Below are 56,514 nucleotides of genomic sequence, written 5' to 3' on the forward strand. Positions count from 1 at the left end.
CGACGCTGGACAACGAGGAGAACTACCTCATCAAGAAGTTGTTCACCGCGATGGGGGCGTTGCAGATCGAGAACCAGGCCCGTATTTGACACTCCGCCACCGTCCCCGGTCTGGGGGCCAGCTTCGGTCGTGGCGGTGCGACGGATTTCCAGCAGGACATCGCCAACGCTGACGTGATCGTCATCCAGGGTTCGAACATGGCTGAGGCGCACCCGGTGGGTTTCCAGTGGGTGATGGAGGCCAAGCGCCAGGGTGCGAAGGTCTTCCACATCGACCCGCGGTTCACTCGGACGAGCGCTGTCGCGGATGAGTACCTGCCGATCCGGGCGGGCACTGACATCGCGTTGCTTGGTGGGGTGGTGCGCTACATCCTGGACAACGAGTTGGATTTCCGGGAGTACGTGCTCGCGTACACCAACGCGGCGACGATCGTGAGCGAGGAGTTCAGCGACACCGAGGACGGCGACGGCTTCTTCTCCGGCTTCGACCCGGAGACCGGCACCTACGTGCAGGACAGTTGGCAGTACGAGGGGCACGAGGGTTCGTCGGGCAGTGGGCACACCGCCCAGGAGCGGGACAGCGCCGCGGGTTTGGCGCACGAGTCGCACGGCGCGCCGGTGGGCGGGCAGACCCGGCGCGATGAGACGTTGCAGCACCCGCGCTGCGTCTACCAGATCCTCAAGCGACACTTCTCCCGTTACACCCCGGAAATGGTGGAGCGGGTCTGCGGCATTTCGCAGGCGCAGTTCCTGGAGTTGGCGCGAGCGTGGACGGCGAACTCCGGCCGGGAGCGCACCGGAATGCTGATCTACTCGGTGGGTTGGACGCAGCACAGTGTGGGTGTGCAGTACATCCGCACCGGCGCGATCATCCAGCTGTTGCTGGGCAACATGGGCCGGCCGGGTGGCGGGGTGATGGCGCTTCGTGGCCACGCCAGCATCCAGGGCTCGACCGACATTCCGACGTTGTTCAACCTGTTGCCTGGTTACCTGCCGATGCCGCACCACGCCGAGCACCCGAGCTTCGACGAGTGGGTGGACAGCATTCGCCACCCGGGGCAGAAGGGGTTCTGGGGTAACGCGCGGTCGTTCGCCGCCAGCCTGCTCAAGGCGTACTGGGGTGACGCGGCGACGCCGGAGAACGACTTCTGCTACGGCTACCTGCCCCGGCTGACCGGTGATCACGGCACCTACCAGCAGGTGCTCAACATGATCGACGGGAAGATCAAGGGGTACTTCCTGCTCGGGCAGAACCCGGCTGTCGGTTCGGCGCACGGCCGGGCGCAGCGGCTCGGCATGGCCAACCTCGACTGGTTGGTCGTCCGCGACCTGTTCATGATCGAAAGCGCGACGTTCTGGCAGAACGGCCCCGAGGTCGCCACCGGGGAGATCGTGCCGCAGGAGTGCCGCACCGAGGTGTTCTTCCTGCCCGCCGCGTCGCATGTGGAGAAGGAGGGCACGTTCACCCAGACGCAGCGGTTGTTGCAGTGGCGGGAGAAGGCGGTCGAGCCGCCGGGCGACGCCCGCTCTGAGCTGTGGTTCTTCTATCACCTGGGCCGCAAACTGCGGGAGAGGCTGGCCGACTCGCCGCTGCCGCGTGACCGGGCGCTGCTCGACCTCACCTGGGACTACCCCACGCACGGCCCGCACGCGGAGCCGAGCGCCGAGGCGGTGCTGCGCGAGATCAACGGGTACGACGTGGCGACCGGTCGCCCGCTGTCCGGTTTCGCCGAGGCCCGCGCGGACGGCTCCACCGCGATCGGCTGTTGGATCTACAGCGGGGTGTACGCGGACGGGGTCAACCAGGCGGCCCGCCGCAAGTCCCGGCACGAACAGGACTGGGTTGCCGCCGAGTGGGGTTGGGCGTGGCCGGCGAACCGGCGCATCCTCTACAACCGTGCCTCCGCCGACCCGGACGGCAACCCGTGGTCTGAGCGAAAGCGTTACGTGTGGTGGGACGCGGCGAAGTCCGAGTGGACAGGCTACGACGTGCCGGATTTCGAGAAGACCAAACCACCGTCGTACCGGCCGCCAGCCGGCGCGTCCGGGCCGGAGGGCATTGCTGGCGACGACCCGTTCGTCATGCAGGGCGACGGCAAGGGCTGGCTGTACGCGCCCAGCGGTGTCCTGGACGGGCCGCTGCCGACGCACTACGAGCCGGTGGAGTCGCCGGTGCGTAACCCGCTCTACGGTCAGCAGGCCAACCCGACCCGCAAGATGTACGCGCACCCGGTGAACTCGGTGAACCCGAGTCCGCCGCAGAAGCACGGTCAGGTGTTCCCGTACGTGTTCACCGTCAGCCGGCTCACCGAGCACCACACCGCCGGTGCGATGAGCCGGACGGTGTCACCGCTCGCGGAGCTGCAACCGGAGATGTTCGTCGAGGTGTCCCCGGCGCTGGCCGGCGAGGTCGGGCTGACGCATCTGGGTTGGGCGCACCTGGTCAGCGGCCGTGCGGTGATCGAGGCGAAGGTGCTGGTGACCGACCGGCTCACCCCGTTGCGGGTGGACGGTCGGATCATTCACCAGGTGTGGTTGCCGTACCACTTCGGTTTCGAGGGTCTGGTCACCGGTGACTCGGCGAACGACCTGTTCGGCATCAGCCTGGACCCGAACGTGCTGATCCAGGAGAGCAAGGTCGGCACCTGCGACGTGCGGCCGGGCCGTCGGCCCACCGGCCCGGCGTTGCTCGAGCTGGTGGCCGACTACCAGCGGCGCGCCGGGATCATCCCGGGCCAGCACGCTCCGGCCGTGACCACCGACGATGAGGGGACGGTGCACGGTGCTTCCTGACCCGAACAGCCTGTACGGCCCGTTGGATCCGGCACCCGAGGCGGGCTATGAGAACGCGCCGCCGCGGATGGGTTTCTTCACCGACACCAGCGTCTGCATCGGTTGCAAGGCCTGTGAGGTCGCCTGCAAGGAGTGGAACGGCGTTCCGGAGAGTGGCCTGGATCTGCTCGGCATGTCGTACGACAACACCGGAGCGTTGACAGCGAACTCGTGGCGACACGTCGCGTTCATCGAGCAGCCCCGCCCGGCCGGTCATGGCGCCGCGCCGGTGGACGTCCTCGGTGCGCCGGTCGACGCCGACGCGGCCCGGCCGGTCGACGCGGGCCCCCAGTTCTTGGGGATGCCGGGGGCCCAGCCACCGGGCCGGGGCACTGGCGTCGAGGAGCGCACCGATTTCCGGTGGTTGATGATGTCGGACGTCTGCAAGCACTGCACCCATGCGGCCTGCCTGGACGTGTGTCCAACGGGCTCGTTGTTCCGCACCGAGTTCGGCACTGTGGTGGTGCAGGAGGACATCTGCAATGGCTGTGGGTACTGCATCTCGGCGTGCCCGTACGGGGTGATCGACCAGCGTAAGGACGACGGTCGGGCGTGGAAGTGCACGCTGTGCTACGACCGGTTGGGCGCGGGGATGACTCCGGCGTGTGCGCAGGCGTGCCCGACCGAGTCGATCCAGTACGGGCCTCTGGACGAGCTGCGCGAACGCGCCGCCGCCCGGGTGGCGACGCTGCACGAGCGGGGGGTCCCCGAGGCCCGCCTGTACGGGCACGACCCGAACGACGGCGTGGGTGGTGACGGGGCGTTCTTCCTGCTCCTGGACGAACCCGAGGTGTACGGGCTGCCGCCCGACCCGGTCGTGACCACCCGTGACCTGCCGAAGATGTGGAAGCGTGCCGGCTTCGCGGCTCTCGCCATGGCGGCGGCGACAGTCGCCGCGTTCGTCGGAGGTTCCTCATGACCCCACCGGGCCCCGTGGGCGACCGGTTCCGTCGCTTCCGGGAGCGGCTCGCCGCCGAGAGCGGCGGCCGCGTCGACCGAGCGCCGACGAGCGCCGACCGACCCAACGCGGCGAGCGGCGCAGCGGCCACGAGGGGCCCGCAGGTCGAGAGCGGCGCAGCGGCGGCGAGCGCTGGCGACCACCCGAACGGCAGGGGCACCGCCGCCAGCAGCGGCCGGGGTGACCTGACGGCACGGCGGAGCACCGAAGCCGGGGGCCGGCGGGGCAGGCGGCGCGGCGGCGGTGAGGAACTGCGGGTGCCGGAGGCCGAGTTCACGTCCTACTACGGGCGGCCCGTTCTGAAGGGGCCGGTCTGGAAGTGGGACATCGCCGCGTACCTGTTCACCGGCGGGCTGGCCGCCGGCTCGTCGCTGCTGGCCGCGGGCGGGCAGCTCACCGGGCGGCCCGCGCTGCGGCGCGCCGGTCGGGTCACCGCGTTGGCCGCCGTCAGCGCCAGCGCCGTCTTCCTGGTGAAGGATCTGGGCCGGCCGGCGTGGTTCCACCACATGCTGCGGGTGGCCAAGCCGACCTCGCCGATGTCGATGGGCACCTGGATCCTCACCGCGTACGGGCCGGCGGCGGGCGTCGCCGCGATCGCCGAGGCGGCGGGTGTGCTGCCCCGGCACGGTCTGCTCGGGCTGGCCGGCCGGGCGTTGCCGCCGATCGGGCACGCCGCTGGGCTGCTCGCCGCCGGCACCGCGCCGGCGCTGGCGACGTACACCGGGGTGTTGCTGGCCGACACGGCGGTGCCGTCGTGGCATGAGGCGTACCCCGAGCTGCCGGTGATCTTCGCGGGCAGCGCGTTGGCCAGCGGCGCCGGCGTCGGTCTGCTCGCCGCGCCGCCGGCCCAGGCCGGGCCGGCCCGCCGGATGGCGGTGGCCGGCGCGGCCCTGGAGTTGTACGGCGCGCATCGGGTGGAGACCCGACTCGGTCTGCTCAGCGAGCCCTACCGGTTGGGTCGGCCGGGTCGGTTGCTGCGCGCCGGGCGGTTGCTGACCGCCGGCGGGGTGGCGGGTGCTCTGCTGGGCCGGCGCAGCCGGGTGGTCGGGGCGCTCTCGGGGACCGCGCTGCTGGCCGCGTCGGTGCTGACCCGGTTCGGCATCTTCTACGGCGGCGTCGCCTCGGCCCGCGATCCCCGGTACACGGTGGTGCCGCAGCGCGAACGGGTCGAGGCGCGGCGAACCGGCATGGATCTTCCAGCTGATCGGGCGGTGCCGCCCGCGGTGTGATCGAATGTCCGGTGGAGGCGTTCAGGCGGCTGGTGCCCCTCCCGGTCTTCAAAACCGGAGTGGTCCGGGACCCGGGCCAGGCGGGTTCGATTCCCGTCCGTCTCCGCCACACCGTTTGCAGGAGATGACGTGATGGGCGACGGCCCGGTGGACCCGCGACGTCGGGTGCCCCGTACGGACACGCTGCTCGCCGACCCGGTGCTGGCCGCCGCCACTGTGACTCTCGGCCGGGAGCAGGTCAAGGCGATCGTCTCCCATGCGCAGGGCCGCGCCCGCCGGGGCGAGCTCAACCCCGACGAGGTACGCGACGCGGCGGTCGCGGCGTTGCCCACGCCCGGCCCCCGGGTGGTGCTCAACGCCACCGGTGTCGTGCTGCACACCAACTTGGGTCGGGCGCCGTTGTCGTCCGCCGCCGTGGCCGCTGTGCTGGCCGCCGCCGGGCACACCGACGTCGAGTTGGACCTGGTCACCGGCCGGCGGGCCCGTCGTGGCCGGGGCGCGCTCGACGCGCTGGCCGCCGCGGTGCCCGACGCGGGCGCCGTGCACATCGTGAACAACGGCGCCGCCGCGCTGGTGCTGGCCGCCACCGCGTTGGGTGCCGGCCGGGAGATCGTGGTCAGTCGGGGCGAGCTGGTCGAGATCGGTGACGGTTTCCGCCTGCCCGACCTGCTGGAGAGCACCGGCGCGCGGCTGCGTGAGGTGGGCACCACCAACCGCACCACAGTCGCGGACTACGCCGCCGTGCTCGGCCCGCAGACCGGTTTCGTGCTCAAGGTGCACCCGTCGAACTTCCGGGTCACCGGCTTCACCTCCGCCGTCGGGGTACGGCAGCTGGCCACGCTCGGGGTGCCGGTGGTCGCTGACATCGGCTCCGGGTTGCTCGGCGCGGACCCGCTGCTGCCCGACGAACCGGACGCTGCCAGCACCCTGCGCGCGGGCGCGGCACTGGTCACCGCCAGCGGCGACAAGCTGCTCGGTGGGCCGCAGGCGGGGCTGCTGCTGGGTGACGTCGAGGTGATCGAACGGTTGCGTCGCCACCCACTGGCGCGGGCGCTGCGGGTGGACAAGCTCACCCTGGCGGCGCTGGCCGCCACAGTGCACCAACCGGACACCCCGACCCGGGCGGCGCTGCACGCCGACCCGGGTGCCCTGCGTGAACGGGTGGAGCGGCTGCGCGACCGGCTCGGCGCGGACGGCCGCAAGGCGGAGGTGGTGCCGGCCGTCGCTGTGGTCGGTGGGGGCGGCGCCCCCGGGGTGGAGTTGGACTCGTGGGCGTTGAGCCTGCCCGAGCGGTACGCGTCGCCGCTGCGTACCGGAGACCCGCCGGTCCTCGGCCGGGTGGTGCGCGGCCGGCTCCTGCTCGACCTGCGCTGTGTGCCCGCCGACGCGGATGAGGCAGTCCGCGCGGCCGTGCTGCGCGTACCCGGGGAGGACTGAGCGTGTTCGTCGTCGCGACGGCCGGGCACGTCGACCACGGCAAGTCGACGCTGGTGCGGGCGTTGACCGGGATGGAGCCCGACCGGTGGGCCGAGGAACGCCGCCGGGGGATGACCATCGACCTGGGTTTCGCCTGGACGACGCTGCCGTCCGGCGGCACCGTCGCCTTCGTCGACGTACCCGGGCACGAGCGGTTCGTGCCGAACATGCTCGCCGGGGTCGGCCCGGTCCCGGCGGCGCTGATCGTGGTGGCCGCCGACGAGGGGTGGATGCCGCAGTCCGCCGAGCACCTGGCCGCGCTCGACGCGCTCGGCGTCGCGTACGGCCTGCTGGCGGTGACCCGCGCGGACCTGGCCGATCCGGGGCCGGCGACGGCCCGTGCCCGCGCCGAGATCGCCGAGACCAGCCTCGGCGCGGTGCCGGCGGTGGCGGTCAGTGGTCTGACCGGCGCCGGCCTGCCGCAGCTGCGGGCGGCCCTGGACCGGCTCGCCGCCCAACTGCCCGCGCCGGTGCTGGACGACCCGGTCCGGCTGTGGGTGGACCGCAGCTTCACGGTGCGGGGCAGTGGCACCGTCGTCACCGGCACCCTCGGCGCCGGCCGGTTGCGGGTGGGCGACGAACTGGAGCTGGCCGGCGCCGACGAACCGGTCCGCGTCCGTGGCCTGCACTCCCTCGGCGAGGCCCGACCGCAGGCGGCGGCGGTCGCCCGGGTGGCGGTCAACCTGCGCGGTACGCCCCGCGACCGGCTCGGCCGGGGCGACGCGTTGCTCACCCCGGGCCGGTTTCACCACACCGACCTGGTCGACGTCCGGCTCGCCGGTGATGCGGCGGCCGACCTGCCGGCCACCCTCACCCTGCACGTCGGGTCGGCGGCGGTGCCGGTACGGGTGCGTCCGCTCGGCCCGGACACGGTCCGGCTGCGGCTGGCCCGCCCGTTGCCGTTGCTGGTGGGTGACAGGGCGCTGCTGCGGGACCCGGGCCGTCACCACGTCAACGGCGGCGTGCGGGTGCTGGACGTGGCACCCCCACCGCTGGGCCGACGAGGTGCGGCCGCCGCCCGCGCCCAGGTCCTCGCCGAGTTGGACGGTCGACCCGACCTGGCGGGGGAGCTGCGTCGTCGCCGGCTGATCCGGGCCGGCACGTTGATCCGGATGGGGGTCGCGGTGCCCGCCGAGGCGGGGCGGGACCGGCCGGCGTTCGCCGAGCCGGTGGCCGGCGACTGGCTGGCCGACCCCGCGCACTGGCGGTGGCTCGGCGAGCGGCTGACCGAGGAGGTCGCCCGGCACGCGCGGGAACACCCGTTGGAACCCGGGATGCCGGTGGACGCGCTGCGGCAGCGTCTTGCCCTGCCCGACCGGGTGCTGGTCGAGGCGCTGGTCCGGCCGCCGCTGCGGATCCACTCCGGCCGGGTCGGGGCGGCGAGCGCCGACGCGCTGCCCGCACCGGTGGCCCTGGCCGTGCAACGGGTCCGCGCCGAGTACGGCGACCGGCCGTTTCGCGCCCCCGAGGCGGACCGCCTCGTCGACCTCGGCCTGGGCCCCCGGGAGATCGGCGCCGCGGTGCGGGCCGGCGCCCTGCTGCGGCTGGCCGACAACGTGGTGCTGCTGCCCGACGCGCTCGACGACGCGGTGCGGGTGTTGGCCGGGTTGCCGCAGCCGTTCACCCTCTCCGCGGCCCGGCAGGCGTTGGACACCACCCGCCGGGTGGCGGTGCCCCTGCTGGAGCTGCTGGACCGGCGGGGCAATACCCGCCGGCTGCCCGACGACGCACGGATCGTCGTCAGCTGAGCGCCGCGCCGCGACCTGGCCGGCCGCTTTCAGTCCAGGTCGGGCAGGTCCAGCACGAAGCGGTAGCGGACGTCGTTTCGCCGGAGGCGGTCGCCCACGGACCAGGATCACCCTGACCGCTGACGGCCGCGGCCGATCCGGTGCTGACACGTTCGCGCCGAGATGCGACGGTGAGCTGATGGTCCAGGTGTCAGCGTCCCGGTGGCGACCGTTCGGTGGTCGGTGGCGCGTCGTCGTCTCGGTGGCGCTGCGGTGGGGGCTGCCGGTGCTGTGGGTGCTGTGGGCCGCTCTGGCGTGGTGGGTCGAGCCCCGCGAGTCGACCGGAGCCCAGCTCGATCAGGATCTCACGGCGGGCCGAGTGGTGACCTACCAACGGGCGAATGGCTGGGCTGACGACGACGCCTACTGGGGCAGCCGCCCTGATCTGCGGCCCGCAGAGCAGGGCTGGACGATCGCGTGGACGCTGCCCAACGGTCAGACCCGGTACGCCGTTGTCCAACCGCCCAACCCGCAGTCGTATCCCGATGGGCCGGACCGGTCGGCGCAGGCCGGGCCGGATGCGCGGCTGGCCGCCGTCGCCGGTCCGTGGCACGGCGGCGGCGACGCGGCGCACCGGATCACGACCACCGCGGGGCTGCTCGCCGGTGTGTTGACTCTGCTCTGGCTGGGCCGGTTGATCGGCGGAGCGCCACCGTTGGCCGCAACCCGATGGTTCTGGTTCTGGATCGGGTTGCTGCCTTTCGGTACGGGAGTGCTCGCCTGGACGTACCGGGAGCTCTGGCGGCCACCGGCGGCACCGGTCCGCGTGCGGGGCTCGGGCTGGCGTGGCGTCGGCTGGTTGATCCTCGCCGGGGTCGGGATTGGTCTGCTGGTGTCCGTAGCGCGAATCATGTTCGGAACGACGGTGGTGCCGGGCTGAGCCGACGATGCCCGGCCAACCGGCCCCGAGGTCGGCGACGGTCACCTACGGTGACGCCATGGACCCTTCGGCGGTCTGGCGGGACCGGCAGCACAAGTGGCGGATCGAGGCGTACCGGGCGCCGGACCTGCGGTTCGCCATCTACGCCACAAACGGCCCCACCGAGTCGGTGCCGCTGTGGCTGTTCGGGATGTCGGCGCTGGCCCGGTGGCTGATGACCCACGCCATCTCGCTGGACGACCTGGAGGTCGACTGAGCGGGGCACGCCCGCAAACCGGGCCCGCGCGGTGCCCCGCTGCGGTTGAGTGACCTCAGGCGGCGGACGGGGGTACGCGATGGGCGGTCAGCTCGGGCAGTTGGCGTTGGTGGCCGTGCTGGTGCTGGTCAACGCCGCGCTCTCCGGCAGCGAGATGGCGCTGGTGACGCTGCGGGAGGGGCAGTTGCGGCAGCTGGGCCGGCGCAGCAGTGCCGGCGACCGGTTGGTGCAACTGTCCCGCGATCCGAACCGCTACCTGGCCACGATTCAGCTCGGCATCACCCTGGCGGGGTTCCTGGCCTCGGCGGCGGCCGCGGTGTCGTTGGCCTCTCCGCTGGTCGGTCCGTTGGGTTTCCTCGGCGGGGCGGCGCGTCCCGCCGCGGTGCTGCTGGTGACAGTGCTGCTGACGTTCGTCACGTTGGTGCTCGGGGAGTTGGCCCCGAAGCGGCTGGCCATGCAGCGCGCCGAGCGTTGGGCGCTGCTGAGCGCCGGCCCGTTGGATCTGCTGGCTCGGGTGTCCCGGCCGGCGGTGTGGCTGCTCAGCCGGGCCACCGACGCGGTCGTGCGGCTCGCCGGCGGCGACCCCCGGGCCAACCGGGAGGAGATGACCGAGGAGGAGCTGCGGGAGATGCTGGCCAGCCAGCGCGGCCTGTCGGCCCAGCAGCGGGAGATCCTGACCGGCGCGTTCGACATCGCCGGCCGGACACTGCGCGAGATCCTGGTGGCCCGGCGGGAGGTCACCACGCTGCCTGCCGGCCTGGCCGCCGACGAGGGGGTCCGGCAGCTCGCCGCCGCCGGGCGGTCCCGCGCTCCCGTCACCGGCCCCGGCGGCCTGGACGAGGTGCTCGGGGTGGTGCACATCCGCGACCTGGTGCGGGCCGGCACTGCCCCGGTGGGTGAGCGGGTCCGGGCGCCGCTGCTGCTGCCGGTGACCCTGCCGGTCGCCGACGCCATGCGTCAGCTGCGGCAGGAGCATCAGCAACTGGCCCTGGTGGTCGACGAGCACGGGGGTGTCGACGGCATGGTGACCATGGAGGACCTGCTGGCCGAGGTGGTCGGCGAGTTGTACGACGAGACCGACCGGGACGTGCGCGGGGTCGTCCGGGAACCGGACGGGTCGCTGCTGGTGCCCGGCGACTTTCCGCTGCACGACCTGCCCGACCTGGGGGTGCGGCTGAGCTTTCCGTTGTCCCGGGACTACACGACGGTGGCTGGTCTGGTGCTGGCCCGACTGCGGCACCTGCCGGAGTCCCCTGGTGAGACGGTGCGGCTGCCCGGGCTGACCCTGCAGGTGGTGGAGGTCGCCGACCGGGCGGTACGCCGGGTGCGGCTCTGCGGGTTCGTCACCGAGCATTGAGTATTCACCCAGAAGGCTGACGAAGGCCCAAATCGGCAAGGTGGGGAACGCGGTCCGCCTACGGTGCCAGACGTGAAGGACCGAGGGTTACGTACGTTCGTCACGGTGCTGGCCGGCCTCGCGGTGATCTACTTCGGCAGCGCCGGCCGCAGTCCCGAGGAGGGCAGCGGCATCTCCGGCGGGGTGGTGGTCCTGGCGTTGCTCGCCGCGCTGCTGGTGTGGCACCTGACCCGCCCGGGGGACAAGACGGTCAAGTGAGCGCCTCAGCGGGCCGCGACGCGGGCGACCTCACCGGCGGACTCCTCACCCAGCGCCACCCGTACCAGCGCTGACGCGAGTCGGCCGAAGTCCGGTTCGTCGACGAGGCCGGCGAGGCGGTCCGGGGACCCCGGCAGTCCCAGCCGCTTCGCCCCGGCCAGAGCCCGACGGTCGGCGTACGGGCGCACGTCCGACCAGACCGTCTGCGCCTCGCGCAGGTAGATGTCAGCGCCGGTGGGGCCGATGCCGGGGAACTCGGTGAGCCGGCGCCGCAGCCCGGCCGGGTCGCCCTGGGCCTGCCGGTGCAGGCGTCGCAGGTCGCCGTGCCAACGGTCCAGGCACAGCCGGGCGCCGGTGCCGAGCATGGTGGCGGTCCGCTCGTCGTACCGGCGGTAGTGGCCCCGGCCCAGCGCGTCGACACGCTCCTGCCAACTGGCCGCCTCCATGGCCTGTGCGGTGCGGTAGCCGGCGGCGAACAGCTCCCGCGCGGCGTCCACCGCCACGCACGCGCGGATCCGGGTGCTCAGCAGCGTGGCCAGCACCAGCAGCTGATACAGCGGCCCCGGCCGGTCGGAGAGCCGGATGCCGGCCTCCTCCGCATACGTGCGGCCACGCCGGTCGAGCAGCACCCGCACCACACTTCGATCATTGCCCACGCCGTCGGGTTACCCACTTGACGCCCCGCTAGCCGTCGCACCGCCGACCGCTGCCGGAATGCCACCGGGGCAGGCGGGTATGCCGACCGTGGAGGCGGTCGATGCCGCCTGCCGTACCGGAGGGAGACACCCCGTGACGAACCCGCAGCAGCCGGAGTTGCGCCGCAACGCGCTGGGCGCGACCAGCCAGGACAACAAGGGCCCCGCCTCGGGCGGGCATCCGGGCAACCGTGGCACGTCGCGCGGCGACGAGGGTCGACCGGTGCCCAAGGGGCAGGTGTCGCCGTACGGCCCGGCCGGTGAGCCGGTGGCCGAGGACGACAGCGACACCCGCTGACCGAGGGGCTAGCGACCGCGGGCTGGCGGCCGCCGCAACCTGTTCCAGGTGGCGGCGGCCGCCAGTCCGTACGCGAGGTGCGGGATGATGTCGGAGATCCAGTCGGAGCGCCGCCACGTACGCGGGTCGCTGATCCCGAGCACCGTGATCGACCCGTCGGTCATCGTCATCACGCCCGCGCCGAGCAGACCGGTGGCCACCGGCAACGGCTGCCGTCGACCACCGGCGTAGAGCGCGAACCCGACGCCCGCGGCGACGCCCAGCCCGTAACCGATCAGCGGCCCGAGGCCCGAGCGGCGGTTGGCCGCCCGGGCCCCGTTCCCCAGGTCCACGTGCGCGATCCCGGCCAGCCGGTCGACTGTCTCCTCGGGGACGTCGCTCTCCGGACGTCCCCGTAGCGCCATGTCGAGGTAGCTGACCACGTTCAGCGCGGTGCTGCCGACGGCGCCCGCGATCGCGCCGTCGGCCACGTCGACCCTCCTCACTTCGGGTCGCCCGGTTCGCGCTCGCTCTTCGGGCCGTACGTCCGCTCACCGCGCACCACGCCCCGTTGACCGCGATCCTCCTGGAGGATCCGGTTCGCGACCTGGTTGGCCTTGCCGTCGGGTACCCGACGCCCGGAGTCGTCGATCGCGTTGCGCAACCGCGCGCGCTGCTTGTCGTACGCGTTACTGCCCGGCCGTGGTCCTGGCATCTCTGCCTCCTTCGTCGGTCTGGGCACCTGGTGCTGCCCACCGTCCGCTGGGCGTACCGCGGCCGTCTACCCGCCTGGTGGCGGACCAACCCCGGGGCGCTACCGGGGCGCGCGGACCACGACCACCGGGCACTGCGCGTGGTGCAGCATCGACTGACTCACCGACCCCAGCAGCAACCCCGTCACCTCGCCGCGTCCACGCCCACCGACGACCGCCAGTTGGGCGGAGCGGGACGCCTCGGCGAGCACGGTGCCGGGTCGGCCGTGCACCACCCGGCAGGTCAACCGCAGACCCCTGTGGTCCTCGGTGAGCCCGGTCAGCCACCCGGCGAGCATCCGCTCCTGCTCGCCGCGCAGCGTCGCCTCGTCGTAGACCAGGGGTTGCATGTCGCCCGGACCGCTGCTGCCGGGGTGTCGGTAGGCGTGCACCGCCACCAGCGGCACGCCGAGCGACACGGCGGTCTCCGCGGCGAAGTCCGCCGCCCGGCGGGAGGCGTCCGAGCCGTCCACAGCGACCAGGACCGGCTCGTCGGGTCGTTGCGTGCCGCGCGCGACCAGCACCGGGCAGTCGGCGTACGCGGCGACCTGCACCGCGACCGAGCCGACGAGCAGCGCGGAGAACCCACCCAACCCGCGATCGCCGAGCACGATGAGCGCGGCGGTCGGGGACTCGCCCACCAGCACCGCGGCGGCCTCACCGTCGATGATCTCGCCGGAGATCGACAACCCGGGCACTGTCGCCTCGGCCTCGCGCACCGCGGCCTCGACGAGTTCCTCGACCCGGTGGCGCAGCCCACCGCCGGGCGGCGCGTCCGGGGCGGGGGAGACCGGTACGTGCAGCAGCGGCCAGATGAAGCCGTGCACGACCCGCAGCGGTCGGTGCCGGCGTGCCGCCTCGGTCGCGGCCAGACGCACGGCGCGCAGCGCCGACTCCGAGCCGTCGACGCCGACCACCACCGCCGCGTTGTTCGCCGAGTTCACCGCCCACCTCCGCTCGCGGCCAGTATCGCGGGCCCGGGCGCCCTCGCGCCGCGATACCGCTGAGCGCGTCCCGGTCGGTACGCTGGCGACGACCGGGGAGGGAGCGCCGCCGATGGGTGAACCAGACCAGCCGAGCACCGCTCGCATGATCGACTTTTGGCTCGGCGGGCAGCATCACTTCCCCGTGGACGTGGCCGCCGCGAACGCCTTCGAGCAGGCGTACGGGCCGTGCGCGCCGGTGTTCCGCGAGCTGCGGGCGTTTCTGGGCCGGGCGGTACGGGAGATGGCCGCCCAGGGCGTGGACGGCTTCCTGGTGTTCGGCGCCGGGGTGCCGACGATGGGCAACGTGCACGAGGTGGCCACCGACGCGACAGTGCTCTACACCGACGTCGACCCGGTCACCATCCGCCTGGGACAGAGCATCCTCGCCGGCAGCGACCGGGCCGGTTACGGCTTCGGCGACGCGACGGACATCGGCACCGTCGACCCGGCGCAGCTGCACCGTTTCGTGCCGGGCTGGGGCCGGCGACCGGTCGGGGTGGTCTTCCTCGGCCTGGCCGCGTTCCTCGACGACGCCACGCTGACCCGCACCCTCGACGAGCTGTACGCTGCCGCGGCCCCGGGTAGCCTGCTCGCGGTGGACTTCGACACCGAGGAGCTGGCCAACCACCCGCAGGCGCTGGCCATGATGGGGCCGCAGTTCCGGATGCGTGCACCGGCGGCGTTCGCGCCCCTGTTGGGTCGGTGGGCGCCGACGACGGACGGGATCGTCCCGGTCGCCGAGTGGCGCCCGGAAGGTCCGCCGGCACTGGTGCCCGACGCGTTCCACGGTGTGCTCGCGACCCGCGCGGGTGACTGACCGCGCCGATCCTCCGTCCGGTGGCGTCCGTATGATGCTTGCCCTGTAGCAAGCTTCTGGGGAGGACGACGATGGTAGACGCGCCGGACGTGGTGTCGCGCGCGTTGCGCGAGGCTCCCCCCGACCAGTTGGCGGAGGCGGCGGACCGGGCGATCCGGTCCTCGATGGGCGCGCTGCGCACCGACGTCTTCGTCGCCGACTACCGGATCAGCGGCCTCTGGCCGGTGCTGGACCCGGACCTGCCGGCGGGCGGCTTCCTGGCCTGTCACACCATGGCGCAGCGCTGCTTCAGCAGCCAGCAGCCGGTACGCGACGGTGAAGGCCCCTGTCGGCTCTACCTGCCGTTGACTGTGTGGGGGGAGCGGTTGGGTGTGCTGCTGATCGAGCTGCCGACGGTTCCGAACGCGACGGTCACCGGTCGGGCCACGGACATCGCGGGCGCCCTGGCCGTGGCGATGCGCGCGGCGGACCGGGAGACCGACCGTTACCGGCGGGCCCGCCGGCGGGAGCGACTGACGATGGCCGCCGAGATGCAGTGGGACCTGCTGCCCGGTCGTGGCGTGTCCCACCACGCGTTCGAGCTGGCCGGCCAGCTCGAACCGGCGTACACCGTCGGCGGCGACCACTTCGACTGGTCGTTGGACGGCGACCGTCTCACCGTGACGGTGCTCAACGGCGAGGGCAGTGGGCTTGCGGCGTCCCTGTTGACCGCCGTCACCGTCAACGCGATGCGCAACGCGCGTCGCTCCGGTGGGGGCCTGGTGGAACAGGCCGAGCTGGCCTCGGACACGGTCTTCTACCAACACCGGGGCGCCCGGTACGTGGCCACCCTGCTGCTGGAGGTGGACACCCGCCTCGGCCGGGTGCGGGCTGTCGACGCGGGCTCCCCCCATCTGTTGCGGATGCGCGGGTCCACTGTCGAGCCGGTGAAGCTGGATCAGCAGCTGCCGCTGGGCATGTTCGCCGAGACCCGCTACGAGCTCCAGGAGGTGCAACTCGAACCGGGTGACCGGCTCTTCGTGGTCAGTGACGGGGTGTGGGCCGCCGAGCCGCCGGGTCAGGAGCCGTACGGGCAGCGGGTGATGGCTCGCTCCCTGCGCGCCACGCGGCTGCAGCCGCCAGCCGAGGCGGTTGGTACGGTGATGCGCGAACTGCACGCCTATCACGCGGATTCCGATCTGCGCGACGACGCCGTCGTGGTCTGTCTGGACTGGCGCGGTCCGCGCGAACGGGGCACGGGGTGAGATTCGCCGCCGCGTTGCCGGGCGGGCACCAGCGCGACGACGGCAGGGGACATCAGGTGGAGCGACCTGCGGATCTCGCCGCGGCGATCGACGCGGCCGCCGGGACGTTGATCGCCGTGCTGGAGTCGGCCGCGTCCCGGCATCAGGTGCCGCCCACCCAGCTGAGAGTGCTCACGCTGATCAGTGGTCGTCCGGAGACCAACGTCAACGGGTTGGCGGAGTTGCTGGACGTGGTGCCCTCGTCGGCGAGCCGCCTGTGCGACCGGCTGGAGGCGACCGGGCTGTTGCGTCGGGTGGCTGACCCGCGTGACCGGCGTGAGGTGCGGTTGGTGCCGACCGCTGCGGCGCTGACCCTGTTGGGGGAGTTGGCCGAGCGGCGGCAGCGCGCGGTGCAGGCGGTGTTGGACCGGATGCCGGCGCGGATGCAGCACGAGCTGTTGCTGGCGCTGGCCGGATTCGCTCGGGCGGCGACGTCGACGCCCGAGCAGCAGACCGATCCCGCCGTCCAGACGGCCTGAGCGCCGGCCCCTCTTCGACTAGTATCCTAGGATGCTCTACGCGTGGTGATCCACGCCACAGTGCGGCACAGCCGCACCGACTGCACGCGGCGGCACCCGGCCAGGGAGAGGGAGCCCGATATAGTGGCAGCGCACCTACCCGGCCCGCGATCTCGATGATCGCGGGCCGCATCAGGGGAAGGGGCCCCGACCGGGGCCGCAGGGGATAGCCGGCGCTGGTCGGCCCGACAGCGCGTACGACCCTCAGCCGCGCCCGGCGCCGGCGGGGGGCCCGCGTGCCGTGGAGGAGGATCGGTGTCGCGTCGGCCGGCTCGGGCAGAGCAACCGCGGGACACCGGTGACGAGACTCCCGGCAACCAGGTCCTCACGGTGCCCAACCTGATCAGTTTCGGGCGGCTGCTGGGCGTGCCGCTCTTCCTCTACCTGTTCCTGGTGGCGCGGGCCGACGTCGCCGCGGTGGTGGTGCTGGCCATCGGCGGCACCACCGACTGGGTCGACGGCTGGATCGCCCGCCGCCTGCACCAGGTCAGCCGCCTGGGCGAGCTGCTCGACCCGCTCGCCGACCGGCTCTACATCCTCGCCACCCTGGTCGCCTTCACCGCGCGGGAGGTGGTGCCGTGGCAGTTCACCGCGGCGCTGCTGGCCCGTGAGGTGCTCCTGCTGGCCTCGCTGGCCGTGCTGCGCCGCTACGGGTACGGGCCGCCGCCGGTGCACTACGTGGGCAAGACCGCCACGTTCCTGCTGCTCGCGGCGTTCCCGGTGCTGCTGTTGGCCAGCGCGGCGACCGACGTGGCGACGGCGGCGAGCGCCATCGGTTGGGCGTTGGCCTGGTGGGGGCTGGTCCTCTACTGGGTGGCCGGCGGGATGTACGTCGTGCAGGCGGCCCGGTTGGTGCGCGCGGCGCGCGGTCCGGGAGCGGCGGCGTGAGCGCGCCGCGGCTGGGAAAACCCGGCCAGGACCGGGTGTACGCGCCGGATTTCCTCACCGAGTTGTTCCGCAACCCGCTGGATCCGGGGTACGCGGACGCCGCTGCCGCGCGTCGGCGCTCGGCGGAGTCCGCTCCGGCCCCGGGTTGGCGGGCCTTGCCGGCGCGGTCGGTGAGCCTGGTCGTGGTGGTCATGCTCGGTTTCCTGTTCGCTGTCGCGTATCGGCAGACGATGGCGGACGAGCCGGGGCGGAGCCAGGCCCGTTCGGGTCTGGTGGCGCAGATCAAGGAGCGGGAGAGCCAGACTGACCGGTTGTCCACGCGGGCGGACCAGCTGCGCGAGGAGGTCAGTCGGCAGCGGGACGCGGCGTTGAGCGGGTCGGCCGCCGCCCGGTTGCGCAACCTGGAGGCGAGCACCGGGCTGGGTCGGGTGCGCGGTGATGGTGTCGTGGTGCGGTTGGCTGATGCGCCGGACAAGGCGGACGCGGTCACCGGTGCCGGCGCTGGGCCGCCGCGGGTGCTCTACAGCGACCTGCAGGGTGTGGCGAACGCGTTGTGGAGTGCTGGGGCGGAGGCGATCGCCATCAACGGGCAGCGGTTGACGGCGACGTCGACGATCCGGTCGGCGGGTGAGGCGATGCTGGTGGATTTCCGGCCGGTGACCGGACCGTACGAGGTGTCGGCGATCGGGCCGGGTTCGATGCGGCGCAAGTTCGAGGAGAGCCGGAACGCGGCGCTGATGCGGAAGGTCGCGCAGGGGACGGGGTTGTCGTTCGGTGTGCGGGAGGCGGATGACCTCACCCTGCCGGCGGCGCCGGAGCCGCAGCTACGCTACGCCAAGCCGTCGGTCAGTCCGAGCCCTTCCGCGTCGGGTGTCCGGTCCGGCAGTCCCGGGTCGTCTGGTCCGGCGACGACTGTTAGCCCCTCCGGAGGTGGCCGATGATCGCGGTGCTGGCGTTGCTCGCCGGTGTGGTGCTGGGCGTGTGGCTTGATCCCACGGTGCCGGCGGCGTTGCAGCCGTATCTGCCGATCGCGGTGGTGGCCGCGTTGGACGCGGTGTTCGGTGGGGTGCGGGCCCGGCTGGACCGCATCTTCGACGACAAGCAGTTCGTGGTGTCGTTCATTTCGAACGTGCTGGTGGCTGGTCTGATCGTCTATCTGGGTGACCAGTTGGGGGTGGGTGGGCAGTTGTCCACCGGTGTGGTCGTTGTGTTGGGTGTGCGTATCTTCGGCAACGTGGCGGCGATCCGTCGGCACCTGTTCCGGGCGTAGGTTGGGTTGCGATGAGTGACGAGCAGACCGACACGGGGACCGGGTGGCCGCAGCCGGCGGGTCCGGTGCGGCCGGGTGGGCCGGCGGGTGAGCCGGATCCGCGGCCTGATGCGCCGGATCCGGATGAGTTGAGCCCGTTGGCGCCGCAGGGGCCGGCGGATGGCGAGCCCGCGGGCGAGCCGGGTGTGGAGCCGGTCGACGATGGTGCGACGGTGGATCTGAGCGCGGTGTCGCGACCGGCGGAGCAGCCGGTCGTGGGTGGTGAGCAGGCGGTCGCGGGTTCCGACGGGTTGGCGGAGCCGGTGGGCGAGTCGGCGGAGCCGGTGGTGGCTGGTCGGTCCCGGTGGAGTGCGGCCGGGGTGATGATCGCCGCGTTGTTGGCGCTGCTGGGGTTCACGTTGGTCGTGCAGTTGAAGACGACGTCGACGGACCCGACGCTGGGTGCCACCCGGCAGGAGGACCTGGTTCGGATCCTGTCGGATCTGGATGCGCGGGAGAACCGCCTGCAGCAGGACATCAGGGCTCTGGAGGACAGTCAGCGGCAGTTGCGCTCGGGTGAGCAGGGTCGTCAGGCGGCGTTGGATGAGGCGACGCGGCGGGCGGACGAGTTGGGCATCCTGGCGGGGACGTTGCCGGCGGTGGGTCCGGGGTTGACTGTGCAGTTCGATTCGGGGCTGAAGCCGATCTCGGCGAACCGGGTGTTGGACGCGGTTCAGGAGTTGCGTGGTGCGGGCGCCGAGGCGATGCAGATTTCCGGTGGGGATCGGGCGACGGTGCGGATCATCGCGTCGACGTACTTCCTCGATGGGGACAACGGGTCGTTGATGGTGGAGGGGCGCCGGTTGTCGGGGCCGTACACGATCACGGTGATCGGTGATCCGGCGACGATGCGTACGGCGTTGAACATTCCTGGTGGGGTGGTGGCGTCGGTCCGGGGTGACGGCGGTAACGTGACGTTTGGGGAGCGTGAGGTTGCCGAGGTTTCGGCGCTGCACGTGCCGATCAAGTTGGAACACGCCCGTCCGGTCTCCTGACCGGCGCGGCCGCGCCGGACCCGGGTGGTCCGGGGCACCGATGGATGAAGGACGCGTCTGGTGATTCCCGAGGATCTGCGATACACCGCCGAACATGAGTGGGTGGCGGGTGACGGCACGGCTTCGGTCCGGGTCGGCATCACCCACTTCGCGCAGGACGCGCTCGGTGACATCGTGTACGTGCAGTTGCCCGAGGCGGGTGCGGTGGTCGCGGCCGGTGACTCGTTGGGTGAGATCGAGTCGACCAAGAGTGTGTCGGAGATCTACGCGCCGGTGGCCGGTACGGTGGCGGCGCGCAACGACGCGTTGGCTGACACGCCGGAGCTGATCAACACTGATCCGTACGGTGAGGGTTGGTTGGTGGAGATCACGCCGAATGATCCGACTGCGACGGATGGGTTGCTGACGGCGGCCGCGTATCAGAAGATCACCGAAGGCTGAGTGTGCTTGATCCGGTGCGTGGGATGTCTGCGCGCGTCCGGTTGCCCTGCATTTCGGCGCTGGCTAGGCTCGCCCAGTCGACCGAGAACCCAATAGTTGAGCGTTGCGGAATTGCCTTCCCGGGCACGGGGAGCCAGCCGCCGGGTGTTCAAGTGCCCGGCGGCCAGACCCGCCATTACCCGACGCCGACCGAACAGATCCGTGAGGTGGTCCCATGACGCGGCCAGACGACGAGTTCCCCCCACTCGACGTCACTTCGACGCTCAATCTCGGTTCGCTCGACGAAGTGCTGGAGGGGCCGGATACCGATGTGGTGCCGAGCCGGATGTCCGGTTCGTTGCCGCCGGGTATGGCGCTGCTGGTGGTTCGTCGAGGTCCGAATGCGGGTGCCCGGTTCTTGTTGGACCACGATGTGACGACCAGTGGCCGGCACCCGGACAGTGACATCTTCCTGGATGACGTGACGGTTTCGCGTCGGCACGCGGAGTTCCACCGTGATGGTGGGACGTTCACGGTGCGGGACGTGGGCAGCCTGAATGGCACGTACGTCAATCGTGAGCGGGTTGAGGCGGCCACGTTGAGTAATGGTGACGAGGTCCAGATCGGTAAGTTCCGGGTGGTGTTCATCGCCGGTCCGCGCCCGGAGGAGGAGGCCGGCCGGGGGTGAACGAGCCTGCGGCCTCCATGTCACCCGGGGCGGCTCGGTCTGAGCCGCTGATGAGCATCGGTGAGGTGCTTGGGCAGTTGCGGGTGGATTTTCCGGATACCACGATTTCGAAGCTGCGGTTTCTTGAGGCCGAGGGTTTGGTCGAGCCGCAGCGGACGGCGGCGGGTTACCGGAAGTACAGCTGGGACGATGTGGCGCGGTTGCGGTTCGTGTTGACCGCGCAGCGGGACAAGTACCTGCCGTTGCGGGTGATCCGGGAGCAGTTGGCCCAGTGGGATTCGTCCGGTGAGCAGCCGGGGCGGTCGCGGCCGGCGTTGGTGGCGGTTGGTCCTGATGGTGCGGTGCCGGGTCGTGAGTTGGCGGAGCCGGCCGAGTCGTCGCAGGTGCGGCTCGGCCGGTCGGATCTGGTGGCGCGCAGTGGGATCGACGAGTCGACGTTGGTGGAGTTGGAGCGGCTCGGTGTGCTGGTGTCGGATCCGCCGGGGTGGTATGACGCGGATGCGCTGATCATCGCGTCGGCGGTGGCGGGGTTGGCGGCGTACGGGTTGGAGCCGCGGCACCTGCGGGGTTATCGGACGGCGGCGGACCGGGAGGTTGGTTTGTTCGCGCAGTTGGTGGCGCCGTTGGCGCGGCAGAGTGATCCGGCGGCGCGGGCGCGGGCGGCGGAGACGGCGCGGGAGTTGGTGGCGTTGTCGGAGCAGTTGCACGCCGCGTTGGTGCGGGTGGGGCTGCGGTCGACGTTGGGTCGGTGAGGGTGCCCGGTGGGTGGCGGCTGAGCGGAAAGATCTCTTCCGGGAAGCGTGCCGTAGGCTTGCCGGGGTAACCCCTTTTCGGCGCGGGCGTGGTGCTGTAGCGCGTGGGACGGCCGTGTTGCGGTCCGTGTACGGTGCAGGGAAGGGCGCGGTGCGGCGTAGGTGACAACGACACGGAGGCGGCGGTGCGCGAGCTGAGCGTGGTCGGAGTTCGGGTGGAGCTGCCCAGCAACCAGCCGATCGTCCTGCTCAGGGAGGTCGAGGGGGACCGCTATCTGCCGATCTGGATCGGTGCGGTCGAGGCCACGGCTATCGCTTATGAGCAGCAGGGGGTCAAGCCGGCCCGGCCGTTGACGCATGATCTTCTGCGGGATGTGTTGGCGGCGTTGAAGGCGCCCTTGCAGGCGGTGGAGATCACCGAGCTGAAGGAGAACGTCTTCTACGCGGATCTGTTGATCGGCGATGGGGTGCGGGTGTCGGCGCGGCCGAGCGATTCGATCGCGTTGGCGTTGCGGGTTGGTGCGCCGATTCGTTGTGCGGAGCAGGTCCTCAGCGAGGCGGGGATCGTTATCCCTGATGAGCAGGAGGACGAGGTGGAGAAGTTCCGCGAGTTCCTGGAGCAGGTGCGTCCGGAGGATTTCGCGGGCTGAGGTGTGCCCGGGCTCGGTTGGTGATCTTTCTCGGTGGCTGCGCGGCGTGTCGCGTCGGTTCCTCCGTGGTAACCCCTGACGGTGGCGATAGGGTTTCCATGTCGAGGGGTGCGCGTCGGAGGAAACGGTGCGTCGCCACACTGACGGGGAGGTTGTCCGGATGCACGAGCCGCGGGATTCCGATCCGGGTGCAGAGTTCGACGAGTCGGGTGCCTCGTCGCCAGGTGTGGCGGCTGAGGGTGACGGTTCGGTTGGCTACCGGGGTGTGACGGCCTGCCACGCGGTGGGCATCAGTTACCGGCAGTTGGATTACTGGGCGCGGACGACGCTGGTGGTGCCGAGCGTTCGTGACGCTTCGGGTTCGGGGACGCAGCGGTTGTATTCGTTCCGGGACCTGGTGGTGTTGAAGGTCGTGAAGCGGTTGTTGGATGCGGGGGTGTCCCTGCAGAACATCCGTAAGGCGATCGAGGCGTTGCGGTCGCGTGGTGTGGAGGATCTGGCGGGGATCACGCTCATCTCTGATGGGACGACGGTGTACGAGTGCCGGTCTCCGGAGGAGGTGGTCGACCTGTTGCAGGGTGGCCAGGGGGTCTTCGGTATCGCGATCGGTGGGGCTTTCAAGGAGATCCAGGGGTCGTTGTCGCATCTGCCGGCGGAGCCGGCGACGAGCGGTCCCGTGGAGCCGGCGGTGGCGTCGGGCTCGGATCCGGTGGGTGACGAGTTGGCGGCGCGGCGGGCGCGGCGACGCGCCGGCTGAGCGTTCGGTCTTTCGGTTTTTTTCCGGTTGTTTTCTGGCGACCGTCGGTGACGGTGGCGGGGATCTGTCGGGCTTGTCGGTCCACTGTGGATACCGTGGGTGTCGTGTTGGTGGCCCATTGTGGAGATACCCAACGGTAGTGGTGACGCAACGTGTCGGCGTGTTGTCGGGTATCCGATATGGGGGCGCTGACCGGAGGCGGCCGACACGCTATGGTCCCTCACGGTTCTGGACCCTTCACCCCCGGAAGGAACGACCGTGACGGTTACGGAAGAGACTGCTCCCGCCTCGCACTACGACCGTGTTGGCGGTGCCAGTTCGGTCAAGGCAGCGGTTGAGCTGTTCTACGACAAGGTGCTCGCGGACCCGGAGTTGGCGGGCTATTTCGCTGACGTGGACATGGCGGGTCAGCGGCGGCATCTGGCGTTGATGTTGACTGTGGTGCTGGGTGGCCCGAACGAGTACACGGGTCGCGGGTTGGCCGAGGCGCACCAGCCGTTGAACATCACGGTGGGGCACTACGCGAAGGTGGGCGAGCACCTGACGGTGACGCTGACCGAGTTGGGGGTGCCGGCGGACATCCTCGCCGATGTGCAGACAGTGCTGGGGCAGGTGCAGGGCCAGGTGGTGGCTGCCGGGAACAGGTCGGGCGCCTGAGCGTGGACGCGGCTCGCCTCAAGCAGAGCTGGTCGGTGGTCGCCGGTCACGGCGACCAGGTGCCGCTCTACTTCTACTCGACGTTGTTCCTCGCTCATCCCGAGACGCGGCAGATGTTCCCCACGAACATGGCCGGTCAGCGGGACCGTCTCGTGACCGCGTTGGGGCACATTGTGTCCAACGTGGACCAGGTGGACCGGCTGGTGGGTTTCCTGCAGGATCTCGGCGCGGATCACCGCAAGTTCGCGGTCCGCGCGGAGCACTACCCGGCGGTCGGTGAGGCCCTCGTCGCGACGTTGCAGCATTTCCTCGCCGAGCAGTGGACCGACGAGTTGGCTGCGGACTGGACGGCCGCGTACGGGTTGGTCGCCCAGGTGATGATGGAGGCCGCGCAGGCCGCTGAGGCGGTCAATCCGCCGTGGTGGGTGGCGGAGATCGTGGCGCATGAGCGGCGGGCGTTCGACGTGGCGGTGTTGACGGTGCGTCCGCAGTATCTGTTGCCGTTCACGCCGGGTCAGTCGATTGGTGTGTCGCACCCGTCGGTGCGGTCGTGGCGGTACTACTCGCCGGCGAACGCGCCGCGGGCGGATGGCACGTTGGAGTTGCATGTGCGGGCCGCGCCGGGTGGCGCGGTGTCGTCGCGGCTGGTGTACGGGTCGGCGGTGGGGGATCGGATCCATCTGGCGGCGCCGGTGGGGGATCGGCTGGGGTTGTGGTCGGCGGGCTCCAGTGACCTGTTGCTGTTGGTGTCGGGTACCGGCTGGGCGCCGGTGAAGGCGTTGGTGGAGCAGGTGGCCGCGGAGGGTTCCCGTCGGCGGGTGGACCTGTACGTGGGGGCCCGCTCCCGCAGCGAGTTCTACGACAGCGACGCGATGGACAAGTTGGCGTCGTCGTATTCGTGGTTGACGGTGACGTACGTGGTCGGTGCCGACGTGCACCGGCCGGGGGAGTTCGTGCAGGCGGTGGACCGGGCGTTGGCCGACGGTGACTGGCGGTCCCGGCACGTGTTCGTGTGTGGGTCGGACGAGATGGTGTCGTACGCGGTGCGGACGTTGGTGCAGGCGGGTTACCACGCGGGTCAGGTGCACCACGAGGGCCTGGGCGCGCAGTGGTACGGCCCGGCGTGGCGGACGGCGGTGCAGCAGTCGGCTGCGGGTGACACTTCGGGAGGTGGGCACAGGTGAGCGCGACGAGTGAGCTTGCGAGCCCGGCGGTCGCGAACGGAGGTCTGCACAGGTGAGTGCGACGCCGATCAGTCGGTATGACGGGGTGCAGGTTTCCGGTGGTGTGCAGGTGCGGATCACCGCCGATCGGGTTCGGCGGTGGGAGTTCGGCGCGGCGTCGTTCGCTCGGCGTGGTTACGACAACGCTGACGTGGACCGGTTCCGGGTGCAGGTCGCTGACGAGTTGGACCTGTTGGCGACGCAGATCGCGACGTTGCGGGCGGAGAACGAGCGGCTGAACGACCGGGTGGAGTTGCACCGGCACGGGGTGATTCCGAGTACGGGGGCGGCGGCGAAGGTCCCGGCGGCGCGGGAGGTGAATCTGCTGTCGGCGGCGCAGCGGGAGGCCGAGCAGATCATCGCGCAGGCGCATGACTACGCGCGTCGGGTCGCCGAGTACGCCCGGGTGCAGTACGAGAGTTACCTGCACGCGGCGGAGGCGGAGGCGAAGCAGGAGGCGGAGCGGGCGGTGGCGGAGTACCGCAGCGCGGCGGGGTCGAGCTTCGACGACACGGTGGCGACCCGGGAGGCGTTGCGGATCTTCGGCGAGATGATGGTGTCGCACATGCAGGCGGCGGCGCGGCACCTCGACGACGGTAGTGAGCAGTTGGCGCGCACGATGGATCGGATCGCGGCGGAGACCCCGGGTGCGCCGTTCACGGGTGGTGTGGTGGGTCAGTCGGCGTTGCCGCGCCACCAGCAGCGCTGAGTCGCCGGGTGGGGTGCGCTGACGGGGAGCCCACCCGACGCGCTGGCGGCGGTGGCATAGTCGGAGGGGTCAGGCGGGGCTGACCCGTGGCCCGCCCCTTGGGAGAGGTGCCGTCGTGTCAGTATCAGCGTCCCCGCCCGGCGGGTCAGCGGACCCGCTGGCCGCGTTGGAGGCGTCGGCGTGGGCGCTGGCGGCCGCGGTCGGCACCATGAGTGACGCCCTGTCGGCCCCGCTCGCCGAGGTCCTCGCGGCGTCGCCGCACCGCAGCGCGGTGCTGGAGGCCGCCGGTCTGCTGTCGTGGGACGGCGGGGCGCCGGTCGTGCACCCGTCGCTGGTGCCCGCTGACGGGCAGACCGGGCGCAGCGCGGTGCAGGCGCGGTTGAGTTCGCTGCGGCAGGCGGTCGCCGCGGCGGCGCAGGAGCCTTGCCGCGGTGGTGGGGCCGGCTGGGCGCAGGTGGACGACGAGGTGTTGCTGCATCAGGGTCGGGCGTCGGCGGCGACCGGCCGGGCGTTGGCGAACCGGGTGGTGCCCGAGTTGGCGGGGCTGGCGGAGCGTTTGGACTCGGCGGACGCCCGGGTGCTGGACGTGGGCACCGGTGTGGCGGCGTTGGCTGTTGCCCTGGCGCGCGCGTTGCCCCGGGTGTCGGTGGTGGGCATCGACGTGCTGCAACGGGCGTTGGACCTGGCCGGTGGGGAGCTGGCCGAAGCGCGCGATGTCGCGGATCGGATCAGTCTGCGCCGTCAGGACGTCGCGGAGGTGGCCGAGCCGGGCGGGTACGACCTGGTGTGGGTGCCGGCGCCGTTCCTTCCCCAGCAGACGTTGACGCTCGCGTTGCCGCGGCTGGTGCAGGCGCTGCGGCCCGGTGGCTGGCTGGTGGCCGGCACCAATCCGCCGGCCGGGGACCCGTTGCGGGCGGCCGTCGACAGGTGGAACGCCGTGCGCAACGGTGGCAACGCCTTCGACGCCGACCGGATGGCGGAGGTGCTGGCGGGGGCCGGGTTGGGTGACGTTCGGCGTTTTCCGACGGTCCCCGGCGGGCCGGTGTTGGTCGCCGCGCACCGCCCGGCCGGCTGACCACCGCCGACCGCCGGTGGGGCGGGTGGTCAGCTGGCGGCGGCGCGGATGGCCTCGGCGATCGGGGTGGGCCCGTCGACGAGTTCCAGTGTCGCGCCGGTGGTGCGTGGTTCGTCGAGCAGCGCGGCGAGGACGTGCCCGACGTCGGTGCGGCTGATCGCGCCACGCCCGGCGTGGGGGGTGAGGGTGACCCGCCCGGTGGGTGGGTCGTCGGTGAGCTGGCCGGGTCGCAGCACCGTCCAGGCCAGGTCGCGGCGGCGCAGGTCGTCCTCGGCGGCGCGTTTGGCGCGTAGGTACGCCGCCCACACGTCGTCGGTGCCGGGGGCCGGTGGTGTGTCCACCCCCATGGAGGAGACGAGCAGGTAGCGGTGGACGCCGGCGTGGGTGGCGGCGTCGGCGAGCAGCGCGGCGGCGCCCCGGTCGACGGTGTCCTTGCGGGCGGCGCCGCTGCCGGGGCCCGCGCCGGCGGCGAAGACGACGGCGTCGGCGCCGTGCAGGTGCGCGGCAACCTGTTCGAGTGCGGTGTGTTCCAGGTCGCAGACGATGGGGGTGGCGCCGGCGGCGCGTAGCGTGGCGGTCTGCTCGGGGTTGCGGATGAGGCCGACGGCGGTGTCGCCGCGCCCGACGAGGTGGCGTTGCAACAGTAGGGCGATCTTGCCGTGGCCTCCGGCGATGACGACGCGCATGGGCCCAACCTACCGGCGTCACCGGCTTGACCTTGACCTTCGGGTAACCCTGAGGCTGGTGGGTGCCGGTCGCCGTGACCGGCGCGAGGAGGATGCCGACGTGGGGCTGATGACCATCGGGGCGTTCGCCCGGGCGGCGAGGCTGACCCCGAAGGCGTTGCGCCTGTACGACCAGGTGGGGCTGCTGGTGCCGGCCGCTGTCGATCCGGAGTCCGGTTACCGGCTCTACGACCCGGGTCAGCTGCCGGTGGCTCGGCTGGTCGCCCAGTTGCGTCGCCTCGGTATGCCGTTGGCGACGATCCGGGTGGTGTGCGGCCTGGAGCCCGCGGCGGCGGCTGAGGCGGTCACCGCGTACTGGCGGCAGGTCAGCGCCGACACCGCGGCGCGCGCCCGGTTGGCGACCCTCCTCGTGGACCACCTGTCTGAAGGGGGCGTCACCATGTCTGACCCGAGTCGCACGGTTGCCGTCCGCTGCGCCGCCGGTTGTGACAGCGGGCTGGTGCGCGACAGCAACGAGGACACCGCGTACGCCAGCGGGCGGTTGCTCGCCGTGGCCGACGGGATGCGGGGGCCCGGCGGCGCGGCCGCCAGTGCCGCCGCCGTCGACGCCCTGAAGCCGTTGGCGTGCGCCGACGTGCCGGCCGCTGACCTGCTGACGTTGCTGGCCGGTGCGGTGAGCGACGCCGACAGCGCCGTGCACGCGTTGGCCACCGACACCGACCAGCCGGTCACCACACTGACCGCGTTGCTGCTCAGCGGTTCCCGGCTGGCGCTGGTGCACGTCGGTGACAGCCGGGCCTACCTGCTGCGCGGCGGTGAGCTGTCGCTGCTCACGCAGGATCACACCTGGGTGCAGGCCCAGGTTGATCAGGGTCGGCTCGACCGGGACCAGGCCGTGGCGCATCCGCAGCGCGCGGTGCTGGTGCGCGCCCTCGGTGGCGGCCGGCAGGTCGAGGCGGATCTGGCGCTGCGTACCGCGTTGCCGGGTGACCGGTATCTGTTGTGCTCCGACGGGCTGTCGGCTGTCGTCGACCGGGCCGATCTGGGGTCGGCGTTGGCCGCGACTGACGATCCCGAGGACACGGTGCGGGGCCTGATCGAGTTGGCGCGGGCCGAGGGGGCGCCGGACAACATCGCCTGCGTCGTCGCCGACGTCGTCGCGGTGTAGCAGTCGTCCGCGCCGCCGATGCCTCCCGCGCCGGGGTGGGGCCGGCCACCCGCCCGGCGCGGGGCTCGGCGTTGGTGAACGGGTTGAGGCAGCATGGAGAGGTGATGGAGAGTTTCGACGCGTTGACCTCGCTGGTGGCCGGTGGTGGGGTGGTGGTGCTCAGCGGGGCCGGACTGTCCACCGAGTCGGGAATTCCGGACTACCGGGGGCCCAGTGGGGTGGCGCGGCGGCACACGCCGATGACCTTCCAGGCGTTCACCAGCGATCCCCTGGCCCGGCGGCGTTACTGGGCGCGGAGCCACCTGGGTTGGCGGTTGATCGCGGGCGCGGCGCCCAACGCCGGGCACCGGGCGGTGGCCGGGCTGCAACTCGCCGGGCTGGTCGACACGGTGATCACCCAGAACGTCGACGGTCTGCACGGTGCGGCCGGCAGCCCGTCGGTGATCGAGTTGCACGGCCGCCTCGACGAGGTGACCTGCCTGGACTGCGGCAACCTGACCTCCCGGGAGGAGCTTCACCGGCGGTTGCGCGAGGCCAACCCGGAGTTCGTGGCCCGCGTCGCCGCGGTCAACCCGGACGGTGATGTTGATCTCCCTGATGAGCAGGTGGCGGCGTTTCGGCCGGTGGACTGCGGGATCTGCGGCACCGGGATGCTGAAACCGGACGTGGTGTTCTTCGGTGAGACGGTGCCGCCGCAGCGGGTGGCGCGGTGTTTCGCGGCCGTGGAGCAGGCCCGGTCGTTGCTGGTGCTCGGGTCGTCGTTGACGGTGATGTCGGGGCGCCGGTTCGTGATTCGGGCCGCGAAACGGGGCATCCCGGTCGCGATCGTCAACCAGGGGCCGACGCGCGGTGACGGGTACGCCACAGTGTGCGTCGACGCGCCGCTGGGCGCGGCGCTGCCGCAGCTGGCCGGGCGGGTCGGCGCCGGGGCGCCGCTGGGGGTGTGACGGGTCTCGACCCGGGTGGGCGCCCGGCCCGGGGGTAGGACATCCGCCGGAAACACCAACGCTGGTAGCGTTGAGCACGCCGGTAACACCCACGGGGGAGAGACCGCCCGACAGCACGCAGGGCGGCGCCGAAGGGGCAAATCCTCCCCGGAACCTCTCAGGCAAAAGGACCTCGTGGGCAGGCACTGTGGAGTGCCCCTGTGGGTGCGACAGAGGGGGAGGCCGACACGTCGACCTCGCCCCGGGAGTGCCCCTATGACCGTAGAGCAGTTCGCCACCCGTCACATCGGTCCCGGTCCCGACGATGAGCGTCGGATGCTGGAGGTCGTCGGGCACGGCTCCATCGACGAGCTGATGGACGCCGCGATCCCCGAGGTGATCCGCTGGCACGGCACCCTCGACCTGCCCGACCCGGCCACCGAGGCCGAGACGATCGCCGAGCTGCGGGCCCTCGCGGCGCGTAACACGGTCGCCGTCTCCATGATCGGGTTGGGGTACCACGGCACGCACACCCCGGCGGTGATCCGCCGCAACGTCCTCGAAGACCCGGCCTGGTACACGGCGTACACGCCGTACCAGCCGGAGATCAGCCAGGGCCGGCTGGAGGCGCTGCTGAACTTCCAGACGATGGTCACCGACCTGACCGGCCTGGCCACCGCGAACGCCTCCATGCTCGACGAGGGCACCGCGGCGGCGGAGGCGATGACCCTGGCGCGGCGGGCCTCCAAGAGCAAGAGCGGCGTGTACGTCGTCGACGCCGATGCCCTGCCGCAGACCATCGCGGTGATCACCAGCCGGGCGGTGCCGCTCGGCATCGACGTGCGGGTCCTCGACGTGCAACGCGACGAGTTGCCGGCGGAGTTCTTCGGCCTGCACCTGCAGTATCCGGGGGCGTCCGGGGCGGTACGCGACCACGCCGGCCTCGTACGGGCGGCGCACGCCGCCGGTGCCCTCGTCACCGTCGCGGCGGACCTGCTGGCGTTGACGCTGTTGCGCGCACCGGGGGAGATCGGCGCGGACATCGCCGCCGGCACCACCCAGCGTTTCGGCGTACCGATGGGCTTCGGTGGGCCGCACGCCGGTTACCTGGCGGTGCGCTCGGGCCTGGAGCGGATGCTGCCCGGGCGCCTGGTCGGGGTGTCCCGCGACGCGGACGGCAACCCGGCCTACCGGTTGGCGTTGCAGACCCGTGAGCAGCACATCCGGCGGGAGAAGGCGACCAGCAACATCTGCACCGCGCAGGTGCTCCTCGCGGTGATGGCCGGCATGTACGCCGTCTACCACGGCCCGGACGGGCTGCGCGACATCGCGACGCGTACCCATGCGATGGCGGCGCGGCTCGCGGCCGGTCTGCGCGCCGGTGGGGTGGACGTCGCGGACGTCGCGTTCTTCGACACCGTCACCGCGACCGTGCCCGGGCGGGCCGCCGAGGTGGTGGCCGCCGCCGCGGACCGCGGTGTCAACCTGCGGCTGGTCGACGCCGACCGGGTGGGGGTGTCCTGCGACGAGACCACCACCGACGCGCACCTGACGCAGGTGTGGGCGGCGTTCGGGGTGCCCGCGTTCGACGGCGACGTGGACGCGGCCCTGCCGGTCGACCTGGCCCGGACCTCGGACTTCCTGACCCACCCGGTGTTCGGCAGTCACCACTCGGAGACGGCGATGCTGCGCTACCTGCGGCGGCTGTCGGACTTCGACTACGCCCTGGACCGGGGCATGATCCCGCTCGGGTCGTGCACGATGAAGCTGAACGCGACCACCGAGATGGAGCCGATCTCCTGGGCGGAGTTCGCGCACATCCACCCGTTCGCGCCGGACGCGCAGACCGTCGGGTACCGGGAGATGATCGGTCAGCTGGAGTCGTGGCTGGCCGAGGTGACCGGCTACGACGCGGTCAGTGTGCAGCCCAACGCCGGGTCGCAGGGTGAGCTGGCCGGCCTGTTGGCGATCCGCTCGTACCACGCGTCGCGGGGTGAGACGCACCGCGACGTGTGCCTGATCCCGTCGTCGGCGCACGGCACGAACGCGGCGTCGGCGGTGATGGCCGGCATGCGGGTCGTGGTGGTGGCCTGCGACGACGACGGCAACGTCGACCTGGTGGACCTGGACGCGAAGATCGACAAGCACCGGGACGCGCTCGCCGCGATCATGGTGACGTACCCGTCCACGCACGGTGTGTACGAGACGGGCATCGCGTCGCTGTGCGCGAAGGTCCACGACGCCGGTGGGCAGGTGTACGTCGACGGGGCGAACCTCAACGCCCTGGTCGGGTTCGCCAAGCCCGGCAAGTTCGGCGCTGACGTGTCGCACCTGAACCTGCACAAGACGTTCTGCATCCCGCACGGCGGCGGTGGCCCCGGGGTGGGCCCGGTGGCGGTGCGCGCGCACCTGGCGCCGTTCCTGCCCGGTGACCCACTGGGCACGCACGCCGACGCCACGCCGGCGATCTCGGCGGCGAAGTACGGGTCGGCGGGGATCCTGCCGATCCCGTGGGCGTACCTGCGGATGATGGGCGCCGAGGGGCTGACCCGGGCCACCGGCGTGGCGGTCCTCGCCGCGAACTACGTGGCGGCGCGGCTGCGGGGGCACTTCGGCGTGCTGTACGCCGGCAACAAGGGCCTGGTGGCCCACGAGTGCATCCTCGACCTGCGGCCGTTGACGAAGGCGACCGGGGTGAGCGTCGACGACGTGGCGAAGCGGCTGATCGACTACGGCTTCCACGCGCCCACGATGTCGTTCCCGGTGGCGGGGACGCTGATGGTGGAGCCGACCGAGAGTGAGGACCTGGCCGAGCTGGACCGGTTCTGCGACGCGATGATCGCGATCCGCGCGGAGATCGAGCAGGTGGGTTCCGGGGCGTGGCCGGCGGGGGACAACCCCCTGGCCAACGCGCCGCACACCGCGGCGATGGTCAGCGGCGACGAGTGGTCGCACGCGTACCCGCGGTCGGTGGGCGCGTACCCGGCCGGGGTGGACCGGGCCGGGAAGTACTGGCCGCCGGTGCGGCGCATCGACGGCGCGTACGGCGACCGGAACCTGGTCTGCTCGTGCCCGTCGCCGGAGGCGTTCGAGGACTGACAACGCCGCAGCCGGTCGAGACTGACGACGGCGCGCCGGGGCGGGCGGTACGGCCTGCCCCGGCAGCCGCTGCGACCTGGGCGGGGACGTCCCTTACCGGGGGACTAGCCTGGGTCGACGGCGGCTAAACGGTGACGCTGAGTGGTCGATTAGGCCACGAGAGCGTGGCGAGCGGGACCGCGGTGCGGTGCGATGCTGCTGCCGTCGGGAAGCAGCTCGCCGGTGTCCTCGAAGACGATGACACCGTTGCAGAGCAGGCTCCAGCCCTGCTCACGGAAGCAGGCGAGGACCCGCGCGGCTTCCCGGTCGGTGGCTTCAGCGGAGGGGCAGGTCGGTTGGTGCTGGCACATCGGGTTCTCCGGACTGTGGGGGCACTGTGTCATGGTTCACATGACCAGTGACGCACAGTACCAAGCGAAAGTGTCCAGCATCGAGCAGGTGCCCGCCTGGTGCACGGGAAATCCACTGAACGGATGAGGAAGGTTGGACCGTACGGCGTGGAAACGCTCCCACACGTGTGGGCCGCGGACAGCGGACCCGCCGCGTCGATCGATGTACCCGCCGCACCGGCCGCCTGCCGAGGTGCGCTGACCGAACGCGCCCGCCTGCACTGGTCTCGCGGCGACGGCGGCGACCCCGCGGCCCTCGCCGAGGAGTTCCTCGCCACGCACGGCCTGCCCCTGCACGACCTGACCCGACCCGCCACCGGCCAGCACGGCACCGGGGTCTGCGGCGCGGCGCTGTACCTGTCCGCCGCCGCCGGGGCGCTGCTGGCCGGCGCACCCACCGGGGCCCCCGAACCCGCACCGGCCCTGCCCGACCTCGCCGTCGTCGTCTACCAGCACGGCACCCCCCGGGTCACCCGACCCGGCCCACCGCCGCAGTGGCGCCTCGGCGACTGGGCCGAGAGCTGGACTCCCGACCAGCACGCCGCCGCCGTCGACGCGGTCCGCGCCGCCATCGGCCGCGGCGACGTCTACCAGAGCAACCTCGTCGGCCACGCCGCCGCCCCCTACACCGGCGACCCGCTGCCCGCCCTGAGCCGCCTCGGCGCGCTCCCCGGCGCCCGCTACGGCGGCGTCCTCACCGGCGACGGCTGGGCCATCGGCTGCGCCTCCCCGGAAACCCTCGTCGAGGTCACCGACGGGCAGGTCATCACCCGACCGATCAAGGGCACCCGCCCGGCCACCGCCACCGGCCGCGCCGAACTGCTCGCCAGCGCCAAGGAACGCGCCGAACACATCATGATCGTCGACCTGGAACGCAACGACCTCGCCCGCATCGCCCGCACCGGCACGGTCACCGTCGACGAACTGTTCGCCGTCCGCCGCTGGTGCGACCTGTGGCAGGCCGAGTCGACAGTCCGCGCCACCGCCGACGACGGCCTCGGCCTCGCCGACCTGCTGCGCGCCACCTGCCCCGGCGGCTCCGTCACCGGCGCCCCGAAACTCGCCGCCCTGGCCCAGATCAGCGCCCTCGAACCGGTCGGCCGGGGCGCCAGCATGGGCGCGCTGGGCTGGGTCGCCCCGGGCCACATCGACCTGGGCCTGACCATCCGCACCGCCGCCGCCGACGGTCAGCGGCTGCACACCTGGGCCGGCGGCGGCATCACCTGGGACAGCGACGCACACGCCGAGGTCGCCGAGGCCGCCGCGAAAACCCGCCCGATCCGCGCCACCCTGGCCGGGCGCTGACCGCAGCACCGCACGGCGATACGCTGAACCTCATGACCATGCGGCCCATCCGGATCATCGGCGACCCTGTCCTGCGCACCGGATGCGAACCGGTCACCACCTTCGACGCGGAGCTGCGCGCCCTCGTCACCGACCTGATGGACACCCTGCTCGGCGCACCCGGCCGCGCCGGCGTCGCCGCACCGCAGATCGGCGTCAGCGCCCAGGTGTTCGTCTACGACGCCGACGGGCACCGCGGCCACCTCATCAACCCCACCCTGGAGCTGTCCGACGAACTCCAGGACGACGAGGAGGGCTGCCTGTCCATCCCCGGGCTGTACTTCCCGACCGTGCGGGCCCTGCACGCCACCGCCCACGGCGTCGACCAGCACGGCGAGCCGCTGACCATCGCCGGCAGCGGGTTCCTGGCCCGCGCCCTGCAACACGAAACCGACCACCTGCGCGGGAAGCTCTACGTCGACACCCTGCGCGGCGACACCCGCCGCCGGGCACTGCGCGAGATCCGCGCCGGGCGCTTCGACTCACCCAGCCGCCGCGGCTAACGCCGTCAACGTCCACTCGTCGTAGTCGGCGACCCGGGTGAAACCCACCCGCTCGTACAGACGCACCGCTGCCACATTGTCCGCCTTCACGTTCAGCGTCACGTGCTCCACGCTCTCCCGCAGACGAGCACACAACGCCGCCACCACCGACGCGCCCAGCCCTCGCCCCCGCCAGCGCGGATGCGTCGTGACGTTACCCAACGCCGCCACCCGGTACGCCGGCGAGAACACGTGCACCCCGGCCACCGCCACCACCGCACCCCCGTCGCGAATCCCCAGGTACTGCCCGGTCTGCATCATCCGCTCGTCGAACCAGTTACCCGGGTACGCCTGCGCGTACAACGCACGCACCTGCGGCAGGTCCGCCGTCTCGAGCACCACGCCCGCCGGGGCGACACTGCCCAGCCGCGCCGGGTCGGTCAACGCCATCCGGTGGTGCCGACCGCCGCAGGCCAACCGGAACGACCCGGACAACGCGTCGGCCAGACCGGGGGACAGGTGCGCGTACAGCCGGGCCGGCAGCACCGGCGCCACCTGCGCCAGCAGCACCGACAACGCCGCGGTGTCCGCCGGCGCGGCGAACGCCAACAACGTCGGCAAGTCGGTCCCGTGGTACAGCAACGCGACCTGATCACCGCGGCGATACCACGACGTGTACGGCCAGAAGAAGTCGTCCAGATCACCCAACTGGTAGGCGTGCAGCACCGGGTCGCGCCCCAGCAACCGCGCCAGCACCATCCGGTCGTGCTCGGCCCGCACCGGCATCAGCGGGCCACCCACTGGTCGTGGCCCAGCTTCGCGACCAACGCCACCACCACCACCAGCAACACCACCCGCACGAACCCGGAGCCGCGGCGCAACGCCATCCGCGCCCCCAACACCGCGCCGGCGATGTTGCACACCGCCATGCCCGCCCCCAGCAGCCACCACACGTGCCCGGTCACCCCGAACACCACCAGCGCGCCCAGATTCGTCCCCGCGTTGACGACCTTCGCCATCGCCGAGCCGTGCACGAAGTCCGCGCCGACCACAGCGGTGAACGCCAACACCAGGAAGGTGCCGGTGCCCGGGCCGATCAACCCGTCGTACAGGGCGATCCCCACACCGGCCACCGCGATCACCACGCCCACCCGCACCGGGGTCCGCCTCGCCGGCACCGCCACCACCCCCATCCGGGGACGCAGCAGCACGAACACCGCCACCGACACCAGCACCACCAACACGACCGGCCGGTACGCCGACGCCGGCACCGCCCCCGCCAACGCCGCACCCACCCCCGCGCTGAGCACCGCCACCCCCGCCGCCGGAGCCGCCACCCGCCAGTCGACCTTCGTCCGGCGGGCGTACGTCGCCGCCGCCGTGGCCGTACCGAAGATCGCCGCCAGCTTGTTCGTGCCCAACGCGGTGGCCACCGGCAACCCCGGGGCAGCCACCAACAGCGCCGGCAGCAGCAACAACCCGCCACCACCCACCACTGCATCAACCCAACCGGCCATCGCCGCGGCGGCCAGCAGAGTACTCAGCGTCACGACGTCCACGGGCGGCAATTCTCCCCACCCGACACGCCGCAACGGGCACCCGAGTGGCCAGCCTCACCCGCTCAGCGACCCCGCGTACGCCGCAACCACACCCCCAACGCTCCGACCGCCACGAACACCAGCACCGAACACAGCAAGACCTTCACCACCCGGCAACCATGCCACGGGCACGTAAGGTGCAGGAGTGCGCCTGGCCACCTTCAACCTGCTGCACGGACGATCCCTCACCGACGGGCTCGTCGACTCCGACCGACTCACCGCCGCCATCGGGGCCCTCGACGCCGACGTCCTCGCCCTGCAGGAGGTCGACCGCGACCAACGCCGCAGCGGCAACCTCGACCTCACCGCCATCGCCGCCCGCGCCCTCGACGCACCCCACCACCGCTTCGCCGCCGCCGTCGTCGGCACCCCCGGCGAACAGTTCCGCCCTCTGCGCCACGACGACGACGGCCACGGTGAACCCTGCTACGGCATCGGACTGATCAGCCGACACCCCGTCCGCAGCTGGCAGGTCACCCGACTCAAGCCGGCGCCGGTGCGCTCACCGGTCTACGTGCCCGGCCCCCGCGGCGGCCTCATCCTGCTGCACGACGAACCCCGCGTGGTCCTCGCCGCCGTCCTGGACACCCCGCACGGCCCCCTCACCGTCGCCGCTACCCACCTGTCCTTCGTGCCCGGCTGGAACGCCCGCCAACTACGGCAGACCGTCCGCGCCCTGCGCGCGCTACCGGGGCCCCGCGTCCTGCTCGGCGACCTCAACCTGCCCGCCGGCGCGGCCCGGCTCATCTCCGGCTGGCACCCCCTGGGCCGCCGCCCCACCTACCCGTCCGGGCAGCCCCGCGTCCAACTCGACCACATCCTCGCCGACCGGCACGCCCTCAACCAGCTCCCACCCGTGCGCGCTGTCACCGCACCCTCGTCCACCATCTCCGACCACCGCCCCCTGCTGGTCGACCTCGGCTGAAGATCCACGATCGAAAGCCGGCCATCGCGGCTCACGAATGTCTAGGGTTGGGCTCGCCGGCACCACGTGTCGCGCCATCACCACAGCCGACACCACAGGGAGCTGACAGTGAGCGACACGCCGGACACGATCGTCCTCATCCACGGGTTCTGGGTCACCCCCCGCAGCTGGGAACACTGGGTCACCCACTACCAGGACAAAGGCTTCCGGGTGCTCACCCCCACGTACCCCGGGCTGGAAGGCGAGGTCGAGGCGATCAACGCCGACCCCAGCCCACTGGAGACGCTGACCGCGCCACAGATCATCGCGCACCTGTCCGCGGTGGTCGACGCGCTGCCCACGCCACCCATCCTCATGGGCCACTCCGCCGGCGGGGCGTTCACCCAGGTGCTGCTCGACCGCGGCTACGGCGCCTCGGCTGTCGTGCTCAACTCGGCACCCACCGAAGGCGTCAAGGTGACCCCCTTCTCGCAGCTGCGCTCCACCTTCCCGGTGCTGCGCAACCCCGCCAACCGCCACCGCGCCGTCGGGTTCACCTTCGAGCAGTGGAACTACGCGTTCACCAACACCTTCGACGAGCAGACCGCCCGCGCCCTGTACGAGCGCTACGCCATCCCCGCCGCCGGCGGCATCCTCTGGGACAGCGTCCTGGCCAACCTGCTGCCCGGCCCCCAGGACATCGCCGTCAACTACCACAACGACCAACGCGCGCCGCTGCTGTTCATCTCCGGCTCGGAAGACCACATCATGCCGCCCAGCGTGCAACGCGCCAACGCCGCCCACTACAAGAGCGACACCATCACCGAGGTCGAGCTCTTCGAGGGGTACGCCCACCTGCTGCCCGCCCAGCAGGGCTGGCAGCGCATCGCCGACGTCGCCCTCGACTGGGCCCTGCGCCACGCCCGCTGACCGTTCGGCCCTCGCCTTACTGAAATCCCGGGCATCAACGTGCCCCGGACACCGCGCCTTCGGGGCAACCGGATCGAACAAGAGTCGGCGGGGGAGCGCACCACCGAGCCGCAAGATTCCCTCAAGATCATTGCATCGACAGACTTCGACGATCATGCTGGTCGACACGCGCCACGATCAATTCGTCGGAGGCCACATGAGACGCCAGCGACCCACCCTCATCGCCGTGTCCACCCTCATCACCGTCACCCTCACCACCGCAGCCACCCCCGCCAACGCCCAACCCGCCGCACCACCTGACCAGGTCACCGCCCTCACCGCCCACCAGGCCGACGGATACACCACACTCGCCTGGCAACCCGTCAACGGCGCCACCGACTACCAGATCGAACGCACCCCCGTCGACGCCGACAACACCCCCACCGGCACACCCACCATCGTCGGCATCTGGCGACCCAACCGCCAGATCAACCAACAGGCACCCACCTTCGCCGACGCCGGCTACAACCCCGGCGACACGTTCCAATGGCGGGTACGCGCCCGCACCGGCACCACCGAACAGCCCTACTCCGACCCGGTCACCGCCACCACCACCGCACCCTGGGGCAACCCCACCACCCCCGGCGAGCAACTGCGCACCGGCTGGGAGACCACCCACGCCGCGCAGTACACCAGCGACACCGACGAGTACGCCTACAGCGCCGCCATCGACGCCCTCAGCGACCGTGTACGCGTCGTCGAACTCGGCCGCACCGTACAGGACCGACCCATCAACATGCTCGTCATCGGCCACCCCACCCCAGCGGCCACCCCCGAAGCCGTCGCCGCCACCGCACCCGTGGCCATCAACTGCAACGTGCACGGCAACGAACCCGGCGACCGCGAAGCCTGCCTCATCATGGCCCGCCAACTCGCCTTCAGCACCGACCCCCGCATCACCGACCTACTCAGCCACACCACCGTCCTGATCGTCCCCACCATCAACGGAGACGGCCGCGCCAACAACACCCGCGGCAACTCCACCGGCCAGGACCTCAACCGCGACTACTCCCTGATCCGCCAACCCGAGACCACCGCGTACATCACCATGGTCCGCGACTACCGACCCGTCGCCGGCTACGACGGCCACGAGTTCGGCAACTCCCGCGCCGGCGACCTGCCGATGCTGCCCCCACGGCACCAGAACGTCGCCCAACCCATCTTCGATCAGTCCCAGGACATGATCGAAGGCCACATGTACGCCAAGGGCGCCGAAGCCGGCTGGTGGGCCTGCCCCTACGGCTGCGAAGGCGGTGGCAACGTCGGCCTCAGCGAGGAAACCATCCTGCGCAACACCCTCGGACTCAAGAACGTCACCAACTCCCTGCTGGAACTGCGCAGCTCCGGCGGCCAGACCCGCCCCGACGAGGGCAACACCACAAACAACCGACGCCGCAAGACCTACTCCGCGCTGTGGACGTTCCACCAGTTCCTCGACTACCACCGCGCCGACCGCGCCGACATCCTGAGAGCCCGCAGCGAAGCCATCCAATCCCAGGCCGCCAACACCGGCCGGCTGGTCTTCCGCGGCTCCCGCCCCATCCCCGCCCACCCCGCACCACACCCCGGTGACAGCCCGCCACCACTCGACGCGCCCCCCGCCGACCTGATCCTCGACAACCCACCCTGCGCCTACAAACTCACCGACGCGCAGTACCACGGTGCCCGCACCGACGGCCCCGGCGGCGTCGGCACCACCGTCGCCCAGCGCATCGCCGCCCACGGCTGGAAGGTCATCACGATCGGCGACGACCACTACGTCCCCCTCAACCAACCCGAACGCGGCCTCATCCCCCTGCTCCTCGACGGCAAGGGCGTGGAGAAGCTGACCGACGGCGAACGCGTCTATCCCACCCTCACCGGCCGCCGCAACGGACCCCTGACCGTCACCGGCTTCACCTGCGCCGACGACGCCACCATCAACGGCCCGGTCACCGTCCGGGCCGACGCGGCGCTCGTCACGACAGCAACGACGATCAGCGGCCCCCTCACCGCCACCCGCGCCGCCGGCATCCTGCTCGCCGACAGCACCATCAACGGCCCGGTCCGCATCGCCACCACCGACACGATCTCCATCATCGACGCCACCATCGCCGGCCCCGTCGACCTGTCCGGCAACACCACCGGCACCGACGCGACCGTGCTGGCCGGCACCACCATCCGCGGCCCCCTCAGCTGCACCGGCAACAACCCCACCCCGCGCAACCTCGGCATCGCCAACACCGTCCACGGCCCCCGCACCACCCAGTGCGCGGCACTCTGACCGGCGACTAACAAGCCGTCACGCCGGCGGCGCGGGCCGGACACCCGCGCCGCCGGCACCTCACCACCTACCGCCGCACCCGTGGAGGCCGCCGTGTCGCACACCGCCACCCCACAGCGACACCCCCGACGACTCCGCGGACCGCACCGCGCTCGGCGGAGTCGACTGACGCTCAGCCTGCTCCTGCCGACCCTGCTGCTGGGCGCCTGCACCGCCAGCCCCGCAACTCCCCGCACGGACGCCGCGCCAGCGAGCACCGGACCCCAGCCCACCGGGCCACTCTGCGCCGCCCTGCCCACCGGCACCGACCCCGGCAACCCGAGCTTCCTCGCCGGACAACCCGTCGACCAGGCGCTGCGCTGGATCCCCACCCTCACCACGTTCGAAGCGGCAGTGCGCACCAGCGGCGTCCTCACCGACCTGCCCACCGGCGACGGCGTCACCGTCCTGGCGCCCTCCGACGACGCCTTCGCCGCCACCTTCTCCGAGGACAACTGGGACGACCTCATGACCCACCACACCGACCAGCTCCGCGCCCTGCTGAAAGCCCACCTCATCACCGGAAGCCACTCGATCGCCGACCTCACCACCGCCGGCACCGCCACCACCCTCGACGGCGTCACCGTCACCGCCACCAGCGCCGGGCCCACCGCCCGCCTCGGCGACCGCGCCGACACCGTCTGCGCCGACTACCAGGCCACCAACGCCCGCATCCACATCATCAACGCCGTCCTCGGCCCACTACCCGTCACCGCCGACGGCACCGGCCACCGCGCACACTGACCACCTTCACCCCGGCGGCACCAGACCCGCCAACGCACGGTTGGTCCGGTTGGCCCGGACGGCGTCACGTTGCTGCCCGGCCGTCACCTCGATGTACGTCTGCGACGACGCCAACGACGCGTGCCCCAACAACCGCATGATCTCCGCCGCGCTCGCACCGTCCTCCGCCAACCGGGTCGCGAAGGTGTGCCGCAGCGCGTGCAGCCGCGCACCACGCGGCACCCGGTCACCGATGCCGGCCCGCCGGTAACACGACTCGACGAGATACTGCAGGCCACCACGGCGCAACGGCTCACCACGGCGATCCACCAGAAACGGCGAGTCGGGGCGTACCGACCGCGAACCGAAGCGCCGCACCCGACTGTCCAGGTAGTCCCGCAGCACCCGGTCCAGGTCCGCCTCGATCGGCACCACCCGAGGCCGCCCACCCTTGCCCGCCACCTCGACCCGCCGCTCACCGGGCCGACCGCCGAGCGAGTCGACCCGCAACGCCAGCAGCTCCGACAGCCGCAGCCCGGCGCAGAGCGCCACCGCCAACACCGCCACGTCCCGCTCCGGCCACGGGTCGCGTTGCCGACCGTCGTCGCGCGCGGCGGACGCGAGCAACACCTCGGGGGTGTCCGCGCCGCGCAACGGCTTCGGCTGGGGGAGTAGCGCCCGAGGACGCCCGACCGCCGGCATCGGGTTGCCCGCCACGAACCCGTCAGCGACCAGGAAGGTGAAGAAGGTGTTCCAGGTGGACCAGGCCCGGTGCACCGACGCGGCCGCCCGGGGAGCGGCGAACCGGGCGAAGGCCGCACGCATCACCCGGGGGGAGAGGCCGGTGATCGACAGCGCATCCAGGGACAGGGGAGGGGTGGCATCTTCCGCGACCAGCGCCGCGACCGTGTGCAGATCCCTGCGGTACGCGGCAAGGGTGTGCGGGGAGGGCTTGCGGGTGGCCCGCGCGGTCAGGAACTCCTCGATCAGCACCACGAGCGATTCGTCCTGTTTGTCATGCATAAGGGATATTATGCAGCATTTTCGGGTTTCCGGGTAGGGGCCGAGAGAGGGGGAGGAGATGCCAGAACCCCGGCGGTACGTCCTCACGGGAGCGCCCGGCGCCGGCAAGACAACCATGATCGAGGCGCTGCACCACAGGGGACACCTCACCGTCCGAGAGGCCGCCACCGACCTCATCGCCGAGAAGCAGGCACAGGGGTACGCCGCGCCATGGCACGACACCGACTTCGTCGACGCCGTCGCCTCGCTGCAACACCACCGGCAGATCGGCGCCGACGCGCGTCAGCCGGTCCAGTTCTACGACCGGTCGCCCCTGTGCACAGTGGCGCTGGCCCGCCACCTGGGCAGACCGATCGGCCCGGCGCTGACCGCCGAAGTGGACCGCATCACGCGCGAGCGCACCTACCAACGCCTGGTCTTCCTGATCAGCCCGCTGGGCTTCATCCGCCACACCGCAGCGCGTCAGATCAGCTACGCCGACGCGCTGGCCTTCGCCCGCCTGCACCGCGAGGTGTACGAGGAGCACGGGCACCAACTGGTCGAGGTGCCAGCCGGACCGGTGCGGACACGGCTGGCCCTGATCGAGGAACACGTATCGTTCGCGACATGACGTCACCCGGTGCCACCTGTCCCGAGTGCGGTCAACCCGGCACACCCACCGGGTACCGGGATCCGGACGACCCCATGAGCTGGGTCTGTCCCGAGGGGCACCGGTGGCGGGCGACCGACCGGCCCGGATGGAATCCGTCAGCGACGCCCACCGCCGTCACCGCACCCCACGACTCCACCGACACCCCGATCCGGACCGGCCCCGTCACCGTCGACAAGGACGGGCGGACCTGGCGGATCGGCACGGCCGGCGACGTCGCCTGGCTCACCGGGCGCACCACGCAGGGTCTCTCGATCACCACCGCGATCCCGCCGGTGTTCGAGGCGTACGGCACCTTCCACCCGCCCGCCGGGGTCGGCTTCGACGCCCACGAACGCGCGGTGATCGACGAATTGGTGGTGTGCACGCCGGATCAGCAGTGGTGGCTGGGCTTTCTCGACACCGGCGCCCACGACGTCGTCTTCCCGCACGCCCCGAGGGTGTTCCTCTACTGGGCCTGGCCCTACGTGTTGGTCCAGGCCGGGCCGGAACAGGCCCTCACCTGGCGGGCCGGCCATATGCGCGGCGACGGGGCGCTGCCCGACCTGTTCTTTCCGGCGGATCGTTCCTGGCTCGTCTCCGCCCTGTGGGACGACACCTGGACCGACATCGGCGCCAGCGGTGCGGTACTCGCGGCCCTGCGACGTAACCCGCTGGTCAACGCGCGCCTCGTCGGGCCGGACGAGGACGCGTGTCCGCCTGGCCTGACGCGCGGCTGACCCCATCGGAAGCACGGCGAGGGGACCCCCGGAGCACGCGACTTTACATAATGTGCATTATCGAATCGCGGGTCGGCTGCGGGTTGAGGGCAACCGATCAGATCTCCTCGACGGCGGTTGTCATTTCTCATTTGAGCTGAGCCATTCTCAATAAGATGAGCCATCTCCCGAGCTTTCTCAGAGAGTTGAGCCAGCTTGGGCCTGAGTCATCTGGTGCAGTTCCAGTCCCCGTCGCAGTTCGTCGACGCGGTGTTCGCTTGGGCTGTCTGCTTGCGTAGTGCCACTATCTCTTCGCGCGACCGTGGTCGTGCGGCCGGGCTATGGGCTTCGATTGATGCGTTGTAAGAGGCCGGGCCTCTCCCCTGTGCCGCGCTGCAGCTGCAGCCCAGGGTGTGGCTGGGGCGGCGCGGCAGGCACCGCCTGTCGGCACATATGTGCGAAGATCGCCCGCATGCGCTATCGATATGAGGACCTGGGAGATCGGGAGTTCCAGCAACTCATCCAGGCTCTGCTGGCGCACTCGTTGGGACCGGGTCTGCGGGCCATGCCGCTAGGCAAGGCAGACGGCGGCCGTGACGCGGTGCACGCCGCGACCGTGTATCAGGTGAAATTCACGATCTCACCGGAGGCGATCACCAAGCCGGTCAAGTGGCTGCTTGACGCCGTCGATGGCGAGGCGGAGAAGATCCGTGCGTTGGCGCGGCGTGGCGCGCGGGATTACTACCTCATCACCAACGTCGGTGGCACGGGGAACCTGGACAAAGGCACCATCGATCAACTCGATGCGGGGCTTGAGGCCCGCGCGAAGGCTTGGTCGATTCGCATCACAGCCTGGTGGCGGGAGACCGTCGACGCGCAGGTGAGCGCCGCCCCTGCCGACCTGGTGCGGAAATTCGTTCGGATGCTGCCAGCGGATCAGATCTTGGCCCTGATAGGTCGGGACGAGTCGGAGGCTGCTCGCCGGCGGGATCGTGTGCTGCGCGCGTACCTGCTCGATCAGTACGAGGTTGATGATCAGGTTAGGTTCGGCGAGGTTGATCTCCTCGGACCATCGGTGTACAAGCTGTTCGTCGATGTCAAGGTGGCAAGTCGGGAAAGCTTCAGCGGCCCCTTTCGGCTGATGGCGCAGTTCAGCGGAGTCGATGCCGACCAAGTCGACAAGATTGAACCCCCGCGGACCGGCCAGTGGGAGACCGGTGCAGCGCGGCTGCTGCTGCACCCAGCGTGGCGCGGCAACGCCGTGATCATCGGGGGTCCTGGGCAGGGAAAGACAACCCTGCTGCAATACGTGTCTCAGGTGTACCGGTCCATGCTGCTGGAGCGGCACGAGTACCGCAACGAGCGATACGATCCGCACGTTGCCCGAACACCTTTTCGCGTCGACCTGCGGGCCTACGGGGAGTGGCTGGCGCGTGGAAACAAGAGGCGCAAGAAGGAGCCAGATCTCGCCGCGCCCTTGGAGGAGTACCTCGCCGCCCACGTCAGCGCGCACAGTGGCGGTCAGACGTTCACCATTGACGACCTGAGCGCTGTGTTCGCCGCCGGACCGGTTCTGCTGGCCCTGGACGGGCTGGACGAAGTCGCTGACCTGCGCCTGCGAGAACGAGTCGCGGAGCAGATCGCCACGACGGCACGGCGGTGGGACGGTCCAGACATCGACATAGTCATTCTGGTCACCACTCGCCCCGGAGCCACCGCCGCTCCACTCAAGCTCGGCTCCGCCTTTCCTGAGCTGGTGGTCCAGCGGCTGACGAAGCGGTTGCAGGTGGCCTACCTCAAACGCTGGGCCGAGCAGACTGGCCTGACCGTTGAAGCCACGAGCGCGCTGCTCAGACAGTTCATCGGCAACCTAGAGCTGCCTCATGTTCGGGAGCTGGCGGCCAGCCCCATGCAGATGGCGATCCTGCTGCATTTGCTGCAGCGGCGCAGCATTTTGCCCGAGCAACGCACAGAGCTGTACAAGGACTACGTGGAGGTGTTCTTCGACCGGGAGAGACCCAAGGAGCCGATGGTCGCTCAGCACCGCCGGCTGGTGCTGGCGCTGCACCGGTTCCTGGCCTGGCACCTGCAGACACAGGCGGAGCAGGGCAGCAGCAGCGGCAGACTCGAGTTGGACGATCTTCAGAGACTGGTCGCTGAGTTCCTCAGTAACTACGACGAGACTAGTCCGAACCTTGGGGCGCTGTTCACGTCCGTCACCTCGCGGGTCGTCTGCCTCGTGCAGCGCAGCAGGGGTTTCGAGTTTGAGGTGCAGCCGCTGCGGGAGTACTTCGCAGCCTGCCACCTGGCTGAAGGAGCGCAGCCGCGAGGCCTGGGGACAAAGGACGCGCGGCTGGCGGAGATGATGAAGCGTCCTTATTGGTCGAACGTGCTGCGCTTCTTCGTCGGTCTGCTGTCCGAGGCCGAGATCAAGAGCCTGCCGACGACCATTCGAGAGGTCCGGGCGAACGCCCCGTTCGACGTCCTCCCGCTGACCCGCGCCGTCCTGGTGCAGCTACTGCGCGACCGGGTCTACCAGGACTTCACCGCTGTGGCGGTGCGCGGCGCGGTCGAAGCAGCTCTCGAAGGGCCTGGCTGCGTGCTGGCCGAAGATGGGTTGCTGGATGAGACCGGGAAGCCACTGGTGCTCGCCCCGGGTGTGGGAGCCGCCCAGATCGCCGTGTACGCGCGCTCGCGGTTGGAAACCGAACCTGACCAGGCGCACCGCGACGCGCTGGGTCGGCTGCTATTCCGTCACGAACCGGCGCAGCGCACCCACAGCTGGTGCTGGGGCGATGGCATGCGCCAGCCGACCATGAGCTGGTTGCGCACCGCCGCGCACCTGCGCGCCCTGTCAGGGATGAACACCTGGCGGGCCGCACACGTGCTGTCCTGCGCCAGCGGCGCAGCCCTACTCGCCGCCCGAGAGCCTGTCCTGCCGCTCTTGCTCGACGCCGGCAGCGACGTCGAGAGCGGCCCCCTCGCGCAGGCGTGCGTTGCCGACCTCGGCGACGGGTACTGCCACGACCGCCGCCCTGACGACGGTTCAACCTTCCTTGAGCAGCTCCACGCCAGCTCCCACCCGGACGGCTTCTACGCGAAGCGACTCGCAGCTCTCCGCGCCGCCCACAGCGGCGAAGCAGCCGTGCGCCGCCGCCAGCGCCGCAGCACCCCGCACATCGGTGACCCCACGGTGCTCCTGTCCGAGTTGAGGGCCGCAGAATCGACCGAGGACTGGGCGACCGAGGAGGCTTGGGCGCACCTGCTGAATGTGCTCGCCGGCGGGTTCGGCGACAGCTGGCTGCTGCGGGAAGCGGTGCTAGCCGCACCAGACGGCCTTACCGTCACGATGCCGGCCGAGCCTCAGCTCGCCGCTGGCGCTACTCCAGCCGCCATCGCTGCGTGGCTGCGCCAAGCCCACCACCACAACGACGACACCGCATGGTGGCTGGACAGGGAGCCCGAGATCGGTGATCGCCTTGCGGTCCGTACGTGGATCCTGGCTGTCGCTCTCTTCGCCCGAGCGCAGGTGGTGCAGGCGTGCATCCCACAGATGGACGCCATCCTGGGCCGACTCACAAACCATGAAATCGCCACCGTGATGGCCACCGCGCGGCGTTTCACCGTTCACACCTCGCCCCGTCGCCTCGACCTGTATGCGCCGCTGCACAATCGGCTGATCACGCCCTCGGCGCTCACCGCACTTCTGCTGCACCTCACCGCGTTCGACTCAACCCAACCCGAGCTGCTACGGATCATCGCCAACAACGTCAGCGACGTGCTCACGGTGCGCAGCGACGTGACCGTTCTTGCCCTGTCCGTCGTGGCTGACCACACCAAGCCGCTACGACCAGCGCTGCTGGCCGGCACCCGGCCGCACCTCGCCGCAGGCATGCTCAGCGACGCCCGCGTCGGAGCCGTCACCACCGTCACGGCAAGTCGCATCCTCAAGCAACCCCAGCAATGGCCACCAGACGTGGTCATCACCGCTCAGGTGGTCCTGTCCAGCGCCCTGTCCACTCTGCCCGCACTCGCCGACATCGCCAGCGAGAACAACTGGTTCAGCGATTAGTGCCTGCTGGCGTCCCGCACCGATCAGGAACCTGACGCACCGCGACGCCGGGTGGTTACGGTGAGATCGGACGGCCGCCGAGCGGTGAGTCTGAAGGCCGCCGTCCGTCTGGTTGCCGCCCGCTGGCGCGACACTCGCCCCTGGCGATCTCAGAGAACCACATCGGGACCGGCGCAGCTGGTGCCGACTAATCGACGCGCATGTTCGTAATCAACGCCCCGGGCCCGCGTGGGTCGCTGACCAGTCACCGCGAGAGGATCTACACCATGCCTATCCCCGCCGAATGGCTCGAGGCCCAGTCAGCGCCCGGCTACATCGTCTGCGCGCACCGCATCTGTACCAAGAAGGCGAGGCCCTACGTCACCGACCACGTCTGCTGCGGCAACGCCAAGCACGATGCCGCCCACGAGGCCAACCGCGCCGTCAAGCAGCCTCCTGCCGAGGTCTACGGGCTCGGCGACCTGCGCGCTGACGTGGCCGCCAGAATCCGGCGTCGGCTCGGGCGTCGCTGAGACGTTCACAGCCGCACACAGATGAGCCACGCGCTCCTCCGACGTAGGCACCGCTGGTCCTTGGGGTACACCCGTCGCAGCCGTGAGCCGGATGCGTCCGACGTTAGTCAAGGCGCTTAACCAGGGCGGCGCCGAGATCGACTACGCCACGCGTTCGCCACCAACGCCTGCAAACTTGGAAGTCCTTTTAAGAATGGCAGGACGCCATGGGTCTGACCGCCCTGCGTGGAGCCTGGCAAGGCCCGCGAGGAGATACACGATCAGCTCAGAGCTCGGTGCTCATCGCCGCCGCCCGCTTCGTCCTTTACTCGGCTGGACGTACGCCACGACGGCGGCGACCATCAGGAGGGCAAAGACGGCACCCACGATGCCGCCCGCCTTCTCGCCCGCGATGATGCACGGAGCGCACACAACGGCAACCGCGATCCGGCCGGCCTTCGTGCCGGGGCTTCGCTTCGCTGTCGGCTGCTCCGGCCATGGCTCACCTGGCCCCGGTCGGTAGCGTGGCCTGGCGCGCGGCGGTAGCTCCTCTGCGCCCATCTTGGCTCACTCCAGTTCGGATATCCGGAATCGTCAGGAACCGCTCCGGCTCCATCAGAGACCGACGTCAGTAAGGGCGTTATCCTCCCACTGGTCGGCATCCTCGATGTACCCGGCCAGCGTCGCGGAGCCGTCCTTCCACCCGCCGTGCCGGGCGATCCGCAGCGGGTTCTTGCCCCGCCGATGGGTTTCGGTGGCGAACCCGCGGCGCAGGGAGTGACCGGAGAACGCGGAGGCGGCGTCCAAACCGGCGCGCAGCGCGGTGCGGCGAACGATGATGGCTACGGCCTGGCCGGTGATGCGACCACTCGCTTCGCCGCGCCCGTGCGGCACCCGGCCGAGGTTGCCGTACCGGTCGATGCGACGGAACACCGGTCCCGACGTCTCCCCGCGGGCGGCCAGGGCGTCCAGCCATGCCTGCATCGTGCGCACGGGGCAGGTGGCCGGTCGCGAGGTGTAGGGCAGGGCGGTGCTGCGGCCCACGGATTCCTTGTCGGTCTTGGAGCGTCGGATGGCGATCTGCAGGCCGTGGCCGGTGAAAGCGAGGTCAGCGATGTTGAGCGCCGCGAGTTCGCTGCGCCGGGCACCCAACGCGAAACCGACCACGATGAGGGCCCGGTCGCGCACCCCTGCCAGGGTGGAGACGTCGAGGGTGTCGACCATCGCCCGCAGCGCTGTAATGGTCAGCGCCTTGGCCTTGCGTACTCCTCGGCCACCTTCCGCGAGCTCGGCGCGGTGCCGGCGCACCACCGCGCGCGCCGGCCGGGTGTGGGGCGGCGGGAGGTCGGCGGCGGCGTGGGCGACGGCGATGGCCGCCATGGCGCGCTCGATCGTGGACGCTGCCTTGCCTTCGTCGGCGAGGTGCGAGACGTACTCGGCCAGGGTCGCCGCGGTGGCCGACAGGTGTGATCGTTGGTGGTCGTCGCACCAGTGGGTGAAGCGGCGCCAGTCCCCGGCGTAGGCCCGCCGCGTCGACGCGGGCACCGACTCGCGGATGCGCCGCCGCGCCGCTTCCGACAGCTGCTCGTTTGGATCGATGAAGATGGTTGGGTCGGCGCTCCCCAGGGCCTCAATCTCATTCACGAGAAGGAACGTTATCGTGAATGAATAACGGCCCCCGACGACACGCCGCCGATGGTCGTCCAACCGAGCTACCGTCCACTACGGTTCGTCTCCCTCCTCATCCGAGATGACGGTTCCTGCATGGACACCTTCGAGGGCATCCGCGTCTACGCCGCCGGGAAGATCACCAAGAACGGGTGGCGGCACACCCTGTTCCCCATCGTCGACGACATCGAATACGAGAACGCCGACCGGATGCCATGGCCGGCGGAGGTTCGCATCGCGCAGCCTCCCGGGCGCTGTGTACGTCGGCCCGCACTTCATCAGCGACGACCACGGCTGCTACCGCGGCGAGAACAGCCACGGCGTCGCCGCCGGCGGCATCGCCTGCGCCGCCTACCCCTGCCTGTCCCGGCCCGAGGTCACCCAGCGGTGCCTGGCAGCGATCCGTGGCAGCCTGGTGGAGATCGGCTACGCGCGGGCGCTGGGCAAGCAGGGGCACGTGTGCACCCAGGCCGGGCGCAAGGAGCTGGAGGATCTACGGTTCGCCGGGCAGATCGCCACCGCCCACGGTGAAGCGGCCACCGCCGAGGAGGCGTGGGCCGACTTCCGGCTGCGGCTGAGCTGAGTCGGGTCGAGGCGTAACAACGCCCCCGACCGTCTGGTCGGGGGCGTGCGTCCCGGGTCAGGCCGCCATTGCGGAACTCTCCATCACTCCCCGGCGTTCGCCCGTGGATCGGGAACCTGCCCGCCGCGCTGCCGCTGTCGCTTCTGCTTTGGGGGTTCCTTCTTTGGCTGCTCGAGGTGGTGCACCTTCAATCCGGCGTAGCGGCCGCGCATTGCCATGCCCGTGTCGTAGGTGACTAGCCGGACGGGCCGGCCGGCGAGAGCTTGCACGTCGATGGCGCGGTCGACGATTTCGTTGTCGTTGTCCGGGAGCCGGACGTGGCCCGGTGGGTCGAGGAGCACCTCGACGGTCACGTTGCCGCGCGCTTTCTCCTCGACGGAGAAGTCCTTCGCCCGGATCAACCCGCCCGCCTTCCGAGTGATGCGGTCAATGTAGGAGACGGAGTACCCCGCGCGGTATCCCCGCTCGCCGTGCTGCCGCTTGCCCTTGTCGAGCTCGTCGACCACGACCAAGGGCACGATGATGTGGACGTCCTCGAAGCCCAGGTACAGGTCCCCGGCGATGTCCCAGTCCTCGATCTTCTCGGGGTGCTCCATGTAGATGTTGGTGTCGAGCACCAGGAGCTCCCCGCGCCGGTCGAACCGCTTCACTTGCTCGGCCAGGTCGTCGAGTGCGGCCTTAAAGGCGCTCATCCGTTCGTCCAGCTGCGTGGAGACGAGCCCATTGATCAGCCGATCCCCCACTGGCCGGGTGACAAACGCGCCGGCCGCCGCAAGCACCACCTCGTAGGCCTTGAGCGGCACCAGGTACTCGAGCTCGGCCGACCGAATCAGGTTACGCAGGCGCCGCTGCGCCTCGTGGCACCAGTCGAGGTAGGCAAGGGCGCGCTGCAGCGCTTCGTTGGGGCCGCCGCCGCGGAGGTCTGTGATCTGCTGGTAGACGTCGGCAAGGCCGGAGCGGAGGACCTCGCGGTCGCCGCCGGGCAGTGGTGTGATGAGCACGCCGAGATCCTTCACCGCGGCGACGTGGGCGCGCCACCCTGAAACGCAACTCCCAGCGAGCCATTCGGTGTCGCGGATCTTCGCCCCTGCCCCGCCCCTCGCCCGCGATGGAAAAGGTAAGGGGCATTCACGGCCGGCGCGGGCGGTGAGCCTGGCCCTGCTCCGGGCAGGGGTCACGGCCGACCCCGTGCTGCGCCGGCCGGTCGCGCCGATGCTCGCCACGCCGGTCGACGCCGTGCCGAGAGCCCTGACCCCATTCACCAGCCCAAGTGGGACGGGTGGAGGTGCATCGCCGAGCACGTGGAGCCCTGGGGCGGGGGCGGCCGCGACTATGGGGTGGCGGTGAGAGCGAGCTCCAACGCTCGGTAGGTGTAGTAGCCGGGTGCGGCGGTGTCGCCTTCGTGTTCCCGGGCCCGGGTTAGGAAGTTCTGGAAGGCCTCGGTGCGCGCCGGCCCCAGGTGGGCAGTCTGGTTCCACAGGTCGACGGCGATGGTTTCCATCAGGTTCGCGGTTCGACACTGGTAGTTCTCGACCCAGGCGGTGAGCGCCGCGCTGAGGATGTCGAGGGTCAGGAAACGGGCGTGCTTGACGAGAAGTTGCCCTACCTGTTCTCCCACCCGCCAGGCGCCGGCCTGCGTCAGATAGCCGGGGATCAGCTCGGCGAAGTACCGGTCCGGGTGCGCTCCGGCGACCGTCATCTGGTCCCACCAGCTGTGGGCGAGAAAGTGGGCCTCCAGCTTGGGCAGCCGTTCCCGGACAAGCGGGCTGCGCACGAGCGCCAAGGTTGTGATCGCCTGTACTGCTGTCAACTGTCCGGGTGTGCTGACGGGGACCTGCACGACCAGGTCTTGCAGCCGGTTGGCCAGCCCTTCGTCGACGAGGTCCCAGAAGTAGTCCTCGTCGGCGAACCGGATGAGCGCCCGCGTCTGGGCCGGGCCGTCGATGGTGCGGAACTTGTCACGCTGGCCGGTCACGGCTTCTCGGACGAGGGCCCGGTTGCGGGCAGCGAACGCCTCCAGCGCGACCGCCATCCGGTCGGCGTGCTCGATCGCCGGCAGCAGACCACCCGGGTCCAGCTCCAGCAGGGCGCTCTTGGCGGCGAGCTGGATGATGCGGCGTTGGGCGGCGGAGCGGACGCGGTCGAAGAATGCTGCCTGTAGGTGCGCCGGTGTCGGGGAAAAGCTGGAATCGCAGATGTAGCTTTTGAACTCATCGAGTGCCCGGCTGCCCTGCATCGGTGGATGGGTGAGCAGGGCGGTAAGCGCGACGACGAGATGCCCGCGGGCCACTTCCGCGTGGGGCTCGTAGGTGCCGCCGTGCAGCCGCAGGGACGGATGCACGCAGAGGTTGCGGTCCTCCTGGATGCGGCTGAGCTCGTGGGCGTCGATCGCGTCGATCAGTTCGAACTTCTCTGCGTCGGTGAGCAAGTCGGCCTCGATGGCCTGCATGGCTTTGACGCCTTCGCGGTTGAGCCCGTGTGCCTGGGCGTTGGTGACGGCCGTGCGGAACGGGATCGCAGTCGAGTCGCCGTCGTCGGCGAGCCCGATCAGCTTCGTGATGATGTCGGCGGTGACGGCGGTCCACGTCGCGGCGATGCTGGCCCGAAACGCGCCAGTGTTGTAGCAGCGCAGCGCCTCACCGGCTAGGCGCCGGGTCTCCGGGCTCCATACCTGATTGACCAGGGTGTCTAGGTCCGCCATCAACTGCCTCCGCCGCCTGCCAAAATCGAAAACGCCATCTCACCATCTCCCGCACTCGTTTCCGGTGTGGGGGTGGTGGCAGCCGTCGTTCGTCTCGCGGACCTTCGAGGCCATGGGCCTTGCGCAGCCGGTCGGGATGGCGGCACACGGTAGAGCCGAGCCTCCATCTCCCGAACGAGACCAGCCCCAATGCACGGGCGCTTATTGGTGGATACGAACCTGCCACAGCCGGACAAGTGTTCGTGGATGACGACGATCGGCGAAACGCCGACTACACCCACACCTGCCTCATGACGCACCTCTGGGGTACGACTTCACCGCCTCCCGGCCGCTAGCCCGAGGGGGTAGGGGACCCGAGCCGGTACCGGGCGTCTTGGTACACCCGTTCTAAAGTTGGTTGTATTGTCCTGGAATGACAATCACCGCTGGCGCCGAGGCCGAGCCGCCCCACATCAGTGCCAAGCAGCAACGCATCCTGACTGTGATACACGATTGGATCCAGCAGCACGGCTACCCGCCCACGGTGCGCGAGATCGGTGCAGCAGTCGGGCTTGGCTCCCCCTCGTCCGTTGCGCACCACTTGAACATGCTGGAACGGCGTGGCCTCCTGCGTCGTCAGGCCAACGCGTCCAGGGCGGTCGACATCCGCAGGGCGCAGGTTGGCGCTGCGTCCAACGAAGCAGACGAGCCAGGTGTGAAAGTTCCGGTGCTTGGCACTATCGCTGCTGGTGCCCCGATCCTCGCTGAGGAACATGTGGAGGACGAGCTGGCGCTGCCTCGAGCCCTGGTAGGGCACGGCACGTTGTTCGCTCTGATGGTTAAGGGCGATTCCATGATCGAGGCGGCAATCTGCGACGGCGACGTCGTGATCGTGCGCCAGCAGGCAGTTGCCGAGAATGGCGACATCGTTGCCGCCATGATCGAGGGAGAGGCGACGGTCAAGGCCTACCGGACCTGCGACGGTCGCGTCGAGTTGGTCCCGCGAAATCCATTCTACGAGGTGATCTCCGCCGAACACGCGGTCATCCTGGGCAAGGTCGTCTGCGTGCTTCGGCGCGTCTAGCGTCCGGCCGACGTCTGCTGACCGGGCGTCGGCGCCGTCCTTCCGTGGGCGCGGCCGCTCACGCCGCCATCATCGCCGAGGCCCGTCGTGCCGATGTCGTTCACTCTCGCCTCCCGCCACGTCGCCGCAGGGATGGTCTCGTCAGGCAGCTGCTTACATCTCGGTGGTGGATCACGTGCGAGGGTAGTCCACACTGGGCCGGTTACGCGCTGTCAGGAGGCAGTGATGAGGAGTCGAACCCCCAAGTCGGCGAGCCGGCGCCGCACAGGCATCCCCGCGGGTACGGCGCAGGGAACGAAACGTCGAGATTCGTGGACGCGTATCGGCGTTGCGCTGTCGCTGCTGATGGCCTTGGCAGGCCTCGCGGCAGACTTCTTCGACGTTGTGCGCACGCCCGCAAGGCCTGCCCCGACCCCCACGGCTACCCCCCAAGCCGAGCGGTCGCCGTCGGAGCAGTTCCAATACCAGGCGACCGTGCAGGACGGCCGGCGGGACTTGTTCAAGGGCGAACTCCACGTCACCACCGACCGGACCGAGAAGGTCGCTGAGTGGTTCGCCGTAAGGGTCCTCATCTGCGGGCCCGCTAACAATGACGAGCTATGCCTCTACCCGGCGGAACTGGCTAGCGTGGGCGCGGCACCGCGGCGCCCGTCGACCAGTATGACCGTGCCAGCCGGCGGCCGCGTCGGAGTCATCCTGACTGCGCCTTACTCCGATATCGAGATCAAGGATGACCTAAATCCTGAGGGGTCCGCCCAGCCGCTCACCGATCCCACCGACGCCGCTACCTGGTGGTGGAACGTCCGCGCCAGCAAACCTGGCACGTACGAGCTGAGAGGCGCGGTGTTCGTCCTCGCCGCAGAGACGGACCGGGAACTGGTCACCCGGGAAACCTTCACCATCAGACTGACGGTGGAGAGAACGGCGGAGTACACCGCCAAGAAGCTCTGGACCATGACCCTGGACGTCACGAAATGGTCGGTGCCTCAGATCATCACCATCCTCGCCGCGTTTATCGGTGCAGGCGCGTTCGCAGCGTGGATTCGGCGCCGCCTCCGCTGATCCGCTGATCCGCTATTCGTCATCTCCGGGCACCGCCACTACCTGCGGACGGATCCAGCGGCGCTGCGCGTGCTCCCGCGGCGGTCTCGTGGCCATGTCCCGCCAGATCCCGTCGACCGCCGCCAGCTTCTCCTCGTCCGTCAGCGCCGCCCTGCCCGGCAACACCTTCGTCATCTAAGACTGGGTGAAGCCGACCGCCCGCTAGAAACTCGAGATCGCCGGCTACGGCTACATCCGGCTGGTCAACGAGCCCCCGCTTTGCAACACGCCGGCACCCACGCCGACGCCGTCGCCGCTGGCGCCCACTACCCCGGCGGCGCCGGGGTAGTGGGCGCACTCCGCGCCTGATCCCACCACCACGACAAGCGAGCCCGTCCTGGACCTGGTGACCCACTCCTCCGAGCTCGGCTCAGACGACGGGCTGGTCATCGGCGGGCTGGCCGGCCTGCTGGTGCGCTCAGCCCCGCCGCGGCGCTCCGTCTCCGCCGCCGGACGCCGTAGCAGCGTCAGGCCGAGTTGATCGGACGCATCCTGCGGGGTGCCCCGACTTCTTAGCGGCGGGAGACGGGCCGCGGGACGCGTACGACGTGCCGGACCTCGGCGCGGAGTTGCGCGCCGAGGCGCGGAGCGGCTATCTCCACTGTCAGAATCCGGCGTGTGGCCCTTGTCGACGCCCGCCTACTCGGGTTGGTTGCCCCTCACCGCACCTTCGATGTGTGCTGCCTAGACACCCCGAAGAAGGCGCTGCAGCGGCACCGCCTCACTGCCCCTCGGTACCGGGAGTTGCTGCGGGCTCAGGGCGGCGGGTGCGGAGTCTGCGGCACGTCGGCGTGGCGCCACCCGGTCGGGTTGGTGCCCCTTCCAGTCGACCATGATCACTTGTGCTGCCCGGGCCGTGATTCGTGCGGCCGGTGCGTACGGGGACTGTTGTGCGCCGGCTGCAACGGGTTCCTCGGCCTGGTCGAGATACACGGCAACGCAATGCTGCGGCCAAGGACGTGGATCGAATCTGCCCGCGCTTACCTAACCTACGCCGGCGTCGACCCGTGGGAGATAGACCGGTTCGTCGCCAAGGGGCGCATCCACCGAGACCGACGAATCAGAGCTGGGATCGACTGCGGCTGCTACCACTGCACCGGTGACCCCGAGGGAGCGGGTGGATGGATCGCCACGGCGATCGCCGCCGGTGAACCGGTGTGGGACAAGATCATCCGGCGAACCGCGTCGCAGAATGCGAGAGCCCGCGCGCTCGGGTTGACCTTCGCCGACAACGACCTGTGAGCCGCCTCCGCGATCCTCCACCTCGCTAGCCGGACACGCATTCGTTGTCGCGGATCTTCGCCCTCCCCCACGATGCGAAGGTGAGGAGTGTTCACGCCCGGTGCGGGCGGCGAGCCCGGCCCGGCGTCGGGCCGGGCCGACGGGGGACCC

Annotated in this window: 57 protein-coding genes, 1 tRNA gene and 1 riboswitch (1 of these 59 only partly in view); of the genes, 45 read left to right on the forward strand and 13 right to left on the reverse strand. The window is 70.9% G+C overall.

Annotated elements, in window-relative coordinates; all coding sequences use genetic code 11:
• The 10 genes from fdh to AB0B94_RS20620 all read left to right on the forward strand — a co-directional run.
• A partial coding sequence (fdh, locus tag AB0B94_RS20575; RefSeq protein WP_357282265.1) for a formate dehydrogenase occupies positions 1–2,792 on the forward strand: 2,792 nt, incomplete at its 5' end.
• Positions 2,764–3,750 carry a 4Fe-4S dicluster domain-containing protein gene (locus AB0B94_RS20580; RefSeq protein WP_357282267.1) on the forward strand — a complete coding sequence of 329 codons (987 nt, stop codon included), beginning with the start codon at positions 2,764–2,766 and terminating at the stop codon, positions 3,748–3,750. The genes fdh and AB0B94_RS20580, both read left to right, overlap by 29 nt.
• Positions 3,747–5,018 carry an NrfD/PsrC family molybdoenzyme membrane anchor subunit gene (gene nrfD, locus AB0B94_RS20585; RefSeq protein WP_357282270.1) on the forward strand — a complete coding sequence of 424 codons (1,272 nt, stop codon included), beginning with the start codon at positions 3,747–3,749 and terminating at the stop codon, positions 5,016–5,018. Before AB0B94_RS20580 ends, nrfD begins: the two co-directional genes overlap by 4 nt.
• Positions 5,019–5,031: 13 nt before the next feature.
• A tRNA-Sec gene (locus AB0B94_RS20590) sits at positions 5,032–5,127 on the forward strand.
• A 23-nt stretch (positions 5,128–5,150) separates the two neighbouring features.
• On the forward strand, positions 5,151–6,455 hold the full coding sequence (gene selA / locus AB0B94_RS20595; RefSeq protein ID WP_357282272.1) for an L-seryl-tRNA(Sec) selenium transferase: 1,305 nt from the start codon (positions 5,151–5,153) through the stop codon (positions 6,453–6,455).
• A 2-nt stretch (positions 6,456–6,457) separates the two neighbouring features.
• Positions 6,458–8,242 (forward strand): selenocysteine-specific translation elongation factor, encoded by a 1,785-nt coding sequence (gene selB / locus AB0B94_RS20600; RefSeq protein ID WP_357282276.1) that lies wholly within the window; start codon positions 6,458–6,460, stop codon positions 8,240–8,242.
• 178 nt (positions 8,243–8,420) lie between these two features.
• The gene (locus AB0B94_RS20605; RefSeq protein ID WP_357282279.1) at positions 8,421–9,161 is read left to right on the forward strand and encodes a hypothetical protein; all 741 of its coding nucleotides are present in this window, start codon (positions 8,421–8,423) and stop codon (positions 9,159–9,161) included.
• 58 nt (positions 9,162–9,219) lie between these two features.
• The gene (locus AB0B94_RS20610) at positions 9,220–9,417 is read left to right on the forward strand and encodes a hypothetical protein (protein WP_238669770.1); all 198 of its coding nucleotides are present in this window, start codon (positions 9,220–9,222) and stop codon (positions 9,415–9,417) included.
• Between the two features lie 79 nt (positions 9,418–9,496).
• Entirely contained in the window at positions 9,497–10,774 is a 1,278-nt protein-coding gene (locus tag AB0B94_RS20615; protein WP_357282281.1) for a hemolysin family protein, read from the forward strand.
• 72 nt (positions 10,775–10,846) lie between these two features.
• Entirely contained in the window at positions 10,847–11,032 is a 186-nt protein-coding gene (locus AB0B94_RS20620; protein WP_238669772.1) for a hypothetical protein, read from the forward strand.
• A gap of 5 nt (positions 11,033–11,037) precedes the next feature.
• Here AB0B94_RS20620 and AB0B94_RS20625 read toward each other — a convergent pair whose 3' ends face one another.
• The gene (locus AB0B94_RS20625; protein ID WP_357282285.1) at positions 11,038–11,688 is read right to left on the reverse strand and encodes a hypothetical protein; all 651 of its coding nucleotides are present in this window, start codon (positions 11,686–11,688) and stop codon (positions 11,038–11,040) included.
• Positions 11,689–11,821: 133 nt separating this feature from the next.
• Between AB0B94_RS20625 and AB0B94_RS20630 the strand changes: the two genes are divergently transcribed.
• Positions 11,822–12,025, forward strand: a complete 204-nt coding sequence (locus tag AB0B94_RS20630) for a hypothetical protein (RefSeq protein WP_357282288.1) — start codon at positions 11,822–11,824, stop codon at positions 12,023–12,025.
• Positions 12,026–12,033: 8 nt separating this feature from the next.
• Here the strand turns inward: AB0B94_RS20630 and AB0B94_RS20635 are convergent, their stop codons facing one another.
• From AB0B94_RS20635 to AB0B94_RS20645, 3 genes are all read right to left on the reverse strand, one after another.
• Positions 12,034–12,510 carry a hypothetical protein gene (locus AB0B94_RS20635; RefSeq protein ID WP_357282290.1) on the reverse strand — a complete coding sequence of 159 codons (477 nt, stop codon included), beginning with the start codon at positions 12,508–12,510 and terminating at the stop codon, positions 12,034–12,036.
• The gene (locus AB0B94_RS20640; protein WP_088948250.1) at positions 12,507–12,719 is read right to left on the reverse strand and encodes a phosphatidylethanolamine-binding protein; all 213 of its coding nucleotides are present in this window, start codon (positions 12,717–12,719) and stop codon (positions 12,507–12,509) included. Before AB0B94_RS20640 ends, AB0B94_RS20635 begins: the two co-directional genes overlap by 4 nt.
• A gap of 99 nt (positions 12,720–12,818) precedes the next feature.
• Entirely contained in the window at positions 12,819–13,700 is an 882-nt protein-coding gene (locus AB0B94_RS20645) for a universal stress protein (RefSeq protein ID WP_357282294.1), read from the reverse strand.
• A 112-nt stretch (positions 13,701–13,812) separates the two neighbouring features.
• Here AB0B94_RS20645 and AB0B94_RS20650 point away from each other — a divergent pair, with 112 nt between their 5' ends.
• From AB0B94_RS20650 to AB0B94_RS20725, 16 genes are all read left to right on the forward strand, one after another.
• On the forward strand, positions 13,813–14,559 hold the full coding sequence (locus tag AB0B94_RS20650) for an SAM-dependent methyltransferase (RefSeq protein ID WP_357282297.1): 747 nt from the start codon (positions 13,813–13,815) through the stop codon (positions 14,557–14,559).
• Positions 14,560–14,630: 71 nt separating this feature from the next.
• On the forward strand, positions 14,631–15,803 hold the full coding sequence (locus AB0B94_RS20655; RefSeq protein WP_357282299.1) for a PP2C family protein-serine/threonine phosphatase: 1,173 nt from the start codon (positions 14,631–14,633) through the stop codon (positions 15,801–15,803).
• A gap of 56 nt (positions 15,804–15,859) precedes the next feature.
• Positions 15,860–16,321 (forward strand): MarR family transcriptional regulator, encoded by a 462-nt coding sequence (locus AB0B94_RS20660; protein WP_357282938.1) that lies wholly within the window; start codon positions 15,860–15,862, stop codon positions 16,319–16,321.
• A 294-nt stretch (positions 16,322–16,615) separates the two neighbouring features.
• Complete coding sequence (locus AB0B94_RS20665) at positions 16,616–17,248, forward strand: CDP-alcohol phosphatidyltransferase family protein (protein WP_357282301.1); 633 nt, start codon at positions 16,616–16,618, stop codon at positions 17,246–17,248.
• On the forward strand, positions 17,245–18,189 hold the full coding sequence (locus AB0B94_RS20670; RefSeq protein ID WP_357282303.1) for a DUF881 domain-containing protein: 945 nt from the start codon (positions 17,245–17,247) through the stop codon (positions 18,187–18,189). The genes AB0B94_RS20665 and AB0B94_RS20670 overlap by 4 nt, the downstream gene beginning before the upstream one ends.
• Positions 18,186–18,518, forward strand: a complete 333-nt coding sequence (locus AB0B94_RS20675; protein WP_030327710.1) for a small basic family protein — start codon at positions 18,186–18,188, stop codon at positions 18,516–18,518. Before AB0B94_RS20670 ends, AB0B94_RS20675 begins: the two co-directional genes overlap by 4 nt.
• Positions 18,519–18,529: 11 nt before the next feature.
• A complete protein-coding gene (locus tag AB0B94_RS20680; protein ID WP_357282305.1) occupies positions 18,530–19,552 on the forward strand; it encodes a DUF881 domain-containing protein in 1,023 nt (340 codons plus the stop codon).
• 60 nt (positions 19,553–19,612) lie between these two features.
• The gene (gene gcvH, locus AB0B94_RS20685; protein WP_091397961.1) at positions 19,613–19,993 is read left to right on the forward strand and encodes a glycine cleavage system protein GcvH; all 381 of its coding nucleotides are present in this window, start codon (positions 19,613–19,615) and stop codon (positions 19,991–19,993) included.
• 214 nt (positions 19,994–20,207) lie between these two features.
• Positions 20,208–20,660, forward strand: coding sequence for an FHA domain-containing protein (locus AB0B94_RS20690; protein ID WP_007071101.1), 453 nt, complete (start codon positions 20,208–20,210; stop codon positions 20,658–20,660).
• Positions 20,661–20,710: 50 nt separating this feature from the next.
• Positions 20,711–21,412: a MerR family transcriptional regulator gene (locus AB0B94_RS20695; protein ID WP_238669783.1), complete on the forward strand. Its 702-nt coding sequence runs from the start codon at positions 20,711–20,713 to the stop codon at positions 21,410–21,412.
• Between the two features lie 185 nt (positions 21,413–21,597).
• Positions 21,598–22,062, forward strand: a complete 465-nt coding sequence (locus AB0B94_RS20700) for a bifunctional nuclease family protein (protein ID WP_030327706.1) — start codon at positions 21,598–21,600, stop codon at positions 22,060–22,062.
• Positions 22,063–22,222: 160 nt separating this feature from the next.
• Positions 22,223–22,819 carry a MerR family transcriptional regulator gene (locus AB0B94_RS20705; RefSeq protein ID WP_196923083.1) on the forward strand — a complete coding sequence of 199 codons (597 nt, stop codon included), beginning with the start codon at positions 22,223–22,225 and terminating at the stop codon, positions 22,817–22,819.
• A gap of 258 nt (positions 22,820–23,077) precedes the next feature.
• Complete coding sequence (locus AB0B94_RS20710; protein ID WP_357282310.1) at positions 23,078–23,476, forward strand: group 1 truncated hemoglobin; 399 nt, start codon at positions 23,078–23,080, stop codon at positions 23,474–23,476.
• A 2-nt stretch (positions 23,477–23,478) separates the two neighbouring features.
• Complete coding sequence (locus AB0B94_RS20715; protein WP_357282313.1) at positions 23,479–24,660, forward strand: globin domain-containing protein; 1,182 nt, start codon at positions 23,479–23,481, stop codon at positions 24,658–24,660.
• 52 nt (positions 24,661–24,712) lie between these two features.
• Positions 24,713–25,408: a cell division protein DivIVA gene (locus AB0B94_RS20720; protein ID WP_357282316.1), complete on the forward strand. Its 696-nt coding sequence runs from the start codon at positions 24,713–24,715 to the stop codon at positions 25,406–25,408.
• A gap of 115 nt (positions 25,409–25,523) precedes the next feature.
• Positions 25,524–26,483 carry a methyltransferase domain-containing protein gene (locus AB0B94_RS20725; protein WP_357282318.1) on the forward strand — a complete coding sequence of 320 codons (960 nt, stop codon included), beginning with the start codon at positions 25,524–25,526 and terminating at the stop codon, positions 26,481–26,483.
• A 29-nt stretch (positions 26,484–26,512) separates the two neighbouring features.
• Here the strand turns inward: AB0B94_RS20725 and AB0B94_RS20730 are convergent, their stop codons facing one another.
• Complete coding sequence (locus tag AB0B94_RS20730; protein WP_357282321.1) at positions 26,513–27,169, reverse strand: NAD(P)H-binding protein; 657 nt, start codon at positions 27,167–27,169, stop codon at positions 26,513–26,515.
• Between the two features lie 100 nt (positions 27,170–27,269).
• Between AB0B94_RS20730 and AB0B94_RS20735 the strand changes: the two genes are divergently transcribed.
• From AB0B94_RS20735 to gcvP, 3 genes are all read left to right on the forward strand, one after another.
• A complete protein-coding gene (locus tag AB0B94_RS20735) occupies positions 27,270–28,337 on the forward strand; it encodes a MerR family transcriptional regulator (RefSeq protein ID WP_357282940.1) in 1,068 nt (355 codons plus the stop codon).
• Between the two features lie 104 nt (positions 28,338–28,441).
• Positions 28,442–29,284 carry an NAD-dependent protein deacetylase gene (locus AB0B94_RS20740; RefSeq protein ID WP_357282323.1) on the forward strand — a complete coding sequence of 281 codons (843 nt, stop codon included), beginning with the start codon at positions 28,442–28,444 and terminating at the stop codon, positions 29,282–29,284.
• Positions 29,285–29,368: 84 nt separating this feature from the next.
• Positions 29,369–29,467: riboswitch (glycine riboswitch) on the forward strand.
• Positions 29,468–29,539: 72 nt separating this feature from the next.
• Complete coding sequence (gene gcvP / locus AB0B94_RS20745) at positions 29,540–32,362, forward strand: aminomethyl-transferring glycine dehydrogenase (RefSeq protein ID WP_357282326.1); 2,823 nt, start codon at positions 29,540–29,542, stop codon at positions 32,360–32,362.
• Positions 32,363–32,511: 149 nt separating this feature from the next.
• Here gcvP and AB0B94_RS20750 read toward each other — a convergent pair whose 3' ends face one another.
• Complete coding sequence (locus AB0B94_RS20750) at positions 32,512–32,712, reverse strand: DUF5999 family protein (RefSeq protein WP_007460326.1); 201 nt, start codon at positions 32,710–32,712, stop codon at positions 32,512–32,514.
• A gap of 96 nt (positions 32,713–32,808) precedes the next feature.
• Between AB0B94_RS20750 and AB0B94_RS20755 the strand changes: the two genes are divergently transcribed.
• Both AB0B94_RS20755 and def read left to right on the forward strand, forming a co-directional pair.
• Positions 32,809–34,056 carry a chorismate-binding protein gene (locus AB0B94_RS20755; RefSeq protein WP_357282943.1) on the forward strand — a complete coding sequence of 416 codons (1,248 nt, stop codon included), beginning with the start codon at positions 32,809–32,811 and terminating at the stop codon, positions 34,054–34,056.
• 32 nt (positions 34,057–34,088) lie between these two features.
• Positions 34,089–34,598 carry a peptide deformylase gene (def, locus tag AB0B94_RS20760; RefSeq protein ID WP_357282329.1) on the forward strand — a complete coding sequence of 170 codons (510 nt, stop codon included), beginning with the start codon at positions 34,089–34,091 and terminating at the stop codon, positions 34,596–34,598.
• Here the strand turns inward: def and AB0B94_RS20765 are convergent.
• Together AB0B94_RS20765 and AB0B94_RS20770 are read right to left on the reverse strand one after the other, a co-directional pair.
• The gene (locus tag AB0B94_RS20765) at positions 34,578–35,363 is read right to left on the reverse strand and encodes a GNAT family N-acetyltransferase (protein ID WP_357282332.1); all 786 of its coding nucleotides are present in this window, start codon (positions 35,361–35,363) and stop codon (positions 34,578–34,580) included. The genes def and AB0B94_RS20765 overlap by 21 nt on opposite strands.
• Positions 35,363–36,136 (reverse strand): TSUP family transporter, encoded by a 774-nt coding sequence (locus AB0B94_RS20770; protein WP_357282334.1) that lies wholly within the window; start codon positions 36,134–36,136, stop codon positions 35,363–35,365. The genes AB0B94_RS20765 and AB0B94_RS20770 overlap by 1 nt, the downstream gene beginning before the upstream one ends.
• A 184-nt stretch (positions 36,137–36,320) precedes the next feature.
• Here AB0B94_RS20770 and AB0B94_RS20775 point away from each other — a divergent pair, with 184 nt between their 5' ends.
• The 4 genes from AB0B94_RS20775 to AB0B94_RS20790 all read left to right on the forward strand — a co-directional run bounded on the left by AB0B94_RS20775 (position 36,321) and on the right by AB0B94_RS20790 (position 41,094).
• A complete protein-coding gene (locus tag AB0B94_RS20775) occupies positions 36,321–37,100 on the forward strand; it encodes an endonuclease/exonuclease/phosphatase family protein (RefSeq protein ID WP_357282338.1) in 780 nt (259 codons plus the stop codon).
• A 108-nt stretch (positions 37,101–37,208) separates the two neighbouring features.
• On the forward strand, positions 37,209–38,009 hold the full coding sequence (locus tag AB0B94_RS20780; protein ID WP_357282344.1) for an alpha/beta hydrolase: 801 nt from the start codon (positions 37,209–37,211) through the stop codon (positions 38,007–38,009).
• 196 nt (positions 38,010–38,205) lie between these two features.
• Complete coding sequence (locus tag AB0B94_RS20785; RefSeq protein ID WP_357282347.1) at positions 38,206–40,311, forward strand: M14 family zinc carboxypeptidase; 2,106 nt, start codon at positions 38,206–38,208, stop codon at positions 40,309–40,311.
• Between the two features lie 93 nt (positions 40,312–40,404).
• Complete coding sequence (locus AB0B94_RS20790) at positions 40,405–41,094, forward strand: fasciclin domain-containing protein (protein WP_357282349.1); 690 nt, start codon at positions 40,405–40,407, stop codon at positions 41,092–41,094.
• 6 nt (positions 41,095–41,100) lie between these two features.
• Here the strand turns inward: AB0B94_RS20790 and AB0B94_RS20795 are convergent, their stop codons facing one another.
• The gene (locus AB0B94_RS20795; RefSeq protein ID WP_357282352.1) at positions 41,101–42,096 is read right to left on the reverse strand and encodes a tyrosine-type recombinase/integrase; all 996 of its coding nucleotides are present in this window, start codon (positions 42,094–42,096) and stop codon (positions 41,101–41,103) included.
• Between the two features lie 58 nt (positions 42,097–42,154).
• Here AB0B94_RS20795 and AB0B94_RS20800 point away from each other — a divergent pair, with 58 nt between their 5' ends.
• From AB0B94_RS20800 to AB0B94_RS20815, 4 genes are all read left to right on the forward strand, one after another.
• Entirely contained in the window at positions 42,155–42,706 is a 552-nt protein-coding gene (locus AB0B94_RS20800) for an AAA family ATPase (RefSeq protein WP_357282355.1), read from the forward strand.
• Positions 42,703–43,464 carry a hypothetical protein gene (locus AB0B94_RS20805; protein WP_357282359.1) on the forward strand — a complete coding sequence of 254 codons (762 nt, stop codon included), beginning with the start codon at positions 42,703–42,705 and terminating at the stop codon, positions 43,462–43,464. The genes AB0B94_RS20800 and AB0B94_RS20805 overlap by 4 nt, the downstream gene beginning before the upstream one ends.
• A 451-nt stretch (positions 43,465–43,915) precedes the next feature.
• Positions 43,916–47,515, forward strand: coding sequence for a hypothetical protein (locus tag AB0B94_RS20810; RefSeq protein WP_357282361.1), 3,600 nt, complete (start codon positions 43,916–43,918; stop codon positions 47,513–47,515).
• A gap of 266 nt (positions 47,516–47,781) precedes the next feature.
• Positions 47,782–48,027, forward strand: coding sequence for a hypothetical protein (locus AB0B94_RS20815; protein ID WP_357282364.1), 246 nt, complete (start codon positions 47,782–47,784; stop codon positions 48,025–48,027).
• 594 nt (positions 48,028–48,621) lie between these two features.
• On the opposite strand, the gene AB0B94_RS20820 is transcribed toward AB0B94_RS20815, so the two are convergent.
• On the reverse strand, positions 48,622–49,713 hold the full coding sequence (locus AB0B94_RS20820) for a site-specific integrase (protein ID WP_357282368.1): 1,092 nt from the start codon (positions 49,711–49,713) through the stop codon (positions 48,622–48,624).
• 217 nt (positions 49,714–49,930) lie between these two features.
• On the opposite strand from AB0B94_RS20820, the gene AB0B94_RS20825 reads away from it, so the two are divergent.
• Positions 49,931–50,257 carry a hypothetical protein gene (locus tag AB0B94_RS20825; protein ID WP_357282371.1) on the forward strand — a complete coding sequence of 109 codons (327 nt, stop codon included), beginning with the start codon at positions 49,931–49,933 and terminating at the stop codon, positions 50,255–50,257.
• A gap of 83 nt (positions 50,258–50,340) precedes the next feature.
• Here AB0B94_RS20825 and AB0B94_RS20830 read toward each other — a convergent pair whose 3' ends face one another.
• Complete coding sequence (locus AB0B94_RS20830) at positions 50,341–51,258, reverse strand: PIN domain-containing protein (protein WP_357282374.1); 918 nt, start codon at positions 51,256–51,258, stop codon at positions 50,341–50,343.
• A gap of 329 nt (positions 51,259–51,587) precedes the next feature.
• Entirely contained in the window at positions 51,588–52,958 is a 1,371-nt protein-coding gene (locus AB0B94_RS20835) for a hypothetical protein (protein ID WP_357282377.1), read from the reverse strand.
• Between the two features lie 412 nt (positions 52,959–53,370).
• Here AB0B94_RS20835 and lexA point away from each other — a divergent pair, with 412 nt between their 5' ends.
• Entirely contained in the window at positions 53,371–54,021 is a 651-nt protein-coding gene (gene lexA, locus AB0B94_RS20840; RefSeq protein ID WP_357282379.1) for a transcriptional repressor LexA, read from the forward strand.
• A gap of 225 nt (positions 54,022–54,246) precedes the next feature.
• Positions 54,247–55,083: a hypothetical protein gene (locus AB0B94_RS20845; protein ID WP_357282382.1), complete on the forward strand. Its 837-nt coding sequence runs from the start codon at positions 54,247–54,249 to the stop codon at positions 55,081–55,083.
• A gap of 12 nt (positions 55,084–55,095) precedes the next feature.
• Here the strand turns inward: AB0B94_RS20845 and AB0B94_RS20850 are convergent, their stop codons facing one another.
• Positions 55,096–55,257 (reverse strand): hypothetical protein, encoded by a 162-nt coding sequence (locus tag AB0B94_RS20850; RefSeq protein ID WP_357282384.1) that lies wholly within the window; start codon positions 55,255–55,257, stop codon positions 55,096–55,098.
• 483 nt (positions 55,258–55,740) lie between these two features.
• On the opposite strand from AB0B94_RS20850, the gene AB0B94_RS20855 reads away from it, so the two are divergent.
• Both AB0B94_RS20855 and AB0B94_RS20860 read left to right on the forward strand, forming a co-directional pair.
• Positions 55,741–56,364, forward strand: coding sequence for an endonuclease domain-containing protein (locus tag AB0B94_RS20855; RefSeq protein WP_357282388.1), 624 nt, complete (start codon positions 55,741–55,743; stop codon positions 56,362–56,364).
• Positions 56,365–56,464: 100 nt separating this feature from the next.
• A protein-coding gene (locus AB0B94_RS20860) for a hypothetical protein (protein ID WP_357282390.1) crosses the window boundary here: on the forward strand, positions 56,465–56,514 show its beginning. The gene runs 106 nt beyond the window's last position; 50 of the gene's 156 nt are visible here — the first part of the coding sequence; it begins with the start codon at positions 56,465–56,467; its stop codon lies beyond the right edge, outside the window.

It is taken from the genome of Micromonospora sp. NPDC048986 (genome assembly GCF_040649335.1).
Classification (GTDB): Bacteria; Actinomycetota; Actinomycetes; order Mycobacteriales; family Micromonosporaceae; genus Micromonospora; species Micromonospora alfalfae.

Bases quoted from the DNA above. Each gene is read 5' to 3' on its own strand.
- AB0B94_RS20580 (WP_357282267.1), top strand. From the start codon at position 2,764: ATGAGGGGACGGTGCACGGTGCTTCCTGACCCGAACAGCCTGTACGGC.
- nrfD (WP_357282270.1), top strand. From the start codon at position 3,747: ATGACCCCACCGGGCCCCGTGGGCGACCGGTTCCGTCGCTTCCGGGAG.
- selA (WP_357282272.1), top strand. From the start codon at position 5,151: ATGGGCGACGGCCCGGTGGACCCGCGACGTCGGGTGCCCCGTACGGAC.
- AB0B94_RS20605 (WP_357282279.1), top strand. From the start codon at position 8,421: ATGGTCCAGGTGTCAGCGTCCCGGTGGCGACCGTTCGGTGGTCGGTGG.
- AB0B94_RS20610 (WP_238669770.1), top strand. From the start codon at position 9,220: ATGGACCCTTCGGCGGTCTGGCGGGACCGGCAGCACAAGTGGCGGATC.
- AB0B94_RS20615 (WP_357282281.1), top strand. From the start codon at position 9,497: ATGGGCGGTCAGCTCGGGCAGTTGGCGTTGGTGGCCGTGCTGGTGCTG.
- AB0B94_RS20640 (WP_088948250.1), bottom strand. From the start codon at position 12,719: ATGCCAGGACCACGGCCGGGCAGTAACGCGTACGACAAGCAGCGCGCG.
- AB0B94_RS20650 (WP_357282297.1), top strand. From the start codon at position 13,813: ATGGGTGAACCAGACCAGCCGAGCACCGCTCGCATGATCGACTTTTGG.
- AB0B94_RS20655 (WP_357282299.1), top strand. From the start codon at position 14,631: ATGGTAGACGCGCCGGACGTGGTGTCGCGCGCGTTGCGCGAGGCTCCC.
- AB0B94_RS20675 (WP_030327710.1), top strand. From the start codon at position 18,186: ATGATCGCGGTGCTGGCGTTGCTCGCCGGTGTGGTGCTGGGCGTGTGG.
- AB0B94_RS20680 (WP_357282305.1), top strand. From the start codon at position 18,530: ATGAGTGACGAGCAGACCGACACGGGGACCGGGTGGCCGCAGCCGGCG.
- AB0B94_RS20690 (WP_007071101.1), top strand. From the start codon at position 20,208: ATGACGCGGCCAGACGACGAGTTCCCCCCACTCGACGTCACTTCGACG.
- AB0B94_RS20695 (WP_238669783.1), top strand. From the start codon at position 20,711: ATGAGCATCGGTGAGGTGCTTGGGCAGTTGCGGGTGGATTTTCCGGAT.
- AB0B94_RS20705 (WP_196923083.1), top strand. From the start codon at position 22,223: ATGCACGAGCCGCGGGATTCCGATCCGGGTGCAGAGTTCGACGAGTCG.
- AB0B94_RS20730 (WP_357282321.1), bottom strand. From the start codon at position 27,169: ATGCGCGTCGTCATCGCCGGAGGCCACGGCAAGATCGCCCTACTGTTG.
- AB0B94_RS20740 (WP_357282323.1), top strand. From the start codon at position 28,442: ATGGAGAGTTTCGACGCGTTGACCTCGCTGGTGGCCGGTGGTGGGGTG.
- gcvP (WP_357282326.1), top strand. From the start codon at position 29,540: ATGACCGTAGAGCAGTTCGCCACCCGTCACATCGGTCCCGGTCCCGAC.
- AB0B94_RS20750 (WP_007460326.1), bottom strand. From the start codon at position 32,712: ATGTGCCAGCACCAACCGACCTGCCCCTCCGCTGAAGCCACCGACCGG.
- def (WP_357282329.1), top strand. From the start codon at position 34,089: ATGACCATGCGGCCCATCCGGATCATCGGCGACCCTGTCCTGCGCACC.
- AB0B94_RS20765 (WP_357282332.1), bottom strand. From the start codon at position 35,363: ATGCCGGTGCGGGCCGAGCACGACCGGATGGTGCTGGCGCGGTTGCTG.
- AB0B94_RS20785 (WP_357282347.1), top strand. From the start codon at position 38,206: ATGAGACGCCAGCGACCCACCCTCATCGCCGTGTCCACCCTCATCACC.
- AB0B94_RS20795 (WP_357282352.1), bottom strand. From the start codon at position 42,096: ATGCATGACAAACAGGACGAATCGCTCGTGGTGCTGATCGAGGAGTTC.
- AB0B94_RS20800 (WP_357282355.1), top strand. From the start codon at position 42,155: ATGCCAGAACCCCGGCGGTACGTCCTCACGGGAGCGCCCGGCGCCGGC.
- AB0B94_RS20805 (WP_357282359.1), top strand. From the start codon at position 42,703: ATGACGTCACCCGGTGCCACCTGTCCCGAGTGCGGTCAACCCGGCACA.
- AB0B94_RS20810 (WP_357282361.1), top strand. From the start codon at position 43,916: ATGCGCTATCGATATGAGGACCTGGGAGATCGGGAGTTCCAGCAACTC.
- AB0B94_RS20815 (WP_357282364.1), top strand. From the start codon at position 47,782: ATGCCTATCCCCGCCGAATGGCTCGAGGCCCAGTCAGCGCCCGGCTAC.
- AB0B94_RS20835 (WP_357282377.1), bottom strand. From the start codon at position 52,958: ATGGCGGACCTAGACACCCTGGTCAATCAGGTATGGAGCCCGGAGACC.
- lexA (WP_357282379.1), top strand. From the start codon at position 53,371: ATGACAATCACCGCTGGCGCCGAGGCCGAGCCGCCCCACATCAGTGCC.
- AB0B94_RS20845 (WP_357282382.1), top strand. From the start codon at position 54,247: ATGAGGAGTCGAACCCCCAAGTCGGCGAGCCGGCGCCGCACAGGCATC.
- AB0B94_RS20850 (WP_357282384.1), bottom strand. From the start codon at position 55,257: ATGACGAAGGTGTTGCCGGGCAGGGCGGCGCTGACGGACGAGGAGAAG.